51 protein-coding genes and 1 pseudogene (2 of these 52 only partly in view) are annotated in these 57,139 nt (G+C 65.6%); 26 read left to right on the top strand and 26 right to left on the bottom strand.

Translation table 11 applies throughout. The annotated features are described in order from the left end of the window. From metH to NLR35_RS09530, 4 genes are all read left to right on the top strand, one after another. Positions 1-3,786, top strand: the 3' portion of a protein-coding gene (gene metH, locus NLR35_RS09545; RefSeq protein WP_257166313.1) for a methionine synthase. 87 nt of this gene lie to the left of the window's left edge; 3,786 of the gene's 3,873 nt are visible here — the last part of the coding sequence; the start codon falls outside the window, past its left edge; it ends in the stop codon at positions 3,784-3,786. 508 nt (positions 3,787-4,294) lie between these two features. Then, positions 4,295-5,428, top strand: a complete 1,134-nt coding sequence (locus tag NLR35_RS09540) for an ABC transporter permease (RefSeq protein WP_257166312.1) — start codon at positions 4,295-4,297, stop codon at positions 5,426-5,428. Beyond that, on the top strand, positions 5,425-6,144 hold the full coding sequence (locus NLR35_RS09535; protein ID WP_257166311.1) for an ABC transporter ATP-binding protein: 720 nt from the start codon (positions 5,425-5,427) through the stop codon (positions 6,142-6,144). The genes NLR35_RS09540 and NLR35_RS09535 overlap by 4 nt, the downstream gene beginning before the upstream one ends. Beyond that, positions 6,141-7,160 carry an HlyD family secretion protein gene (locus NLR35_RS09530; protein WP_257166310.1) on the top strand — a complete coding sequence of 340 codons (1,020 nt, stop codon included), beginning with the start codon at positions 6,141-6,143 and terminating at the stop codon, positions 7,158-7,160. Before NLR35_RS09535 ends, NLR35_RS09530 begins: the two co-directional genes overlap by 4 nt. 232 nt (positions 7,161-7,392) lie before the next feature. On the opposite strand, the gene NLR35_RS09525 is transcribed toward NLR35_RS09530, so the two are convergent. The 9 genes from NLR35_RS09525 to NLR35_RS09485 form a co-directional block, all read right to left on the bottom strand. Then, positions 7,393-8,025 (bottom strand): glutathione S-transferase family protein, encoded by a 633-nt coding sequence (locus tag NLR35_RS09525; protein WP_257166309.1) that lies wholly within the window; start codon positions 8,023-8,025, stop codon positions 7,393-7,395. Between the two features lie 62 nt (positions 8,026-8,087). After that, complete coding sequence (locus tag NLR35_RS09520; protein ID WP_257166308.1) at positions 8,088-8,681, bottom strand: GNAT family N-acetyltransferase; 594 nt, start codon at positions 8,679-8,681, stop codon at positions 8,088-8,090. 4 nt (positions 8,682-8,685) lie between these two features. Next, a complete protein-coding gene (glpK, locus tag NLR35_RS09515) occupies positions 8,686-10,188 on the bottom strand; it encodes a glycerol kinase GlpK (RefSeq protein WP_257166307.1) in 1,503 nt (500 codons plus the stop codon). A 396-nt stretch (positions 10,189-10,584) separates the two neighbouring features. Continuing rightward, positions 10,585-11,358: an SDR family NAD(P)-dependent oxidoreductase gene (locus NLR35_RS09510; protein WP_257166306.1), complete on the bottom strand. Its 774-nt coding sequence runs from the start codon at positions 11,356-11,358 to the stop codon at positions 10,585-10,587. Positions 11,359-11,562: 204 nt separating this feature from the next. Beyond that, a complete protein-coding gene (gene pimD, locus NLR35_RS09505) occupies positions 11,563-12,705 on the bottom strand; it encodes a pimeloyl-CoA dehydrogenase small subunit (RefSeq protein WP_257166305.1) in 1,143 nt (380 codons plus the stop codon). A gap of 145 nt (positions 12,706-12,850) precedes the next feature. Beyond that, complete coding sequence (gene pimC, locus NLR35_RS09500; RefSeq protein ID WP_257166304.1) at positions 12,851-14,041, bottom strand: pimeloyl-CoA dehydrogenase large subunit; 1,191 nt, start codon at positions 14,039-14,041, stop codon at positions 12,851-12,853. Positions 14,042-14,283: 242 nt separating this feature from the next. Then, positions 14,284-15,471 carry an acetyl-CoA C-acyltransferase gene (locus NLR35_RS09495; RefSeq protein WP_257166303.1) on the bottom strand — a complete coding sequence of 396 codons (1,188 nt, stop codon included), beginning with the start codon at positions 15,469-15,471 and terminating at the stop codon, positions 14,284-14,286. A 20-nt stretch (positions 15,472-15,491) separates the two neighbouring features. Next, a complete protein-coding gene (pimA, locus tag NLR35_RS09490) occupies positions 15,492-17,156 on the bottom strand; it encodes a dicarboxylate--CoA ligase PimA (RefSeq protein ID WP_257166302.1) in 1,665 nt (554 codons plus the stop codon). A gap of 178 nt (positions 17,157-17,334) precedes the next feature. Continuing rightward, positions 17,335-19,428 (bottom strand): 3-hydroxyacyl-CoA dehydrogenase NAD-binding domain-containing protein, encoded by a 2,094-nt coding sequence (locus NLR35_RS09485; protein ID WP_257166301.1) that lies wholly within the window; start codon positions 19,426-19,428, stop codon positions 17,335-17,337. A gap of 212 nt (positions 19,429-19,640) precedes the next feature. Here NLR35_RS09485 and NLR35_RS09480 point away from each other — a divergent pair, with 212 nt between their 5' ends. The 9 genes from NLR35_RS09480 (at position 19,641) to NLR35_RS09440 (ending at position 29,621) form a co-directional block, all read left to right on the top strand. After that, a complete protein-coding gene (locus NLR35_RS09480; RefSeq protein ID WP_257166300.1) occupies positions 19,641-20,537 on the top strand; it encodes an IclR family transcriptional regulator in 897 nt (298 codons plus the stop codon). A gap of 69 nt (positions 20,538-20,606) precedes the next feature. After that, positions 20,607-21,404, top strand: a complete 798-nt coding sequence (locus NLR35_RS09475; RefSeq protein WP_257166299.1) for an ABC transporter ATP-binding protein — start codon at positions 20,607-20,609, stop codon at positions 21,402-21,404. After that, a complete protein-coding gene (locus NLR35_RS09470; RefSeq protein WP_257166298.1) occupies positions 21,401-22,114 on the top strand; it encodes an ABC transporter ATP-binding protein in 714 nt (237 codons plus the stop codon). The genes NLR35_RS09475 and NLR35_RS09470 overlap by 4 nt, the downstream gene beginning before the upstream one ends. A gap of 13 nt (positions 22,115-22,127) precedes the next feature. After that, entirely contained in the window at positions 22,128-23,006 is an 879-nt protein-coding gene (locus tag NLR35_RS09465; protein WP_008965221.1) for a branched-chain amino acid ABC transporter permease, read from the top strand. A gap of 2 nt (positions 23,007-23,008) precedes the next feature. Continuing rightward, positions 23,009-24,025, top strand: a complete 1,017-nt coding sequence (locus tag NLR35_RS09460; RefSeq protein WP_257166297.1) for a branched-chain amino acid ABC transporter permease — start codon at positions 23,009-23,011, stop codon at positions 24,023-24,025. Positions 24,026-24,037: 12 nt separating this feature from the next. Beyond that, on the top strand, positions 24,038-25,261 hold the full coding sequence (locus NLR35_RS09455; protein WP_257166296.1) for an ABC transporter substrate-binding protein: 1,224 nt from the start codon (positions 24,038-24,040) through the stop codon (positions 25,259-25,261). 355 nt (positions 25,262-25,616) lie between these two features. Further along, positions 25,617-26,840: an ABC transporter substrate-binding protein gene (locus tag NLR35_RS09450; protein ID WP_257166295.1), complete on the top strand. Its 1,224-nt coding sequence runs from the start codon at positions 25,617-25,619 to the stop codon at positions 26,838-26,840. Between the two features lie 245 nt (positions 26,841-27,085). Continuing rightward, positions 27,086-28,312 (top strand): ABC transporter substrate-binding protein, encoded by a 1,227-nt coding sequence (locus NLR35_RS09445; protein WP_257166294.1) that lies wholly within the window; start codon positions 27,086-27,088, stop codon positions 28,310-28,312. A gap of 28 nt (positions 28,313-28,340) precedes the next feature. Further along, on the top strand, positions 28,341-29,621 hold the full coding sequence (locus NLR35_RS09440) for a glycerate kinase (protein WP_257166293.1): 1,281 nt from the start codon (positions 28,341-28,343) through the stop codon (positions 29,619-29,621). Between the two features lie 18 nt (positions 29,622-29,639). On the opposite strand, the gene NLR35_RS09435 is transcribed toward NLR35_RS09440, so the two are convergent. Continuing rightward, positions 29,640-30,146 (bottom strand): MarR family winged helix-turn-helix transcriptional regulator, encoded by a 507-nt coding sequence (locus NLR35_RS09435; RefSeq protein ID WP_257166292.1) that lies wholly within the window; start codon positions 30,144-30,146, stop codon positions 29,640-29,642. Between the two features lie 192 nt (positions 30,147-30,338). Between NLR35_RS09435 and NLR35_RS09430 the strand changes: the two genes are divergently transcribed. From NLR35_RS09430 to NLR35_RS09420, 3 genes are read left to right on the top strand one after another with little or no spacing between them, the layout of a single operon-like run. Then, positions 30,339-31,379 (top strand): branched-chain amino acid ABC transporter permease, encoded by a 1,041-nt coding sequence (locus tag NLR35_RS09430; RefSeq protein WP_257166291.1) that lies wholly within the window; start codon positions 30,339-30,341, stop codon positions 31,377-31,379. A 3-nt stretch (positions 31,380-31,382) separates the two neighbouring features. Then, positions 31,383-33,152, top strand: coding sequence for a branched-chain amino acid ABC transporter ATP-binding protein/permease (locus NLR35_RS09425; protein WP_257166290.1), 1,770 nt, complete (start codon positions 31,383-31,385; stop codon positions 33,150-33,152). Then, entirely contained in the window at positions 33,149-33,874 is a 726-nt protein-coding gene (locus NLR35_RS09420) for an ABC transporter ATP-binding protein (RefSeq protein WP_257166289.1), read from the top strand. Before NLR35_RS09425 ends, NLR35_RS09420 begins: the two co-directional genes overlap by 4 nt. 29 nt (positions 33,875-33,903) lie before the next feature. Here the strand turns inward: NLR35_RS09420 and NLR35_RS09415 are convergent, their stop codons facing one another. The 6 genes from NLR35_RS09415 to NLR35_RS09390 all read right to left on the bottom strand — a co-directional run bounded on the left by NLR35_RS09415 (position 33,904) and on the right by NLR35_RS09390 (position 40,297). Then, entirely contained in the window at positions 33,904-34,710 is an 807-nt protein-coding gene (locus NLR35_RS09415) for a shikimate dehydrogenase (RefSeq protein ID WP_257166288.1), read from the bottom strand. A gap of 97 nt (positions 34,711-34,807) precedes the next feature. Then, entirely contained in the window at positions 34,808-35,953 is a 1,146-nt protein-coding gene (locus NLR35_RS09410; RefSeq protein ID WP_257166287.1) for an ABC transporter substrate-binding protein, read from the bottom strand. A gap of 213 nt (positions 35,954-36,166) precedes the next feature. After that, the gene (locus tag NLR35_RS09405) at positions 36,167-36,586 is read right to left on the bottom strand and encodes a thioesterase family protein (protein WP_257166286.1); all 420 of its coding nucleotides are present in this window, start codon (positions 36,584-36,586) and stop codon (positions 36,167-36,169) included. A 216-nt stretch (positions 36,587-36,802) separates the two neighbouring features. Next, positions 36,803-37,567 (bottom strand): SDR family NAD(P)-dependent oxidoreductase, encoded by a 765-nt coding sequence (locus tag NLR35_RS09400; RefSeq protein WP_257166285.1) that lies wholly within the window; start codon positions 37,565-37,567, stop codon positions 36,803-36,805. A gap of 26 nt (positions 37,568-37,593) precedes the next feature. Next, complete coding sequence (locus NLR35_RS09395) at positions 37,594-39,495, bottom strand: feruloyl-CoA synthase (protein WP_257166284.1); 1,902 nt, start codon at positions 39,493-39,495, stop codon at positions 37,594-37,596. A 1-nt stretch (position 39,496) separates the two neighbouring features. Continuing rightward, positions 39,497-40,297 (bottom strand): crotonase/enoyl-CoA hydratase family protein, encoded by an 801-nt coding sequence (locus NLR35_RS09390; protein ID WP_257166283.1) that lies wholly within the window; start codon positions 40,295-40,297, stop codon positions 39,497-39,499. 787 nt (positions 40,298-41,084) lie between these two features. Here NLR35_RS09390 and NLR35_RS09385 point away from each other — a divergent pair. From NLR35_RS09385 to NLR35_RS09375, 3 genes and pseudogenes are all read left to right on the top strand, one after another. Then, positions 41,085-41,351 (top strand): annotated as a pseudogene (locus tag NLR35_RS09385) (transposase); the annotation flags it as partial. 91 nt (positions 41,352-41,442) lie between these two features. Next, positions 41,443-42,048 (top strand): transposase, encoded by a 606-nt coding sequence (locus NLR35_RS09380; protein ID WP_257166282.1) that lies wholly within the window; start codon positions 41,443-41,445, stop codon positions 42,046-42,048. A gap of 531 nt (positions 42,049-42,579) precedes the next feature. Then, positions 42,580-42,906, top strand: a complete 327-nt coding sequence (locus NLR35_RS09375; protein ID WP_257166281.1) for a hypothetical protein — start codon at positions 42,580-42,582, stop codon at positions 42,904-42,906. A 338-nt stretch (positions 42,907-43,244) separates the two neighbouring features. Here NLR35_RS09375 and NLR35_RS09370 read toward each other — a convergent pair whose 3' ends face one another. From NLR35_RS09370 to NLR35_RS09355, 4 genes are all read right to left on the bottom strand, one after another. Then, a complete protein-coding gene (locus tag NLR35_RS09370) occupies positions 43,245-43,724 on the bottom strand; it encodes a DUF3237 domain-containing protein (protein ID WP_257166280.1) in 480 nt (159 codons plus the stop codon). Continuing rightward, on the bottom strand, positions 43,721-45,040 hold the full coding sequence (locus NLR35_RS09365; protein ID WP_011924125.1) for a TRAP transporter large permease: 1,320 nt from the start codon (positions 45,038-45,040) through the stop codon (positions 43,721-43,723). Before NLR35_RS09365 ends, NLR35_RS09370 begins: the two co-directional genes overlap by 4 nt. Positions 45,041-45,046: 6 nt before the next feature. Then, complete coding sequence (locus tag NLR35_RS09360; RefSeq protein WP_257166279.1) at positions 45,047-45,556, bottom strand: TRAP transporter small permease; 510 nt, start codon at positions 45,554-45,556, stop codon at positions 45,047-45,049. A 279-nt stretch (positions 45,557-45,835) separates the two neighbouring features. Next, complete coding sequence (locus NLR35_RS09355) at positions 45,836-46,855, bottom strand: TRAP transporter substrate-binding protein (RefSeq protein WP_257166278.1); 1,020 nt, start codon at positions 46,853-46,855, stop codon at positions 45,836-45,838. A gap of 408 nt (positions 46,856-47,263) precedes the next feature. Between NLR35_RS09355 and NLR35_RS09350 the strand changes: the two genes are divergently transcribed. Beyond that, the gene (locus tag NLR35_RS09350) at positions 47,264-47,677 is read left to right on the top strand and encodes a PaaI family thioesterase (protein WP_257166277.1); all 414 of its coding nucleotides are present in this window, start codon (positions 47,264-47,266) and stop codon (positions 47,675-47,677) included. A 190-nt stretch (positions 47,678-47,867) separates the two neighbouring features. Here NLR35_RS09350 and NLR35_RS09345 read toward each other — a convergent pair whose 3' ends face one another. Next, positions 47,868-48,752 carry a LysR family transcriptional regulator gene (locus NLR35_RS09345; RefSeq protein ID WP_257166276.1) on the bottom strand — a complete coding sequence of 295 codons (885 nt, stop codon included), beginning with the start codon at positions 48,750-48,752 and terminating at the stop codon, positions 47,868-47,870. Between the two features lie 120 nt (positions 48,753-48,872). Between NLR35_RS09345 and NLR35_RS09340 the strand changes: the two genes are divergently transcribed. Beyond that, a complete protein-coding gene (locus NLR35_RS09340; RefSeq protein ID WP_257166275.1) occupies positions 48,873-49,505 on the top strand; it encodes a pyridoxamine 5'-phosphate oxidase family protein in 633 nt (210 codons plus the stop codon). A 170-nt stretch (positions 49,506-49,675) separates the two neighbouring features. On the opposite strand, the gene NLR35_RS09335 is transcribed toward NLR35_RS09340, so the two are convergent. Next, complete coding sequence (locus NLR35_RS09335) at positions 49,676-50,404, bottom strand: glutathione S-transferase family protein (RefSeq protein ID WP_257166274.1); 729 nt, start codon at positions 50,402-50,404, stop codon at positions 49,676-49,678. A gap of 218 nt (positions 50,405-50,622) precedes the next feature. Here NLR35_RS09335 and NLR35_RS09330 point away from each other — a divergent pair, with 218 nt between their 5' ends. Together NLR35_RS09330 and NLR35_RS09325 are read left to right on the top strand one after the other, a co-directional pair. Further along, positions 50,623-51,321: a YafY family protein gene (locus tag NLR35_RS09330; RefSeq protein ID WP_257166273.1), complete on the top strand. Its 699-nt coding sequence runs from the start codon at positions 50,623-50,625 to the stop codon at positions 51,319-51,321. Beyond that, positions 51,314-51,634 (top strand): YkgJ family cysteine cluster protein, encoded by a 321-nt coding sequence (locus tag NLR35_RS09325; protein WP_257166272.1) that lies wholly within the window; start codon positions 51,314-51,316, stop codon positions 51,632-51,634. The genes NLR35_RS09330 and NLR35_RS09325 overlap by 8 nt, the downstream gene beginning before the upstream one ends. 12 nt (positions 51,635-51,646) lie before the next feature. Here the strand turns inward: NLR35_RS09325 and NLR35_RS09320 are convergent, their stop codons facing one another. The 4 genes from NLR35_RS09320 to NLR35_RS09305 form a co-directional block, all read right to left on the bottom strand. Beyond that, a complete protein-coding gene (locus NLR35_RS09320) occupies positions 51,647-52,039 on the bottom strand; it encodes a hypothetical protein (protein ID WP_257166271.1) in 393 nt (130 codons plus the stop codon). 117 nt (positions 52,040-52,156) lie between these two features. After that, on the bottom strand, positions 52,157-52,507 hold the full coding sequence (locus NLR35_RS09315; RefSeq protein ID WP_257166530.1) for a DUF3307 domain-containing protein: 351 nt from the start codon (positions 52,505-52,507) through the stop codon (positions 52,157-52,159). Positions 52,508-52,806: 299 nt separating this feature from the next. After that, positions 52,807-53,688 carry a DUF6537 domain-containing protein gene (locus NLR35_RS09310; RefSeq protein ID WP_257166270.1) on the bottom strand — a complete coding sequence of 294 codons (882 nt, stop codon included), beginning with the start codon at positions 53,686-53,688 and terminating at the stop codon, positions 52,807-52,809. Between the two features lie 19 nt (positions 53,689-53,707). After that, positions 53,708-54,376 (bottom strand): Crp/Fnr family transcriptional regulator, encoded by a 669-nt coding sequence (locus tag NLR35_RS09305; protein WP_257166269.1) that lies wholly within the window; start codon positions 54,374-54,376, stop codon positions 53,708-53,710. A 298-nt stretch (positions 54,377-54,674) separates the two neighbouring features. Here NLR35_RS09305 and NLR35_RS09300 point away from each other — a divergent pair, with 298 nt between their 5' ends. The 3 genes from NLR35_RS09300 to NLR35_RS09290 all read left to right on the top strand — a co-directional run. Further along, complete coding sequence (locus NLR35_RS09300) at positions 54,675-55,796, top strand: cyclic nucleotide-gated ion channel (RefSeq protein ID WP_257166529.1); 1,122 nt, start codon at positions 54,675-54,677, stop codon at positions 55,794-55,796. Then, on the top strand, positions 55,793-56,584 hold the full coding sequence (locus NLR35_RS09295) for an enoyl-CoA hydratase/isomerase family protein (RefSeq protein WP_257166268.1): 792 nt from the start codon (positions 55,793-55,795) through the stop codon (positions 56,582-56,584). The genes NLR35_RS09300 and NLR35_RS09295 overlap by 4 nt, the downstream gene beginning before the upstream one ends. A gap of 157 nt (positions 56,585-56,741) precedes the next feature. Continuing rightward, on the top strand, positions 56,742-57,139 hold the 5' portion of the coding sequence (locus NLR35_RS09290; protein WP_257166528.1) for a LuxR family transcriptional regulator. Its footprint extends 337 nt past the window's final position; 398 of the gene's 735 nt are visible here — the first part of the coding sequence; it begins with the start codon at positions 56,742-56,744; its stop codon lies off the right edge, out of view.

The raw sequence follows: 57,139 nt of genomic DNA, 5'->3' as shown, positions 1-57,139 counted from the left end.
ATGATCCAGGCGCTGCAGTTCGACGAGGCGGCCTTCCGCAGTGCGCGGTTCAAGGACTTCCACCGCGATCTGCGCGGCAACAATGATCTCTTGATCCTGACGCAGCCCGAGGCGATTGAGGACATCCACGCGCAATATCTGCGCGCCGGCGCCGATATCGTCGCCACCAACACCTTCTCGGCGACGTCGATCGCGCAGGCCGACTACGACCTGTCAGACATCATCTACGAGCTCAACCGCGAGGGCGCCCGGCTCGCGCGCAACGCGGCGATCCGCGTCGCGGCCGAGGACGGCAAACAGCGCTTCGTCGCCGGCGCGATGGGTCCGACCAACCGCACCGCCTCGATCTCGCCTGACGTCTCCAACCCCGGTTACCGCGCCGTCACCTTCGACGATCTGCGCCTCGCCTATGGCGAGCAGGCGCGCGGGCTGCTCGACGGCGGCGCCGACATTCTCTTGGTCGAGACCATCTTCGACACGCTCAACGCCAAGGCGGCGCTGTATGCGATTGCCGAGTTGTGCGAGGAACGCGGCATCGACGTGCCCGTGATGATCTCTGGCACCATCACCGACAAGTCCGGCCGCCTGCTGTCGGGCCAGATGCCGGAGGCGTTCTGGAATTCGGTGCGTCACGCCAAGCCGCTGACGATCGGCTTCAACTGCGCGCTCGGCGCCGAGGATCTGCGCGCCCATGTCGCCGATATCGGCCGTGTCGCCGATACGCTGGTCTGCGCCTATCCGAATGCCGGCCTGCCCAATGAGTTCGGCCAGTATGACGAGACCCCGGCCTACATGGCGCGGCTGATCGGCGAATTCGCGAGCGCGGGCCTCGTCAACATCGTCGGCGGCTGCTGCGGCACCACGCCGGACCACATCGCGGCGATCGCCGCCGCGGTCGCCCCGCACAAGCCCCGCGCCGTGCCTGAGATCGCGCCGCGGCTGCGGCTGTCGGGCCTGGAGCCGTTCGAGCTGACGCCGGCCATTCCGTTCGTCAATGTCGGCGAGCGCACCAACGTCACGGGCTCGGCCAAATTCCGTAAGCTGATCACCGCGGGCGACTACACCGCTGCGTTGCAGGTCGCGCGCGACCAGGTCGAGAACGGTGCCCAGGTCATCGACGTCAATATGGACGAGGGTCTCCTGGACTCGGAAGCCGCGATGCGGACCTTCCTCAACCTCGTCGCCGCCGAGCCGGACATCGCACGCGTGCCTGTCATGGTCGATTCCTCGAAATTCCACGTCATCGAGGCCGGCCTGAAATGCGTGCAGGGCAAGCCGGTGGTGAACTCGATCTCGCTGAAGGAAGGCGAGGAGAAGTTCATCCACGAGGCGAAGATCGCGCGCCGCCACGGCGCCGCTGTCGTCGTGATGGCGTTCGACGAGACCGGCCAGGCCGACACCTACCAGCGCAAAACCGAGATCTGCGCCCGGGCCTACAAGATCCTGGTCGAGACGGTGGGCTTCCCGCCCGAGGACATCATCTTCGATCCGAACATCTTTGCGATCGCGACCGGGCTCGAGGAGCATAACAACTACGGCGTCGACTTCATCGAGGCGACACGCTGGATCCGCCAGAACCTGCCGCATGCCCACATTTCCGGCGGCGTGTCCAATCTGTCGTTCTCGTTCCGCGGCAACGAGCCGGTGCGCGAGGCCATGCACTCGGTGTTCCTGTATCACGCCATCAAGGCGGGCATGGACATGGGCATCGTCAATGCCGGGCAGATGATCGTCTATGACGACATCGATCCTGAGCTGCGCCAGGTGTGCGAGGACGTCATCCTCAACCGCGATCCCGGCGCATCCGAGCGGCTGCTGGCGCTGGCGGAGAAATTCCGTGGGAAGGAGCGGCAGACCAAGGAGGCCGATCTCGCCTGGCGCGAATGGCCGGTCGGCAAGCGGCTTTCCCACGCGCTGGTGCACGGCATCACCGAGTTCATCGAGCTGGACACCGAAGAGGCGCGCGCCGCCTCGACGCGGCCGCTCGACGTCATCGAAGGCCCGCTGATGGCCGGCATGAACGTGGTCGGCGATCTGTTCGGCGACGGCAAGATGTTCCTGCCGCAGGTCGTGAAGTCGGCGCGCGTGATGAAGCAGGCGGTCGCCTATCTGATGCCGTTCATGGAGGCCGAGAAGGCCGCCAACAAGGGCCGCGCCAACGAACGCTCCAATGCCGGCAAGATCGTGCTCGCCACCGTCAAGGGCGACGTCCACGACATCGGCAAGAACATCGTCGGCATCGTGCTCCAGTGCAACAATTTCGAGGTCATCGACCTCGGCGTGATGGTGCCCGCGGCCAAGATCATCGAGACGGCGAAGGCGGAGAATGCCGACATCATCGGCCTCTCCGGCCTGATCACGCCGTCGCTCGACGAGATGGCCTATCTCGCCTCGGAGATGGAGCGCCAGGGCCTCAACGTGCCGCTCCTGATCGGCGGGGCCACCACGAGCCGCGTCCACACCGCCGTGAAGATCGATCCGAACTACCAGGGCGGCCCGGTGGTGCATGTCAACGACGCCAGCCGCGCCGTGGGCGTGGCTTCGTCGCTGCTGTCGCCGGAGCGCAAGGATGCCTATGCCGCCGATATCCGCACCGAGTATCAGAAGATCGCCGCGGCGCATCTGCGCGGCCAGGCCGACAAGAAGCGGCTGTCGCTGATTGACTCCCGCGCCAACGCGCCGAAGGTCGATTTCGCCAAGGCGAAGCCGGTGAAGCCGACGTTCCTTGGGACGAAGACCTTCGTCGACTACGATCTCGCCGAGCTCGTGCCCTATATCGACTGGACGCCGTTCTTCCAGACCTGGGAGCTGGCGGGGCGTTTCCCAGCCATCCTCGACGACGCCAAGGTCGGCGAGGCCGCGCGGGCGCTGTATGACGACGCGCTCAAGATGCTGAAGCGGATCGTCTCCGAGAAGTGGTTCACGGCGCGCGCCGCGATCGGCTTCTGGCCGGCCAACGCTGTCGGCGACGACATCGTGCTGTATGCCGACGATAGCCGTACCCAGGAGCTTGCGACGCTGCACACGCTGCGCCAGCAGCTCGAGAAGCGCGAGGGCCGCTTCAACACCGCGCTGTCCGACTTCGTCGCGCCCGTGGGTTCAGGCGTGCCGGACTATGTCGGCGGCTTCGTCGTGACGACGGGGATCGGCGAGGACGCCGTCGCCGACCGCTTCAAGAACGCCAATGACGACTACTCCTCGATCCTGGTCAAGGCGCTGGCCGACCGCCTCGCCGAGGCCTTCGCCGAGCGTCTGCATGCCCGCGTGCGCCGCGAGTTCTGGGCCTATGCGCCGGATGAGACGCTCTCGCCCGACGATCTGATCCTGGAGAAGTACCAGGGCATCCGTCCGGCTCCCGGCTATCCGGCGCAGCCTGACCATACCGAGAAGGCGACCTTGTTCGAACTGCTGGATGCGGAGACAAACGCCGGCGTGCGCCTCACCGAAAGCTTTGCGATGTGGCCGGGCTCGTCGGTCTCGGGCCTCTACTTCGCCTCGCCGGAGAGCTTCTATTTCGGCGTCGGCAAGATCGAGCGCGACCAGGTCGAGGACTACGCCGCACGCAAGGGCATGACGGTGGCTGAGGTCGAGCGCTGGCTGGCGCCGATCCTGAACTACATCCCGGCGAGAGGCGGACAACAGGCGGACGCCGCGGCGCGCCCTGTCGCCTCGCCCGCTCCCGCCCCAGCCAACGACGCCACCCCCGCCGAGCTCGCCAGCCATCCCGCCGGCTGCACCTGCGCGGTGCATCTGGCCTGGCGCAAGAAGGCGGTCGGCGCGAAATAGCCGGCACTGCCTCCCCACCCACAGCTGTCGTCCCTGCGAACGCAGGGACCCATACCGCGTGATGCATCCGTAGTCTGCGGTGGCTGATATCGAGCAAAACAACCACGCCCTGTGGTTATGGGTCCCTGCGTTCGCAGGGACGACACCGGTTGTGACGGACGGCTATCGATTCCCACGTTTGCCCGCGCGGCCTCGACACCCACAGCCGTCGTCCCTGCGAACGCAGGGACCCATACCGCGTGATCCCTCCGTAGTCTGCGGTGGCTGAAACCGAGCAAAAACAACTTCTCCCTGGGGTTATGGGTCCCTGCGTTCGCAGGGACGACACCAGTTGTGAGGCACCCTGGTCGGCTCACACGCAGATCTTAGTCTGGCCGCCCCGGCCGTGTCCCCCGCGCCACGGCGGCTCCGAATGACAAAGCGCCACAGCTGACGTGGCCCGATCCGGCGTGGACATCGCCGCCGTAACCGGCTGAAATGCCCCGGGGGCGACGGGTGGTTTTGGTTCATGTCGTTGCAGTTCAGGCTTGCGTCGCGAAACCTGTTCCATGACAGGCTGCGCTTCGTCGCGACCGTCATCGGCATCATCTTCTCGATCGTGCTGGTGACCGTGCAGATGGGCCTTTATGTCGGCTTCCGCCGCATGGTGACGACCATGATCGACCATTCCCCGGCGCAGCTGTGGATCATGCCCGTCGGCACCAAATGCTTCGAGGACCCCTCGCTGCTCGACGAGCGGCAGCGGTTCCGCGCGCTGGCCGTTCCGGGCGTCGCCGAGGCCACGCCGCTCGTCATCGGCTATGCGCAATGGCGCTTGCCGCAGGGCACCACGACGCCGGTGTTCGTGGTCGGCTCGGAGCTTCGCGGGCTCGGCCTGCATCCGTGGAATGTGGTCGAGGGCCGGCTCGACGATCTCTCGGTGCCCGGCGCGGTCGCGATCGACCAGACCTATTTCGAGCGGCTGGGCATTTCAGGCGTGGAGCAGACCGCCGAGCTGCGTGACCGCAAGGTGCAGGTGATGGCGGTGAGCAAGGGCATCCGCTCGTTCACGACCACGCCCTATGTGTTCACCGATGTCGAGCGCGCGCGCACCTACACCGGGACGACGCCGAGCAAGGCGTCCTATCTGCTGGTGCGGCTCGCACCCGACGCGGATCTTTGGAAAGTGCAGCAGGCCCTGCGCGACAGCCTGGGGAATGTCGAGGTGCTGACCGCAGCCGAGTTTCGCAACCGCAGCCGCTCGTTCTGGCTGTTCGGCACCGGCGCGGGCGCGGCGCTGTTCGCGGGCGCGCTGCTCGGGGTAATCGTCGGCACGGTGATCGTGGCGCAGACGCTCTATTCCAGCACCAAGGATCATCTCAACGAATTCGCGACGCTGCGCGCGATCGGTTCGTCGAGCCGCTACATCTACACCGTCATCATCTGGCAGGCGCTGCTCAGCGCCATCGTCGGTTTCGCCGGTGCGGCGGGCATCGGCAAGGTCGTGGCCGCGGCCACCGCGGAATCGGCACTACCGGTGATCATGACTCCGTTGCTCACGGTCGCGCTGTTCGCCCTGACGGTGACGATGTGCGTCGGCTCGGCGATCACGGCGATCGTCAAGGTGATGCGCATCGATCCGGCCATGGTGTTCTCGCGATGAGCGACATCGTGCTCGAAGCCACCGATCTCGTGCATCACCTCGGCCAGGGCGCCGGCCGGGTGCAGGCGCTGAAGGGCGTCAGCCTGTCGTTGAAGGGCGGCGAGCTGGTGCTGCTGATGGGCCCATCCGGCAGCGGCAAGACCACGCTGCTGTCGATCCTCGGCTGCCTGATGACGCCGGATGCCGGCACGGTGAAGGTCGGCGGCCAGGCCGTCGCCGCGCTCGACGCCGAGGCGCTGGCCAAGCTCCGGCGCGAGCGCATCGGCTTCATCTTCCAGTCCTACCATCTGTTTCCGACGCTCAACGCCGAGGACAATGTCCGGCTCGCGCTCGATGTCCGCGGCGAGTGGGCGCGCGCGGCGAAGCTGGCCTCGCGCGAGGTGCTGGCCACCGTCGGTCTCGGCCACAAGCGCAAATCGCTGCCGCGCGAGCTCTCCGGCGGCGAGCAGCAGCGCGTCGCGATCGCCCGCGCCATCGTCGGCAAGACACAGGTGATCCTCGCCGATGAGCCCACCGGCGCCCTCGATACCTCGAACGGCCAGGCGATCATGACGCTGCTCGCCGACATCGCCAAGGATCCGTCGCGCGCGGTGCTGGTCGTGACGCATGACCCGCGCATTCTGCCGTTCGCCAGCCGCGTCGTTCATATCGAGGACGGCCGGATCGTCCGCGAGGAGGCCGTGGGAGAGTCGATGAAGAAGGTCTCGAACGCATGATCTCGGCAGCTTCACTTCGCGCCGCGCTTGGCCTCGTTGCGGCGGCAGCCTTGGCGCTCGCTATTGCGCCGGCCGGGAGCGCACCAGCGGCGCGCGCGGCCAATGCGCAGGAGGAGCGCTGGCTCGCGGTGGCGCCCGGCCGCGTCGAGCCGGCGTCCGGCCTGATCAAGCTCGGCGCGCCCGTGGTGGCGCCGATCCAGGAGGTGCTGGTCAAGCCGGGCGACACGGTGTTCGCCGGCCAGGCCTTGCTGCGCCTTGCCGACGCCGAGGCGCGCGCGCAACTCGCCAGCGCGGAGGCGCAGGCCGCGATGCGCAAGCGCGTCCGCAACAAGGAATCGACGCCGTCGGGCGCCGGCCCGCGCCGCCGCGCCGAGGATGGCGTGGCCGACGCGCAGGCGGCCGTGTTCGACGCCCGCGCCGCGCTCGACAAGGCGGTGGCCGAGCGGCGCACCGGACGCGGCGCCGACAGCGATGTCGAGGCTGCACGGACGCAGCTGGCGAATGCCCTGACCAAGCTGGATCAGCAGACCGACGAACTGCGCAAGGTCACCGCCGATGCGCCGCTGCCGATCAGCGCCGAGGGGCAGCTCAACGTCGCCCGCAGCGACCTGCAGGCGGCTCGTGCGACGCTGGAGAAGCTCACCCTCCGCGCCCCGCTCGACGGCACGGTGCTGCAGGTCAACGCGCGCGCCGGCGAGATCGCCTCACCGCAAGCCGCGCAGCCGCTGGTGCTGCTCGGCGACATGTCATCCCTGCGCGTGCGCGCAGAGCTCGACCAGCGCGATCTCGACAAGATCAAGCCCGGCCAGCAGGCCGTGGTCCGCTGCGACGCCTTCCGCGGCCGCGACATCGCCGGCAAGGTCGCTGCCGTCGCCCCGCTGGTCGAGAGCAGCCGCACTGCGGCGCTCAGCCAGCGCAACATGACCGACGTGGATGTCGTGGAGGTGCTGGTGGATCTCGCCGAGCCCGGCCCGTTCGCGGTGGGCATGAAGGTGGATGTGTATTTCAAGCCGTGAGGTGAGGGTCATTCGATCCGCGAGCTCAAGACGTGCTATCCCGGCCAAATAGATCGAGCCCACCTGAACGCGGCTGGCTCGATGAGGGGGTGCAGGTCTCTCCACGAGCACTCCAGGCGCGTTTGCCCCGTACTAACACTTCCCGCGCGGCTGCCCCTCACCCCAACCCTCTCCCCGTAAGAACGGGGAGAGGGAGCGCAGCGTCGCCGCGGCAACAGCTTCGTCCGACACATCAATCCCCGCTCGGCGGAGCCAGCGGCTGCACGATCTCCTGGAACGGCGGCAGCGCCTCGCAGCGCGCGGCATGTGCCGCCAGCGCCGGATAGCGCGCCGCATCGAACAGATGCGGATGGGCCTCCGACGTGAAGCGCAGCATGCAGGCGACGGCGATGTCGGCATGGCCGATCTCCTCGCCGTACCAATAGTGCGCCGTCGCGGCGGCGCGCTCGGCCTCCAGCATCGCCAGCACGCCTGAGATCTGCGCTTCGCAACGCGCGACCCACAGCGCGAGGCGATCCTTGCGCAGCACGCGCTCGTAGATCAGGCTGACGGCCTTGTCGCCGAGCCCGGTGGCGAGCGCGATCGTATGCAGCTGCTGACGGCGCACTCCGCCGCGCGCCGCGAGCATCGCGCGCGCAGGCCCCACGGCTTCATCGAGATGATCGAGGATCGCGGCCGAGTCGATCAGCGCCTCGCCGTCGTCGAGCACCAGCACCGGCACGCGCAGCAGCGGATTATACGGCGCGATCTTGTCGGCGTCGCCGAAGGTCGACCACGGTCTGTGCTCGAACGGAATCCCGTAGAGCCGAAGGGCGATCGCGGTGCGGCGGACGAAGGGCGAGTCGTATTGGCCGATCAGGAACATGGCGCATCCTCTTCTGGGCGCGCCATTGAAGCGTCATTCGCACGCGTTGTCAGCTGGCGAGTTCAGGCGAGCAGCGGCACGTGAGGTGCGACATCGCGCGGCAGGGTGCCGTCGAGCCGCGGGTCTGGCGCGATCTCGATCTGGCGGCGATAGGGACGGAAGCCGGAGCGCTGATAGAAGGCCAGCGCGCGCGGATGATCGAAGCTGCAGGTATGGACCCAGAGCCGCGTCAGCGGCTGGGCCCAGGCGCGGCGCAGCGCGTGGTTCATCAGATAACGGCCAGCGCTCGTGCCGATCAGCTTCGACGTCACGCCGAACAGCACCAGCTCGCACTCGTTCTTCTTGCTGAAGTCGAGCTCCAGCAGAGCCTCGTCGCCGCCGGCATGCTCCAGCGTGGTGATTTCGACGCCTTCGGCGCGGATGGTCCTCGAGAGCTCCGCCTCGCTCATCCGCAGCCGCTGGGTCCACAGCCATTCCGAACCGACGCGCGCGTAGAGGTCGCGGTACCAGGCGGGATCGGGCTGCGCGACGCGGCGCAATGCCCAATCGCCGATGGGATCAGGCCGCAGCACCGGCGGCGCCAGCATCTCCAGCGACGTCACGACCGCGGCGACCTTGCCGGGCGGCACATCAAAATAGCCGTCGGGAACAGACACCGCCCTACTCGCCTTCGTCGCTCGCCAGCACGCCCTTGACGGCGCGGGCCCAGCCAGCGAGCTTGCGCTGCCGGGTGGCGGCGCTCATCGCCGGCCGGAAGCGGTGCTCGAGCCGCCAATTGTCGGCGAATTTCTCCGGCTCGGGATAGACGCCGGCCTGGAGGCCGGCCAGATAGGCGGCGCCGAGCGCGGTCGTCTCCTGGATCATCGGGCGATCGACCGGCGCGTCGAGCAGGTCGGCGAGGCGCTGCATGGTCCAGTCCGACGCCGTCATGCCGCCGTCGACGCGCAGCACGATGGTGGCCGCGGACGCATCGGGCCAGTCGGCGCGCATCGCCGCCCACAGATCGTAGGTCTGATAGCAGACACTCTCCAGCGTCGCATGCGCGAGCTCGGCCGGGCCGGTGTTGCGGGTGAGGCCGAACAGCGCGCCGCGGACGCGCGGATTCCAATAGGGCGCACCGAGGCCGACGAAGGCCGGCACCAGATAGACCGACTGCATCGAGTCGGACTTGTCGGCGAGCGGACCGGTTTCGGCGGCGTGCTTGATGATGCCGAGCCCGTCGCGCAGCCATTGCACGGCCGAGCCCGCGACGAAGATCGAGCCCTCCAGCGCGTAGGTCCGGACGCCGTTCAACTGATAGGCGATGGTGGTGAGCAGCTTGTTGTTCGACTTCACCGGCGTGGCGCCGGTGTTGAGCAGCGCGAAGCAGCCGGTGCCATAGGTCGACTTCATCATGCCCGGCGTGAAGCAGGCCTGACCGATGGTTGCCGCCTGCTGATCGCCGGCGATGCCTGCGACCTTGATGGGGCCGCCGAACAGGTCGGGCGTGGTGGTGCCGAAATCGGCGGACGAATCCTTCACCTCGGGCAGCATCGAGCGCGGCACGCGCAACAGGTTCAGCAGCGTGTCATCCCAGGTGCCGTTGTGGATGTTGAACAACAGGGTGCGCGAGGCATTGGTGGCGTCGGTGGCGTGCACCTTTCCGCCGGTCAGCCGCCACAGCAGGTAGCAGTCGACGGTGCCGAACATCAGCTCACCGCGCTCGGCGCGCTCGCGCGCGCCCGGCACGTGGTCGAGGATCCAGGCCACCTTGGTGCCGGAGAAGTAGGGATCGATGATCAGGCCGGTTCTGGCGCTGACGTCAGGCTCATGGCCTTCGGCCTTGAGCTTCGCACAGATATCGGCGGTGCGGCGGTCCTGCCAGACGATGGCGCGATGCACGGCCTGCCCGGTGGCGCGGTCCCACACCACGGTGGTCTCGCGCTGGTTGGTGATGCCGATCGCGGCGATATCCTTGGCCGCGAGACCTGCCTTCTCGAGCGCATCGCGGCAGGTCATCACAGTCGAGGTCCAGATGTCCTCCGGCTCATGCTCGACCCAGCCCGAGGCCGGGAAATGCTGCGGGAATTCCTGCTGCGCCACCGCGGCAATCGAGATGTCGGAGCGGAACACCATCGCGCGCGAGGACGTGGTGCCCTGATCGATGGCCAGCACGAAGGACATAGAGTTTCTTCCCGGGAAGTTGACGACGTTGGGCCGACAAGCAAGCGGATTGGCGGGGGAAGGTCAATATCTCTTGGCGCGGTCATTGCGAACGGGGCTCATAGCCACGGTCACCCGTTTTGACGCGGTATCGTTCAGCCAGTGCGCATCATCACGCCTGCCTGGGCGTCGGTCCCGGATCGGCGCGCGCCTGCCGCGCGCTTGTCCGGGACGACACCGGAGGATGAGGTGGCGATCTTGATTGTCTTGACGCGCCGCGACCGCAAACTCCGCTGTCGTCCCTGCGAACGCAGGGACCCATACCGCGCGATCCGTCGGTGAGGCACAACTGCCAGTCATCGTCTCAGCCCGGCCGGTGGTTATGGGTCCCTGCGTTCGCAGGGACGACAGCGGGGGCTACACCGCCGCCGTCGTCACACCACCGTCGACGACGATGGTCTGCCCCGTCATGAAGGTCGAGGCATCCGACGCCAGATAGGCGACTGCGCCGGCGATCTCGTGCGGCTCGCCGATGCGGCGGAGCGGCGTGGTGGCGCAGCGCTGCTTCAGGCGGGCTTCGTCCTCCCACAGCGCGCGGGCGAAATCGGTCTTGACCAGGCCGGGCGCGACGCAATTGATGCGCACGCCCTGCGGGCCCCATTCGCCGGCGAGGCTGCGGCACAGCGAAAAATCCGCGGCCTTGGAGATGCCGTAGGCGCCGATCACGGTCGAGCCGCGCAGGCCGCCGATCGAGGAGACGATGATGACCGAGCCCTTGCCCCTGACGGCCATCGGCGGGATCGCCTTGGCGCAGAGCCACAGATTGCTCTTCACGTTGGAGGCCATGATCTTGTCGAAGGCCTCGTCCGTGATGTCGAGCAGCGGGCCGTAATACGGATTCACCGCGGCGTTGCAGACGAGGATGTCGACCTGGCCGTAATGCTTCACGGCGCCGTCGATCAGCGCGTCGACCTCGGCGCGGCGGGAGATATTGCAGGCAATGACGTGGGCCTCGCCGCCATGGGCGCGAATGCCGCTCGCGACCTCCTCGCAGGCGTCGGCCTTGCGGCTGGAGATCACGACCTTGGCGCGGAGCTGCGCGAGCAGCTCCGCGGAGGCACGGCCGATGCCGCGGCTGGAGCCGGTGATGACGGCGACCTGTCCAGCGAGGTTGAAGGGATTGGGGGTCATGTTCTGCTTTCTCCGCCGTGTCCTCACATTCGCCGTCATCGCCCGGCTTGACCGGGCGATCCAGTACGCCGCGGCGATCGTGATGAATCGCGACCTCTCTGGATACTGGATGCCCCGCTTTCGCGGGGCATGGCAGACATCGTAACAACTTCGAGATTCAGGGCTCACGCGCTTGCGCGCGTGCCCCGGAATGAGGTCGTGGGATCAGATCAACCCACCCGCCTCGCTGACGCGGCGCATGTGGTAGTCGGTGTCGCCGAAGGTCAGCTCGATCATCGACAGCCGCTTGAAGTAATGGCCGATCTTGGCCTCCATCGTCATGCCGATGCCGCCATGGAGCTGGACCGACTGCTGGCCGACGAACTTGGCCGATTTGCCGATCTGCACCTTGGCCGCGGCGATCGAGGTGGCGCGCTCCTTGGCGTCGTCGAACTCGGCGGCCATGGTGGCGAACATCGACATCGAGCGAGCCTGCTCCAGCGCCACGAACATGTCGGAGGCGCGGTGCTGCAGCGACTGGAACGAGCCGATGGCGACGCCGAACTGCTTGCGCGTCTTGATGTACTCGACCGTGGTCTTCAGCGACTCGTCCATCAGGCCGACCGCTTCCGCGCACAGCGCGATGCGGGCCTCGTCGACGACACGCTCGATCAGCGGCAGGCCGTTGGCGGCATCGCCGATCACGGCGTCAGCACCGACCTCCACTCCCGTGAAGGTGATGTCCGCCGCGTGCAGACCGTCCTGCGTCGGATAGCCTTTGCGGGTGACGCCCTTCGCATCGGCCGGCACGATGAAGACGCCGATGCCGGACTTGTCGCGCTGGCCGCCGGAGGTGCGCGCGGTGACGATCAAGGTGTCGGCATTCTCGCCGTTGAGCACGACGAACTTCTCACCGTCGATGACCCAGCCATCGCCCTTCTTCTTCGCGGACGTGGCGACGTCGAACAGATCGTAGCGCGACTGCTTCTCGAGCTGGGCGAAGGCGAACGTCTTGCTGCCGTCGATGATTGCAGGCAGATGCGCCGCCTTCTGCGCCGCCGAGCCGCCATGGCGCAGGAAGCCGCCCGACAGCACGACGGTCGCGAGATAGGGCTCGAGCACCAGCGCGCGGCCCATCGCCTCCATCACGATCATGGTCTCGACGCCGCCGGCGCCGAAGCCGCCATCTTCCTCGGAGAACGGCAGGCCGAGCAGGCCCTGCTCGGCGAGCTTGGACCACATCGCGCGGCTCCAGCCGCCCTTTTCCTTCATGTACAGCTTGCGCTTGTCGAAATCATAGGCATCCGCCAGCAGGCCGTCGATGCTGTCCTTGAGGAGGCGCTGCTCCTCGGTGAGATCAAAATCCATTGGTTGATTCTCCAGTATCCCCATTCTCCGTCATGCCCGCGCTTGTCGCGGGCATCCACGTCGGGCCACTGCGGGGCTCCGCGTGGATGGCCGGGTCAAGCCCGGCCATGACGGCGTGCGTTGTCGAAGCGCTGCGGCTCACAAATCAGAGCCCCAGCACCGCCTTGGCGATGATGTTGCGCTGGATCTCGTTGGAGCCGCCGTAGATCGAGACCTTGCGGTTGTTGAAGTAGCTCGGCGCGATCTGGGCGGTCCAATCCATGGTCTCGTTGCTGTCGTCGTCGCCGTGAACGTCGTACGGCGCGGCGAACGGGCCGATCACTTCCATCAGGAGCTCGGTGGTGGTCTGCTGAATCTCGGAGCCCTTGATCTTCAGCACCGACGACGCCGGGTTGGGCTTGCCCTTGCCGTGCTTACCCTCGTCGGCGACGACCCGCAGCTGCGTCAATTCCAGCGCCTTCAGCTCGACCTCGCAGGCCGTGAGCTTCTCGCGGAACGACGGATCCTCCAGCACCGGGCGACCGCCGGACTCGACCTTGGCGGCGAGCTCCTTGATGCGGCGGATGCGCTCCTTGGAGACCCCGACGCGGGCAATGCCGGTGCGCTCATTGCCGAGCAGGAATTTTGCGTAGTCCCAGCCCTTGTTCTCCTCGCCGATCAGGTTCTCGATCGGCACTTCGACGTCGTCGAAGAACACCTCGTTGACCTCACGGCCGCCGTCGATGGTCTGGATCGGACGCACCGTGACGCCCTTCGACTTCATGCTGAAGACGATGAAGGAGATGCCCATCTGCTTCTTGGCAGAGGGATCTGTGCGGCACAGGCAGAAGATCATGTCGGCGTGCTGGGCGAGCGTGGTCCAGGTCTTCTGGCCGTTGATGATCCACTTGTCGCCGCGGCGCTCGGCCTTGGTCTTCAGCGACGCGAGGTCGGAGCCCGAGCCCGGCTCGGAGAAGCCCTGGCACCACCAATCGTCGACATTGGCGATGCGTGGCAGGTACTTCTTCTTCTGCTCCTCGTTGCCGAAGGTGTAGATGACCGGGCCGACCATGCTGACGCCGAAGGCGAGCGGCTGCGGCGCCGGATAGGCCTGCAGCTCCTCGTTGAAGATGTAGTGCTGCACCGAGCTCCAGCCGGTGCCGCCATATTCCGTCGGCCAGTGCGAGACGCCCCAGCCCTTCTTGTTGAGGATGCGCCACCAGGTCACCATCTCGTCCTTCGACAGATGCCGGCCCTCGACCATCTTGCGGCGCGTCTCAGGCGGCACGTTGTCCTTGAAGAACTGCCTGACTTCCTCGCGGAACGCCTGCTCTTCCTTGGTAAATGCAAGATCCATTGGATCGCTCCCGTTTGTATCTCGATTTTTTCGTCACATTCCGCTGTCGTCCCTGCGAAAGCAGGGACCCATAACCACCGGCTGACGCTGGGGTCGCAGGCGTCTGCCAAGGTGCCCCAAGCAACATCACGCGGTATGGGTCCCGGATCTGCGCCCGCAAGCGCGTTGCGCTTGCGGGCTTGTCCAGGACGACACCTGTTAGAAATCCCGGGCGAACTCGCCCGGGACGACAGCCTTATTTCTTACTGCAGCACCTCGAACAGGCCGGCGGCGCCCATGCCGCCGCCGACGCACATGGTGACGACGGCGTATTTGGCCTTGCGGCGGCGGCCCTCGATCAGCGCGTGGCCGGTAAGGCGTGCGCCCGACATGCCGTAGGGATGGCCGACCGAGATCGCGCCGCCATTGACGTTGATCTTGTCCGGATCGATGCCGAGCTTGTCGCGGCAATACAGCACCTGCACCGCGAACGCCTCGTTCAGCTCCCACAGGCCGATGTCGTCGACCGACAGGCCATGGCGCTTCAACAGACGCGGCACAGCAAAGACAGGGCCGATGCCCATCTCGTCCGGCTCGCAGCCATGCGAGACGAAGCCGCGGAAGATGCCGAGCGGCTGCAGGCCGCGCTTGGCGGCGTTGGCATCGCTCATGATCACGCAAGCCGAAGCGCCGTCCGACAGCTGGCTGGCATTGCCGGCGGTGATCGAGAAGCCGTCGCCGCGCACAGCCTTCAAGCCGGCGAGACCTTCAGCCGTCGTCTCCGGGCGCGGACCCTCGTCCTGCGACAGGGTGATGTCCTTGAACGAGATGTTGCCGGTGGCCTTGTCGGTGACGGCCATCTTGGTCGAGATCGGCGCCAGCTCCTCGTTGAACTTGCCGCCCTGCTGCGCGGCGGCGGTGCGGCGCTGGCTCTCCAGCGCATATTCGTCCTGGCGCTCGCGCGAGATGCCGTAGCGCTTGGCGACGATCTCGGCGGTGTCGATCATCGGCATGTAGACGTCGCCCTTGATCTCGAGCAGCGCTGGGTCGGTGGCCTGGAAGCTGTTCATCTTGTCGTTCTGGACCAGCGAGATCGACTCGCCGCCGCCGCCGACCGCGATCTCGACGCCGTCGAAGAGCACCGAGCGCGCCGCGAGCGCGATGGCCTGCAGGCCGGAGGCGCACTGGCGGTCGATCGTGGTGCCGCCGACCGACACCGGCAGGCCGGCGCGCAGCAGCGCCTTGCGGGCGATGTTGCCGCCGGTCGAGCCCTGCTGCAGGGCCGCACCCATCACGACGTCTTCGACCTCGGCCGGATCGATCTTGGCGCGCTTGACGGCCTCGCCGATGGCATGGCCGAGCAAGGTGGCGCCGCCGGTGGCGTTGAGCGCGCCGCGATAAGCCTTGCCGATCGGCGTGCGGGCGGTGGAAACGATGACGGCATCGGTCATGGGCGACCTCCTGTTGTTTGTTACGATTGTTTGCTGTGAGATGGTGGTGACTGCTGCTGGCGCAATTCGTGACGCGATAATTTGCCGACCGGCGTGCGCGGCAGCTCGTCGACGAACTCGACCGCCGCCGGCAATTCGTGCTTGCCGAGCTTGCCGGTGAGGAAGGTGCGGAGCTCCTCGACCGGGAACGGCGCGAAGCCGTCGCGCAGCTTGATGAAGGCCTTGGCGGCCTCCCCGCGATAGGTGTCGGGAATGCCGATCACGATGACTTCCTGTACCGAAGGATGCGTGTAGATCGCCTGCTCGATCATCTGCGGATAGACGTTGAAGCCGCCGGAGATGATCATGTCCTTCTTGCGGTCGACCAGGAAGTAGAAGCCGTCGGCGTCGACATAGCCGATGTCGCCGGTGAGGAAATGATCGCCGACGAAGGACTGCGCCGACTCCTCGGGCCTGTTCCAATAGCCCTTGGTGACGTTCGGTCCCTTGACGCGGATCTCGCCGACCTCATTGATGCCGAGCACCTTGCCGGGATCTTCGAGCGACACGACATCCATCTCGATGCCGGGCAGAGCGATACCGATCGAGCCGGGCTTGTCCGGCCCCTCCTTCGGATGGCTGGTGCCGGGCGAGCAGGTCTCGGTCATGCCCCAGCCGCTCTTCAGCTTCATGCCGACGCGGCGCTCGAGGATGCGCGCGACCTCGACCGGCAGCGGCGCGCCGCCGGAGCCGACGCTGGTCAGCGACGACAGATCGCGCTTGTCGAGATCGGGCAGGTTGGCGATCGCGATCCACATCGTCGGCACGCCCGGGAAATAGGTCGCGCGCTTCACCTCGATGTCGCGCATGACAGCCTCGACGTCGAAGCGTTGATGCAGCGAGACCAGGCTGCCGATGCGCAGCGCGGTCAGCAGCACGACGCTCAGCGCGTAGATGTGGAACAACGGCAGCACGCAGATGACGCGGTCGCCACCGTCATGCTGGGTCCGTGTGGCGCGGCCCCAGATCTCGATGATCGAGACCGCTGACGTGAGATTGCCATGCGTCAGCATCGCGCCCTTGGGCAGGCCGGTGGTGCCGCCGGTGTATTGCAGCAACGCGATGTCGTCAGGCGAGATGGCGGGCCATACCGCGGGCGCTGCGGCGCCCTCGACGAAGGCGCGGTGGGTGATCACGGCGGGATTGTCGGGCAGCGCCGTCTGCGGCGTGCCGACCTTGCCCCAATGATCATCCTCGCAGACGATCAGACGATCGAGCAGACCCTTCGCCAGGAACTTGAGCGCCATCGGCAGCAGCGCCGAGAGGTTCGACGTCACCAGGATGCGCGCGCCGGAATCGCTGAGCTTGTGCGACAGCGCGATCTCGCCATCGAGCGGCGACAGATGCACGACGCGGGCGCCGGCTTTGAGCGCGCCGAAGAAGTTGATCGGATGGTCGGGCGTATTGCCGAGGAACAGAGCAATCGAGGCGCCCTTGCCGAAGCCAGCGCGGAGAAAGGCGGCGGCGGCCTGGTCGACGAGCCCGGCAAGCTCATTGAAGCTGATCGGACGGTCGCGGAATTCCAGGGCATGGCGATCGCCGAAATCGTTTGCGGACTTCGCCAGCAGATCCGGCAACGTGCCACTTGCGAGCGGCGCGTCCCAGCGGACGCCTTCGGGATAGAACTGTTCGCCGGGATGGGTCATGCAGGCTCGACTTCCGTTCGCGTAAGACAGCCCCGCTGCTTCCGTACCCTCCCCCCTTGTGGGGGAGGGTCAGGGAAGGGGGTGGCTCCGGGCGAGACTGCCGGTGTGGACCCCCACCCCCGACCCCTCCCCGCAAGGGGGAGGGGGGCGCAGTTGAGCGCGGAGCGGGAGCGAAGCCTCAAGCGGCCTTCCCCTGGGCCAGTGAGGCGAAGGTCTTGCCTTCGTCGGCGAGCTGCTTGAGCAGCGGCGCCGGCTCCAGCGACGGATCGTTGGTCTCCTTCGCATAGTACGCGAGCCGCTCGGCGATGTGCTTCAGGCCGACGCTGTCGGCCCAGTACATCGGGCCGCCGCGATAGATCGGCCAGCCGTAGCCGTAGAGCCAGACGACGTCGATATCCGACGGACGCGCCGCGATGCCTTCGGCGAGGATCTTCGCGCCCTCGTTGATCATCGGATACATCATGCGCTCGAGGATCTCCTCGTCGCTGACGGCGCGGCGCTTGAGGCCGAGCTTGGCGAGAGTCTCGTCGATCAGCTTCTCGACATCCGGATCCGGCAGCGCCGAACGCGAGCCGGCCTCGTATTTGTAGTAACCCTTGCCGGTCTTCTGGCCGAAGCGGCCGGCCTCGCACAGCGCGTCCGCGATCTCGCTCTTGATGCCGCGGTCCTTGCGCGAGCGCCAGCCGATGTCGAGGCCGGCGAGGTCGCCCATCGCAAACGGGCCCATCGGCATGCCGAACTTGGTGACGACGGCATCGACCTGCTGCGGCAGCGCGCCTTCGAACAACAGCTTCTCGGCCTGCTTGCCGCGCTGCGCCAGCATGCGGTTGCCGACGAAACCGTCGCAGACGCCGACCACCGCCGGCACCTTGGCGATCTTGCGCGCGATCGACACCGCGGTCACCAGCGCATCCGGCGCGGTCTTCTCGGCGCGTACGATCTCGCACAGCTTCATGACGTTGGCCGGCGAGAAGAAGTGCATGCCGAGCACGTCCTGCGGACGGCTGGTCTCTGCAGCGATGGCATCGATGTTCAGGTACGAGGTGTTGGAAGCGAGCACCGCGCCCGGCTTGGCGTATTGATCGAGCTTGCCGAACACTTCCTTCTTCACGGCCATGGTTTCGAACACCGCCTCGATGATGAGGTCGGCGTCCTTGACGTTCTCCAGCCCGACCTTGCCGTCGATCAGCGCCATGCGCTTGGCCGGCGCATCAGCAGGGATACCGCCGCGCGCGGCCGTCGCCTCCCAGTTCTTCTGCATGATTCCCATGCCGCGCTTGAGCTGCTCCTCGGCAGTCTCGATCAGCGTGACGGGGACACCGGCATTGGCGAACGACATCGCGATGCCGCCACCCATTGTGCCGGCGCCGATGATGGCCACGCGCTCGACCTTGCGGCCCTTGGTGCCCTCGGGCACGCCCGCAATCTTGGCGGCCTCACGCTCGGCGAAGAAGGCGTAGCGCTGCGCCTTCGACTGGTCGCTGGCGACCAGCTTGAGGAAGCCCTCGCGCTCACGCTTCAAGCCCTCGTCGAACGGCAGGTCGATCGCATAGCCGACGGCGTCGGCCGCAGCGAACGGCGCTTCCAGGCCGCGCGACTTCTTGGTGATCGCGGCCACCGCATTGGTGAAGATCGAACGATCGGCCTTGGCCGCCGCAATCTTCGACTCGTCATCGCGCAGCTTTCGCAGCGGACGGTTCTCCGCCACCACCTTGCGCGCGAACTCCACGCCGCCCGACGCCGGGCCTTCGACGATCTCCTCGACCAGGCCGGCCTTGAGCGCCTCGGCCGCACCGATCGGATCACCGCCGACGATCATCTTGACCGCGAGCTCAGGCCCGACCGCGCGCGGCAGACGCTGCGTTCCGCCCGCGCCCGGCAGCAGGCCGAGCTTCACCTCGGGCAGACCAAGCTTCGAGTCCTTGGTCGCGACACGGTAATGACAGGCCAGCGCCACTTCGAGGCCACCACCAAGCGCCGTGCCGTGGATCGCGGCGATCACCGGCTTCGGGCTGTTCTCGATCGTGCTCAGGACATCGTTGAGCGCCGGCGGCTTCGGCGGCTTGCCGAACTCGGTGATGTCAGCGCCGGCGATGAAGGTGCGGCCGCCACAGGTGAGCACGATGGCCTTGATCGCGGGGTCGTCGATCGCCGCCTTGACGTTGTCGAGGATGCCGCCGCGAACTGCGGCACTCAGCGCATTGACCGGCGGGCTGTCGATGGTGACGATGCCGATGATGTCATGACGATCAAGCTTTGCCACTTCGCTCACGCGTAAGCTCCTTGGATGTCGTTTCTTTGCGGCCAGTTAACGCACCAGCCAATTCTTGGACCTTCATTTGCGCAGAGTATCAGCCTTGCTTGCGTCTACTCGCTGCCGAACTTCAATTCCGCAGTGCGAAACGTAATTCCACATCTTGACAGCCAGGGTTATTTTGAAGCACGAGCGTTGTCAACGAGGCTCATCAATCAACAGCCGATGACATGAAACGCCCAGGGAAGAAAGCTGCGACCGATCGCAACTTCGTGGTTGCGCTGTCACGCGGCCTCGAAGTGCTCAGGGCTTTCCGGCCCAATGACGGCCTCTTGGGAAACCAGGAGATCGCGGCGCGTACCAATCTGCCCAAGGCCACGGTGTCGCGCCTGACCTATACGCTGACCAAGCTCGGCTATCTCACCCCGGTTCCTCGCTTCGAGAAGTACCAGCTGGCGCCTTCCGCGCTGCTGCTCGGCTATGCCGCGCTCGCCAATCTCGGCGTGCGCCAGCTCTCCGAGCCGTTCCGCGAGCAATTGATGCGCGAGACCGGCGGCGCGGTGGCGATCGGCGGCCGCGACCGCCTCAGCATGATCTATATCGGCCAGAGCCGGCACGGCGTCGTGAATGTCGAGCTCGACGTCGGCTCGCGGATTCCGATCGCGACCACGGCGATGGGCCGCGCCTATCTCTGGGCCCTGCCCGAGGAGGAGCGCACCGCGCTCATGCGCGAGATGCGCGAGCATTACGGCAACCGCTGGCCGAAGATCCGCGACGGCATCGAGCGCGCCGGCGAGACCGTCGCCAGGCACGGCTTCACGATCTCGGCGGGCGAGTGGCAGGACGACGTTCACGCCGTCGGCGCGGCGCTGAGGCTCAACGATGGAACGGGTCCCTACGCGATCAATTGCGGCGCGCCCGCATTCCGCTTCACGGAAGAGCGTCTGCTCACCGACATTGGACCTCGCCTCGTGGCGATGGTAAGAAAAATCGAAGCGGCGCTTGGCGGACTCGCGCCGCAAACTAATCAGACGAATGTTCATACGAACAATTCGTCTCACAAAGACCTCAATAAAAAGCCGAAGCCAGGAGGAAAAGTTGCCCGTGTTGCCGAGGGTATCAGATAGCCTGCATCATCGTCACGTCCGGCTGGCGCCGCGCCCGTTCCTGAGCAATGTTGGGAGGGGCGAGACGAGATGACGCAGGCACAACTCGCCCCCACCAACGACCCGCTGCTCGCGGTCCGCGACGTCAGCGTGGTGTTCGGCGGCATCGTGGCGCTGAACGGCGTGTCGTTCGACATGCAGCAGGGCCAGATCCTCGGCCTCATCGGTCCGAACGGCGCCGGCAAGACGACGCTGTTCAACTGCCTCAGCCGACTATACCAACCGAGCGCCGGCGACATCCTGATGGAAGGCTGCAGCATCCTGACGCGGCCGCCGCATCGCATCGCCGAGATCGGCATCGGCCGTACGTTTCAGAACGTCGCGCTGTTCCCGAACCTCTCCGTGCTCGACAACGTCCGCGTCGGCACGCATGCGCGGACTTCGAGCGACATCATCTCGGACTCGCTGCGGCTCGCGTGGATCAGGCGCAGCGAGAAATCCGTGAACACCAAGGTTCACGAGATCCTCGCCTATCTCAATCTCGAGGAGGTCGCGCACAAGGCCGTGTCCGGCCTGCCCTTCGGCACGCAGAAGCGCGTCGAGTTGGCGCGCGCGCTGGCCGCCGATCCGAAGATCCTGCTGCTCGACGAGCCCGCCGGCGGCCTCAACCACGAAGAGGTCTATGTGCTCGGCGACCTGATCCGCCGCATCCGCGACGATCGCCACGTCACCGTGCTGCTGGTCGAGCATCACATGGGCCTTGTCATGTCGATCGCCGATCACGTCGTGGCGCTGAATTTCGGTCGCAAGCTCGCCGAGGGCACGCCGGCCCAGGTGCAGGCCGATCCCGACGTCATCAAGGCCTATCTCGGGAGCAAGGATCAATGACGGCGCTTCTCAACGTCAAGGATCTCAGGGCGTATTACGGCCAGGTCCAGGCCCTGCACGGCCTCTCCTTCTCGCTCAACGAGGGCTCGCTGACGACCCTGCTCGGCGCCAACGGCGCCGGCAAGACCACCACTCTGCGCGCGATCTGCAACATGGTGCGCTCGACAGGTGCGATCGAGTTCGAGGGCAAGCCGCTCAACAACAAGTCGACCGAGAGCATCGTCCGTTATGGCATTGCCCACGTTCCGCAGGGCCGCGGCACCTTCACCAACATGACGGTGGAGGAGAACCTGCAGCTCGGCGCCATCACCCGCAACGACAAGGCGGCCATCGTCACCGACATCGAGCGGATGTACTCCTACTTCCCGAAGCTCAAGGAGCGCCACACCCAGCAGGCCGGCACACTCTCGGGCGGCGAGCAGCAGATGCTGGCGGTCGCCCGCGCGCTGATGCTGCGCCCCCGGCTGATGCTGCTCGACGAGCCGTCATTCGGTCTGGCGCCGCTCGTGGTGCGCGACCTCTTCGGAATCCTCGGCAAGATCAATCGCGAGGAAAAGGTGTCGATCCTCGTCGTCGAGCAGAATGCGCAGCTGGCGCTGGAGCTCGCCGACCAGGCCTACGTCATCGAGACCGGCCGTATCGTCATGTCGGGTGTCGCAAAGGACATCGCGAACGACGAGAACGTCCGCAAATCCTATCTGGGCTACTGACGGAGTCGGGACAATGGAACTCTTCACCAACCAGGTCCTGGCCGGAATCGCGACGGGCGCGATCTACGCCTGCATGGCGCTCGCCGTCGTGATGATCTACCAGGCCATCGACCATCTCAACTTCGCGCAAGGCGAGATGGCGATGTTCTCGACCTTCATCTCCTGGCAACTGATGCAATGGGGCCTGCCCTATTGGGCCGCCTTCATCGCCACGCTGATCTTCTCCTTCATCGGCGGCATCGCCATCGAGCGCGTGCTGTTCAAGCCGCTGACCAAGGCGCCGATCCTCACCCAGGTCGCCGGCTTCATCGCGCTGTTCTCGATCATCAACTCCTGCGCCGGACTGATCTGGGACTTCACCATCAAGCAGTATCCGACGCCGTTCGGCTCCTCGCCGTTCCTCGGCAGCCAGCTGATCTCCACCCATCAGGCGGGCATGATCGGCATCACCCTGCTGCTCCTGGTCGGCCTGTACTTCTTCTTCCAGTACACCCGGGTCGGCCTGGCGATGCGCGCAGCCGCAGCCTTGCCGGAGTCGGCACGGCTGGTCGGCATCAACACGTCCTGGATGATCGCACTCGGCTGGGGCATGGCGGCGGCGATCGGCTCGATCGCCGGCATGCTGATCGCGCCGGTCGTCTTCCTCGAGCCCAACATGATGGGCGGCGTGCTGATCTACGGCTTTGCCGCCGCGGTGCTCGGCGGTCTCACCAGCCCGTTCGGCGCGGTGCTCGGCGGCTTCCTGGTCGGCATCTTCGAGAATCTCGCCGGCACCTACATCCCGCATGTGGGCAATGAGATGAAGCTGCCGATTGCGCTGGCCCTCATCATCTCCGTCCTGGTCATCAAACCCGCCGGCCTGTTCGGCCGCAACATCGTGAAGCGAGTCTGATCATGAGCGCAGTCGAGGAAATCGCATCCCAGGCGCCCGCGGTCGAGGCCGTTCCGAAGCGGGCGATGACCCTGAGCTCCGGCACCACTTTCGTCGTCGTGCTTCTGCTTCTGGTGGTCCCGCTGTTCGTCAAGAACTTCATCATCTTCCAGATGACGATGCTGCTGATCTACGGCCTCGCCGTTCTGGCGCTGAACATCCTGACCGGCGGTTCCGGGCAGTTCTCGCTCGGGCAGAGCGCGTTCTACGCCGTCGGCGCCTATACGTCCGCGATCCTGATGGAGCAGTACAACATCAACTACGCGCTGACGCTGCCCGTCGCCGGCGTCATCTGCTTCGGCTTCGGCTTCCTGTTCGGGCAGCCGGCGCTGCGGCTGTCCGGCGTCTATCTGGCGCTGGCGACCTTCGCGCTCGCCACCGCCATGCCGCAGATCCTCAAGCTCGGCTTCTTCGAGCAATGGACCGGCGGCGTGCAGGGCCTGGTCGTCACCAAGCCGGACGCGCCGTTCGGCCTGCCGATGTCGCAGGACATGTGGCTCTACTACTTCACCCTGGCGATCACGATCGCGATCTACATTTTCTCGGTGAACCTGTTGCGCTCTCGCTCCGGCCGGGCGTTCATGGCGATCCGCGACAACGAGATCGCCGCCTCCGCCATGGGCATCGACGTCGCAACTTATAAGACGCTGGCGTTCGGCGTCAGCGCGGGGATCACGGGCGTCGCCGGCGGGCTCGGCGCAATCGCTGTGCAGTTCGTGGCGCCGGACAGCTACACGATCGTGCTCGCGATCTCGCTGTTCCTCGGCATGGTGGTCGGCGGCGTCGGCTGGCTGCCCGGCTCGTTCGTCGGCGCCGCCTTCATCATCTTCGTTCCCAACATCGCCGAAGGCATCTCCAAGGGCCTGTCCGGCGCGGTGTTCGGCGTGCTGCTGTTCCTCGTCATCTTCCTCGTGCCGCACGGCTCGCGGCAGGTGGCGATGGTGGCGCAGCAGCTGCTCGGCAAACTCAGAAAGAACTAAGGAGGAACTCTCTTGCAGGTCGCTCAACAACTCCGGATCGCCGCCCTCGCGACGGCGATCGTCGCCCTCACCTCGGGCGCAGCATTCGCCCAGAAGAAATACGACACCGGCGCATCCGATACCGAGATCAAGATCGGCAACATCATGCCCTATAGCGGACCCGCGTCCGCCTACGGGGTGATCGGCAAGACCGAGGAGGCGTATTTCAAGAAGATCAACGCCGAGGGCGGCATCAACGGCCGCAAGATCAACTTCGTCACCTATGACGACGCCTATTCGCCGCCGAAGGCGGTCGAGCAGGTGCGCAAGCTGGTCGAGAGCGACGAGGTGCTGTTCGTCTTCAACCCGCTCGGCACGCCGTCGAACTCGGCGATCCAGAAATACCTCAACGGCAAGAAGATCCCGCAGCTGTTCGTCGCGACCGGCGCCACCAAGTGGAACGATCCGAAGAACTTCCCGTGGACCATGGGCTGGCAGCCGAGCTACCAGAGCGAGGGCCGGATCTATGCGAAGTACCTGTTGAAGGAGAAGCCGGGCGCCAAGGTCGGCGTGCTGTTCCAGAACGACGATTTCGGCAAGGATTATCTGAAGGGCCTCAAGGACGGCCTCGGCGACAAGGCCGCCTCGATGATCGTGATGGAGGAAAGCTACGAGACCTCCGAGCCCTCGATCGACGGCCACATCGTCAAGCTGAAGGCCTCCGGCGCCGACGTGTTCTTCAGCGTCACGACGCCGAAATTCGCGGCCCAGGCGATCAAGAAGCTCGCCGAGATCGACTGGCATCCGACCCATCTGGTCGTCAACGTCTCGGCGTCGGTCGGCAGCGTGATCAAGCCGGCCGGCTTCGAGAACTCGCAAGGAATTCTCTCGGCCGCTTACGCCAAGGACGCGGCGGACGCGCAGTGGGACAATGATCCCGGCATGAAGAAGTTCTTCGACTTCCTCGCGCAGTATGCTCCTGACGCCAACAAGCTCGACAGCTCGACCGTCTATGGCTACGGCGCGGCGCAGACGCTGGTGAAGGTGCTGCAGATGTGTGGTGACGATCTCACCCGCGCCAACGTCATGAAGCAGGCCGCGAGCCTGAAGGATTTTGCGCCGGACACGCTGCTGCCGGGCGTCAAGATCAACACCTCCGCCACCGACTTCGCTCCGATCGAGCAGCTGCAGATGATGCGGTTCAAGGGCGAGAAGTGGGAGCTGTTCGGCGAGGCGATCAGCGGCGCCGTCGAGTAACCGACGACACGAGACATCGCGCACCGCCGCAGAAAGCGGTGCCGATCTTCACTGGCCCTCCGTGCTATCAGCGCGGAGGGCTTTTTCATTTCGAGGCTGCATCTGCCGGACGCGGTGAACGGACACCACAGCATTGATCTCTAGCTGTTATCGCACAGCACGCACCCGTCGAGATTGCGCTGACATCTCGCAGCCGCACAGGAAGGCGGCCGCACTTGCGAACCGCGAAAACACGGCCCGTGCCGTGATGTCGCAACTAAGCCGCGCGGGCTCTGCTATAGTTCTGGTTCTAACAAGAGCCTCCGAGAAGGAAGCCGCGACACGTCATCCAGAACCAACACGGGAGATACGCACAATGATGATCACGCGCAGAACAGCGCTCGCCTCGGTCGCCGCCATCGCCCTCGCCTCGTCAGGCGCATTCGCCGCCGACAAGAAATACGACACCGGAGCCTCCGACACCGAAATCAAAATCGGCAACATCATGCCGTATAGCGGGCCTGCCTCGGCCTATGGCATCATCGGCAAGACGGAAGCCGCCTATTTCAAGAAGATCAATGCGGAAGGCGGCATCAACGGCCGCAAGATCAACTACATTTCCTATGACGATGCCTACTCGCCGCCCAAGGCCGTCGAGCAGGCGCGCAAGCTGGTCGAGAGCGACGAGGTGCTGCTGATCTTCAACTCGCTCGGCACGCCGTCGAATACCGCGATTCAGAAATACATGAACGCCAAGAAGGTGCCGCAGCTGTTCGTGGCCACCGGCGCCACCAAATGGAACGATCCGTCCAACTTCCCGTGGACCATGGGCTGGCAGCCGAGCTACCAGGCGGAGTCGCGGATCTACGCCAAATATCTCCTGAGGGAGAAGCCCGACGCCAAGATCGCCGTGCTGTATCAGAACGACGACTACGGCAAGGATTACCTGAAAGGCCTCAAGGACGGGCTCGGCGCCAAGGCCGCCAACATGATCATCATGGAGGAAAGCTACGAGACGACCGAGCCGACGATCGACAGCCACATCGTCAAGCTGAAGTCTACCGGCGCCGATGTCTTCATGAACATCACGACGCCGAAATTCGCGGCCCAGGCAATCAAGAAGGTCAAGGAGATCGACTGGAAGGCGCTGCACCTCCTCAACAACGTCTCTGCGTCCGTCGGCAGCGTGCTGAAGCCCGCAGGTTATGAGAACTCGCAGGACATCATCTCGGCGGCCTATCTGAAGGACGTTTCCGATCCACAATGGAAGGACGACGCAGGGATGAAGCAGTTCCTGGACTTCATGGCCAAGGACTTCCCCGAAGGGGACAAGCTCGACGGCGGGACCGTGGTCGGCTACGGCGTGGCCCAGACCCTGGTGCAGGTGCTGAAGCAGTGCGGCGACGACCTCACGCGGGCAAACGTCATGAAGCAGGCGGCGTCCTTGCGCGACTTCCGCACCGAGATGCTGCTGCCCGGCATCAGCATCAACACATCGGCGACCGATTTCGCTCCGGTCAGCCAGCTGCAGCTGATGCGGTTCAAGGGCGACAGATGGGAACTGTTCGGCGACGTCATCTCCGCAGATGTCGGCGGCTGAAACGACGAACTCACAACTCTCCTGCGGCGTCACGCCGCAGGAGAGGGTCTTTGCGACAACATCTGCTTTCTTTGCCCACCATTTCTTAAGCTAGGAGTTGGCGGAACGGCGGTCATGCAGCGGCGGCGGTTACACCGCGCGCACGGCTGGGCTATGGGACGTCCTTCGGAGTGAAACGAGTCGCCCGCGCTGCGGGCGGATCCAACAACAAGGCCAAGCTCCAAGGCCGCGAAGGAGTCTCTCACGTGACCACTGCCCTCACCCGCCGCACGCTCTCCGGCCTCCTCGGCCTCGCGCTCGTCGGCGCCGCCGCCGGCAGCGCCTGCGCCGATAAGAAATACGACACCGGCGCCAGCGACACCGAGATCAGGATCGGCAACATCGTGCCCTATAGCGGCCCGGCCTCGGCCTATGGCTCGGTCGGCAAGGCGATGTCGGCGGTGTTCAAGAAGGTCAATGACGAGGGCGGCATCAACGGCCGCAAGATCAACTTCATCTCCTATGACGACGCCTATTCGCCGCCGAAGACGGTCGAGCAGGCCCGCAAACTGGTCGAGAGCGACGAGGTGCTGTTCCTGTTCGGCGTGCTCGGCACGGCGCCGAACACCGCGATCCAGAAATACATGAACGCCAAGAAGGTGCCGCAGCTGTTCGTCGCGACCGGCGCCACCAAATGGAACGAGCCGAAGACCAATCCATGGACGATGGGCTGGCTGCCGAGCTATCAGTCGGAAGCCCGCATCTATGCGAAGTATCTCACGGCGCAGCAGCCGACCGGCAAGATCGCGGTGCTCTACCAGAACGATGACATGGGCAAGGACTATCTGAAGGGCCTCAAGGACGGTCTCGGCAGCGAGGCCTCACGCGTGGTGCTGGAGGAAAGCTATGAGATCGCCGAGCCGACGGTGGAGTCGCACATCGTCAAGATGAAGTCGGCCAATCCCGACGTCGTCATCCTGTTCACGACGCCGAAATCGGGCGCGCAGGCGATCAAGAAGCTCGGCGAGATGAGCTGGAAGCCGCTCACCATCATCTCGAATGTCAGCGCCTCGACCGCGGCGGTGATGCGGCCGGCGGGCGTCGAGAACTCGCAGGGCGTGATCTCGGCCGCCTATGCCAAGGATGCCTCGGATCCGCAGTGGGCCAATGACCCCGGCCTCGGCGCGTTCCGCGAGCTGCTCGCCAAATACCTGCCGGAAATCAACCCCGTGGATTCCTCGGCGCTCACCGGCTACAACATCGCCACCACGATGGTCGAGGTGCTCAAGCGATGCGGCGACGAATTGACTCGCGCGAATGTCATGAAGCAGGCGGCAAGCCTGAAGCAGTTTGCGCAAGGCGGGCTGCTGCCCGGCGTCACGCTGACCACGGGCCCCGACGATTTCCAGCCGATCGAGCAGCTGCAGCTGATGCAGTTCAAGGGCGAGCGCTGGCAGCTGTTCGGCGAGGTCATGAGCGGCGAGCTGAAGTAAGCCGCCGCACCATCGCGGGCGGCGCCGCATGAGCAGCCGCCGTCCGCTGTTGCGCGCCATCTTCGACGCCGCGGTCGCCGCGGCGCATCCCGACGTGGTGCTGCCGGCCTTTCTGCCGGCCGCTCCGAAGGGCCGGATCATCTGCCTCGCCGCCGGCAAGGGCGCCGCGGCAATGGCGGTCGCCGCCGAGCGCCACTATCTCGACACGCTCGCGTTCGATTCCGCGAAATTCGTCGGCATCGCAACCACCCGCCACGGCCACGGCGTGCCGACCCGCCGGGTCAAGGTCATCGAAGCCGGCCATCCGATGCCCGACGAAGCCGGGCTGAAGGCCGCGGACGACACGCTGCAGCTTGCCGCGGCGGCCGAGGCCGACGACCTCATGCTGGTGCTGATCTCCGGCGGCGGCTCGGCCAACTGGGTGGCGCCGGCGAACGGCGTCAGCTTCGCGCAGAAGCAGCAGCTGACCCGGGCGCTGCTCCGCTCGGGCGCGCCGATCGGCGAGATGAACATCGTCCGCAAGCATCTGTCGCGGATCAAGGGCGGCCGGCTGGCCCGTGCCGGGCATAAGGCCGAGATCGTGACGCTCGCGATCTCCGACGTGCCGCACGACGATCCCTCGGCCATCGCCTCCGGACCGACGGTGCCGGATCCGACCACGCTGGCGGACGCCCGCGCGATCGTCGCGAAATACAGGCTGGAGGTCGACCCGGCGATTGCTCGTGCGCTCGAAGATCCCGCCAATGAGAGCTGCAAGCCTGGCGACCCGGCCTTCGCCCGCGCCTCGTTCGAGTTGATCGCGCGCCCCGCGAGCTCGCTCGAAGCGGCTGTGGCCGCCGTCAAGGCGGCCGGCTACGATGTGCTCGACCTCGGTGCCGATCTCGAGGGCGAGGCCCGCGAGGTCGCCGCCGATCATGCCAAGCTGGCGCGGGAGGCCCGTTCGCTCGGCCGCCGCATGGCGATCATCTCGGGCGGCGAGCTCACGGTGACCGTGCGCGGCCACGGCCGCGGCGGGCCGAACCAGGAATATGCGCTGGCGCTCGCCGACCTGCTGAAGGACATGGACAGCGTCGCGGCGCTCGCCGGCGACACCGACGGTGCCGATGGCGGCGGCGGCAGCGCTTCCGATCCCGCCGGCGCGCTGGTCGATGCCGAAGTCATCGCGGCGATGCGGGCGCAGAAGCTGGACCCGCAGGCCTATCTCGCCAACAACGACGCCACCGCCTTCTTCGCCGCCACCGGCGGCCTGCTGCAGACCGGGCCCACGCTGACAAACGTCAACGACGTCAGGGTCATCCTCGTCGATTGAGGGCGCGCCCGCGCGCCTTCAAAACTCCTCCGCGATCTTGGTCAGCATCGCGAGCAGCGTGTCACGGCCGTCGGGGCCCAGCAGCTCGTTCAGCCGCGCCTCGTGCTTGGAGACCACCAGCTTCTTGGCGCGGGCGAGCACGCTCTTGCCCTTCTCCGTCAGCAGCAGGATGTGCGAACGTCGGTCATTGGCCGAGCGGACCCGGGTGCAGAGATCGCGGCTCTCCAGGCTGTCCAGCAGGGACACGAAATTGGGCCGGAGGATGCCGAGCGTATTGGCGATCTCGGTCTGGTTGCGGCCGGGATTGGCATCGAGCAGCAGCAGCACGGAAAACTGCGCCGGCGTCAGCTGCAAGGGTGCGACGCAGCGCAGGAAGTCCTCGAACACCTTCAACTGCGCCCGTTTCAGCACATAGCCGAGCAGATCGGAGAGCTCGCCGAGCTGGACCGCTTGCGTCTCCTCGGCGGCTACGGCAGCTTCCTTGCGGCTGTCCCGCTTGCTGACGGGCCTGGCGCTATCGGACATCACGATCCGCCAAATTCATCTTTGCTTCCATCCCTGGTCTCGAATGCCGCAGCCGGAACAGCGGCCTTGAGATTATAATCGATAATTGTTATCCACTATATCAAACACGGGCAGCCATTCAACTGCTCCGACCAGCCGCGGGCGCAAGGCACCCCACGGCATGCGGTCACCACAGAGGGGGAGCGTCCTGTCTTGAACACAACGATCTTGCTGTTCCTGTTGCAGGACGGCATTACCAACGGCGCGATCTACGCCCTGCTCGGGCTGGCGCTGGTGCTGGTATTTGCCGTCACCCGGGTGATCCTGATCCCGCAGGGCGAATTCGTCACCTATGGCGCCCTCACCTACGCCTCGCTCGCCGCCGGCCGCATGCCGGGCACCGCGAAGCTTGCGGTCGTCATCGGACTCGTGGCCTTTGCCTTCGACCTCTATGCGATGCGCAAGACGCTGCACGTGCCGAAGGTCGCGCGTGCCTTCGCTCTTCACGTCGCCTTCCCGGTCGTCGTCCTGCTGGTGAGCATGTGGGCGGCCGACCAGCGCATGCCGGCCGGCGTGAGCCTGGCGCTGTCGCTGCTGATCGTCGCGAGCATCGGCCTGTCGCTGTACCGCATCGTGTTCCAGCCGCTCGCCCACACCTCGGTGCTGGTGCTGCTGATCGCCTCGGTCGGCGTTCACCTGGCGATGCAAGGCCTCGGCCTGTTGTTCTTCGGCGCCGAGGGCCAGCGCGGCCCGACCCTGCTGACTGCCACTGCAACGCTCGGCTCGCTGCGCTTCACCGGCCAGGGCATGGCGGTCTATGGCATCACCATCGCCTTCATCGTCGGCCTCTGGCTGTTCTTCGGCCTGACCTTGTACGGCAAGGCGCTGCGCGCCACCGCCGTCAACCGGCTCGGCGCCCGTCTCGTCGGTATCCGCACCACGCTGTCCGGCCAGATCGCGTTCCTGCTCGCCTCGACCATCGGTGCGCTCTCCGGCATCCTGATCGTGCCGATCACGACGCTCTATTACGACACCGGCTTCCTGATCGGCCTGAAAGGCTTCATCGCCGCGATCATCGGCGGCCTGATCAGCTACCCGCTGACTGCCGTCGCCGCGCTGGTCGTCGGCATCGTCGAGGCGTTCTCCTCGTTCTATGCCTCGAACTTCAAGGAAGTCATCGTCTTCACGCTGCTGATCCCGGTCCTGCTGCTGCGTTCGCTCGCCGCGCCCGCGGTCGAAGAAGAGAAGGATTGAGCCGTGCGCGAGCGTTGGCCTCTCATCGTCTTTGCCGTCCTCGTCGCGGCTGTTCCGTTCATCCCGGGCGTGCCGCCGTTCTGGATCGTGCTGCTCGACAATATCGGCCTCTCCGCGCTGGTCGCGATGGGCCTGGTGCTGCTGACCGGCGTCGGCGGCCTCACCTCGTTCGGCCAGGCCGCCTTCGTCGGCTTCGGCGCCTACACCACGGCGGTGCTGTCGGCCAATTACGGCGTGTCGCCGTGGCTGACCCTGCCGCTGTCGCTCTTGGTCTCCGGGCTCGCGGCCGTGCTGCTCGGCCTCGTCACGGTCAGGCTGTCCGGCCACTATCTGCCGCTCGGCACGCTCGCGTGGGGCCTCGGCCTCTATTATCTCTTCAGCAAGCTCGCCTTCCTCGGGCGCAATGACGGCGTCTCCGGCATCCCGCCGCTGTCGATCGGCAGCCTCAAGATGCTCGATCCCGGCACGATCTACTATGCGATCTGGGCCGCCGTGCTGATTGCCGCGCTGCTGACGATGAACCTGCTGGACTCCCGCACCGGCCGCGCCATCCGCGCGCTGCGCCGCGGCCATATCGCAGCCGAAGCCTTCGGCGTGTATTCGCCGCGCGCCAAGCTGCTGGTGTTCATCTACGCGGCCGTGCTCGCCGGCCTCTCCGGCTGGCTCTACGCGCACTTCGCCCGCGCCGTGAACCCGACACCGTTCGGCGCCCAGGCCGGCATCGAATATCTGTTCGTCGCGGTGGTCGGCGGCGCCGGTTATGTCTGGGGCGGCGTGCTCGGTGCTGCGATCGTCGTGGTCCTGAAGGAGATCCTGCAAAGCTACCTCCCTCTGCTGCTGCATGGCGAGGGCCAGCTCGAGACCATCGTGTTCGGCATCCTCCTCGTCACCTTGCTGCAGCTCGCGCCGACCGGTTTGTGGCCGTGGCTGACATCGCGGCTGCCATTCAAGCCCGTCGCGAAGAAGCCGGACACCTCGATCGAACTGCCAGCGCGCGTGCGCTCGTCCTCCGCCCCGAACGTGCTGCTGCAGGTCGACAACGCGCGCAAGCAGTTCGGCGGCGTGGTGGCGGTCAACAACGTCTCCTTCGACGTCCAGGCCCGCGAGATCGTCGCGCTGATCGGCCCTAACGGCGCCGGCAAGAGCACGACCTTCAACCTGATCACCGGCGTGCTGCCGCCGACTTCCGGCAACATCTCGGTGCTCGGCAAGGCCGTCGGCAACGCGCCGCCGCAGGATGTCGTCAAGCTCGGCATTTCCCGCACCTTCCAGCACGTCAAGCTGGTGCCCGACATGACCGTGCTGGAGAACGTCGCGATCGGCGCGCATCTGCGCGGCCATTCGGGCGCGCTCTCCAGCATGTTCCGGCTCGACCGCGCCGACGAGGCCAAGCTGCTCGCGGAAGCCGCGCGCCAGATCGAGCGCGTCGGCCTCGGCGACCAGATGCACCAGCTCGCTGGCTCCTTGTCCCTGGGGCAGCAGCGCATCGTCGAGATCGCCCGCGCGCTGTGCGTCGATCCTATGCTGCTCTTGCTCGACGAGCCCGCCGCGGGCCTGCGCCACATGGAGAAGCAGCGCCTCGCCGCGCTGCTGCGCGACCTCAGGGCCGGCGGCATGTCGGTGCTGCTGGTCGAGCACGACATGGGCTTCGTCATGGATCTCGCCGACCGCATCGTGGTGCTCGATTTCGGCACCAAAATCGCCGAGGGCACACCTGCCGCGATCAAGACCAATCCCGAGGTGATCAAGGCGTATCTCGGAGCCGCCGCATGAGCACCCTGCTGGAAGTCACTGACGCCCACGTCTCCTACGGCAAGGTCGAGGCCGTCCGCTCGGTCTCGCTCACCGTGGCCGAGAACGAGATCGTCACCATCATCGGCGCCAACGGTGCCGGCAAGACCACGCTGCTCAGCGCCATCATGGGCGTGTTTCCGCTCAAGGGCCGCGTCTCCTTCCTGGGCGAAGACCTCGCCCGCTACGAGATCGAGGACCGCGTCGCCCGCGGCCTCTGCCTGGTGCCGGAGCATCGCGAGCTGTTCGCGACCATGAACGTCGAGGACAATCTGCAGCTCGGCGCTTTCAGAATGAGCAAGGCGCACGCGGCACGCGGCTTCGAGCACGTCTACACGCTGTTCCCGAAGCTGAAGGAGCGGCGCAAGCAGCTCGCCGGCACGCTCTCCGGCGGCGAGCAGCAGATGCTGGCGATGGGCCGGGCGCTGATGGGCTCGCCGAAGATGCTGATGCTGGACGAGCCGAGCCTCGGTCTGGCGCCGATCATCGTCGCCGGCATCTTCGAAATCGTCGCCAAGCTGCGCGAGGAAGGCGTCTCGGTGCTGCTGGTCGAGCAGAACGCCAAGGCCGCACTGAAGGTCGCCGACCGCGCCTATGTCATGGAGCTTGGTGAGTTCGTGCTCAACGGCAAGGCCGCGGAGATCGCGACCGACCAGCGCGTGGCGGCGAGCTATCTCGGCTTTGCCGAGACGGCTGCGAGCTGAGCCCGACGGAAATGAGGTGAGGCGCTGTCTCAGGATGGCGCCTCCTTCGATAGCAGGAAATCGACCATCACGCGCTCCAGCGCGTGGTACATGTCGGTCCCGGTCGCCGTCAGGCAGCCGCGTTCACGCGCCGCAGCGATGAACGGTGACACCTCCGGCTTGGTGATCACGCAGCCGCAATAGGCTGACGGGCTCACCGTCGCCATGTCGACCGGCAGGGGATCGCCCGGCTGCATCCCCGCAGGCGTCGCGTTCACGACCATATCGAAGCCCCCGGCATCGATGCTGCCGACGATCGCGCGGCCTTTGCCTCGCTCATTGAGCCGCGCGATCAACGCATCGCGCCGACCCGGATCGCTGTCGTGAATGGCGAGCTCGCGGACACCTGCATCGATCAGCGCCAGCGCAATCGCCGAGCCGGCGCCGCCCGCTCCGATCTGCAAGGCGCGAACGCCGGCGGGATCATATCCCGCCGCCTTCGCCGCGCCGACGAAGCCGAGACCATCGACCATATCGCCGTGCCACTGGCCGTTCGCATCCCGTCGCATCAGGTTCACGGCGCCGATAAAATGCGCGCGCTCGGTCGCCGTCGCGCAGGCACGATAGCAGGCGAATTTATGCGGGATCGTCGCGACGATGCCGTCGAGGTTCTTCACCCGCGTCATCGTCGCCAGGAAGTCGGCGAGATCGGCCGGCGCGACCTGGACCGCGACCAGGATCGCGTCGCTCTCGCGATCGGCGAAGGCTTCGCTGACGCCGGCGGGCGCGCGCACCTGCGCGACGGGATCGCCGATGATGATGTGGAGCCGGGTGGCTCCGGTGGGGGCGAAGATCATCGCGGGCCTCTGGGAAAACGACAAAGATTGACGTCCAAATAGCCGAAAGGCCGGCTCACCGAGCCGGCCTTTCCTGATTTGCTATGGGTTGGCGATCTCACTTCGCCGGGACGTATTTGCCGTCCTTCACGGTCAGGATGATGCGGGCGCGGTCGTCGAGGCCCGAACGGTCCTTTTCGGTGAAGTTGTAGACGCCCTGCGAGGCCGCCAGATCCTTCTCGCTCAGGAGCGCCTGGCGGATCGCCTCACGGAACTCCGGGGTGCCGGGCTTGGCGGTCTTCAGCGCCACCGGGATCACGCGCTTGAGGATCTCGAACGCGTCGAACGAGTGACCGGCGAACTGGCTGCGGCTGTTCGGGCCGTACTTGCCCTCATAGGCCTTGTTCAGCTCGAGGCCGGGCTTCTTGGTCAGCGCGCTGTCGTCCTGGGTCTCCGGCGACATCACCGGGCCGGAGGCCATGATCACGCCTTCCGCCGCCTTGCCGGCGATACGGATGAAGTCCATGCTCGCCGCGCCATGGGTCTGATAGATCAGGCCGGTGTAGCCGCGCTCGCGCAGCTCGGTCTGCGGCAGCGCCGCCGCGGTGCCGGAGGCGCCGACCAGGATCGCATCCGGATTGGCGGCGACCAGCTTCAGGACCTGGCCGGTGACCGACGTGTCGGGACGCGCGAAGCGCTCCTCGTCGACGATGGTGACGCCCATCGGCACGCCCTGGTTCTTCAGATCGTTGAACCAGAGATCGCCGTAGCTGTCCGAGTAGCCGATATAGCCGACGGTCTTCACGTTGTGAGCCTTCATGTGCTCGTAGAGCACCTTGCCCATGATCGGCACCGGCTGCGGCATCACCACCGACCACTTAGTCCGCTCCGGCGTGACCGGGAACGGCGCCAGGCCGAAATGCGGGATGCCGGCCTCGTTGGCGACGTTCGACACCGCGATGGTCGGCGGGGTCAGCGCCGAGCCCATGATGATGTCGGCCTTGGATTCCGTCACGAAGCGACGGGCGTTGGTGGTCGCCGTGGTCGGATCGCCACCGTCGTCGAGCACGATCACCTTCAGCGGCACGCCGCCGATCTCCTTCGGCACGAATTCCAGCGCGTTGCGCTCGGGAATGCCGAGCGCGGCGCCCGGTCCCGTCGTGGTGGTGGTGATGCCGATGGTGATCTCGCTGGTCTGCGCCAGCGCCGGGGCCGACGCGAGCATCGCGATGACGCCAGCCGCAGCCAGATAGGCCTTCCTCATAAAATCCTCCCTCAATCTTTTCGGTTCAGCTCGTGATCCGCCGATCCTGTTTGCAGTCCCGCCCCTGTTCCGGGACGTCTTCCAGTTGGCCGGCTGATAGGTGTCCACCGTGATCATAGCATTGAACACGAGAAGATCACGCCTCACCATCCGACCAAAGCACGACAGCTGAACATCCTTAAGACGGCCGCATGTCGCACCCATTCTCACCGCTCATTCGCCGAGAAACTTGGCTCGCATCTCCTCCGGGAACGGTGCCGATTTCAACTTGTCCGGGTCGGCCGGATCGCGCCCGACCAGCACCCTGGTCTCGAAGCCCTCGATGGCCAGCGCCTCGCCCTTGAACACCTTGTGGGTGACGTCGAAGGACGAGCGCTTGATGCTCTCGATCCGGCTCTCGATCGTGATCCAGTCGCCATAGGTCGAGGGGATGTAGAACTTCGCGCGGGTGTCGACCATGGGAATGCCGACCAGGCCGTAGCGGCGGACGATGTCCTGCTTGGAGAACCCGGCCGCCTCGAACATGACGGAGGTTGCATCGTCGAACATCGCGAAGTAGCGCGGATAGTAGACGATGTTGGCGGGATCGCAGTCGCCCCACTGGATCTGCACGTCGCGGCGGTGGATGAACATGTTGTTTGCCTTACTTTACGCCGCGGCGTTGGTGCGCTCCCTCTCCCCGTTCTTCAGGGGGAGAGGGTCGGGGTGAGGGGCAGCAGCACGGGCAGTGCTTGTGGAGAGACCTGTACCCCCTCACCCGGATTGCATCTTGCGATGCAATCCGACCTCTCCCCGCAGGCGGGGAGAGGTGAGCAGCGCGGTTCGCGGGGACCGTTGGGCTCATCAATCCTACTTCGGCGCCATGCGCAGCGAGCCGTCGAGGCGGACGACTTCGCCGTTGAGGTAGGGGTTCTCGACCATGTGCAGCGCCAGGGCTGCGAATTCGTCGGCGTGGCCGAGGCGGCGCGGGAACGGGATCGCGGCGGCGAGCGAGTCCTGGGCCTCCTGCGGCAGGTTGGCGAGCAGCGGGGTCAGGAACAGGCCGGGCGCGATGGTCAGCACGCGGATGCCGAATTGTGCGAGCTCGCGGGCGATCGGCAAGGTCATGCCGACGATGCCGCCCTTCGACGCCGAATAGGCGGACTGCCCGATCTGACCATCATAGGCGGCGACGGAGGCGGTGTTGATGACGACGCCGCGCTCGCCGGTCGCCTGCGGCTCCAGCTTGGTCATGCCGTTGGTGACCAGCCTGAGCATGTTGAACGAGCCGATCAGGTTGACCTTGATGACCTTCTCGAAATCCGACAATGCCATCGGGCCGTCGCGGCCGACGACACGCTTGGCGACGCCGATGCCGGCGCAGTTCACCAGCACGCGCGGCTGCTGGCCGAGTGCCTCGACCGCCTTGGCCACGGCGGCTTCCGCGCCGGCGGCGTCGGAGACGTCGCAGACCACCGGCACGCCCTTGATCTCGGCCGCGACCTCCTCTGCCAGCTTGGCGTTGAGATCGAACACGGCGACCTTCGCGCCCTGGGCTGCAAGCTTGCGCGCGGTGGCGGCACCGAGGCCCGACGCACCGCCGGTGACGATGGCGGCCTGATCCTTCAACAACATGTCGTCTCTCCCTTGGATAGCGTTGATCAGCCGGCGACGATGATGTCGTCGTCCGGCGTCGACGCGTAGATGCGCTCGATCAGGTCCTTGCGGTTCTCCAGCACGGCGCGCTGGTTGATCGAGCCCTTGTCGGTGACCTCGCCCTTGTCGATCGACAGCGGCACGCCGAGCAGCACCGCGCGCGTGATCCGCGTCGAGGAGCCGGTCGCCGTCTTCAGGAATTTGGCGAAGCGCTCGCGGAAGGCGGCGACGATCAGCGGATCCGCCGCGGTGGCGGCGAGATCGTCGAACGGCAAGGTGGCGTTGATCAGGCGGCAGCCATCGACATCGAGCACGACGATGGCGGCGATCTCGTCGCGGTTGATGCCGGCGATGATGACGTCGCGGGCCAGCGGCGCGCAGGCGGCGATGAAGCGCGCCCTGAGGGGACCGACCGAGACCCAGGTTCCGGAGGCGAGCTTGAAGTCCTCGGCGACGCGGCCGTCGAAATCGAAGCCGGCGTTGAAGTCGTTGGGATCGACCGGCTTCAGCGCGTCGCCCATCTGATAGTAGCCCTCGGAATCGAAGGCCGCAGCCGAGACTTCAGGCAGGCGCCAGTAACCCGGCGTGACGTTCGGGCCCTTGGCGCGCACCTCCATCTTGCCGTTGTTGGGCACGAGCTTGGCCTCGTTGCCGGGCACGGGCAAACCAACGTGGCCGGAGCGGCTGGTGCGCGGATTGACCGACATGAAGAACGGCGCCGTCTCGGTCGAGCCGAGGCCCGTCAGCATCGGCACGCGATAGCCGGTCTCGGACACGGAGAGCTCATCGAGCTCGTTCCAGACGTGTGGCGCGAGCGCGGCACCGGAGAAGAACATCGCATGCAGCCGGCGGAAGAACGTCTTCCGCAGACCCGGATCCTCGCGGAAATACGGCAGCAGTGACTCGTAGCCCTTGGGGACGTTGAAATACACCGTGGGCGAGATCTCGCGCAGGTTACGCACGGTCTCCTCGATGCCGCCCGGCACCGGCTTGCCCTGGTCGAGATACATCGAGCCGCCGTTGAACAAGGTCAGGCCGATATTGTGATTGCCGCCGAACGTGTGATTCCACGGCAGCCAGTCGATGATCACAGGCGGCTCGTCCTTCAGGAAGGCGAGCGTCTCGCGGATCATCACCTGGTTGGCGCAGATCATGCGCTGGGTGTTGATGACGGCCTTGGGATTGCCCGTCGAGCCCGAGGTCAGCAGGAATTTTGCGATCGTGTCGGGACCGATCTTGTCATTGATAGCATCGAGGCCGGCGAACAGCGGCGAGGCGATCAGCTCCGACAGCATCGTGACCTTGCGGCCCGGCACCGAGCCGAACGAGGCCACGATCTCCGTGCCCTCCGGCACGTTGGCAATGAGCGCGTCGGCAAACTTGTCGGCGTCGTCGACGAAGACCAGGCCCGGCGTCAGCAGCTTCATCAGGTAGGCAAGCTTGCCGTAGTCGCGCGACACCAGCGAATAGGCTGGCGACACCGGACAGAACGGCACGCCGGCATACAGCGAGCCGAACGCAACCAGGGCATGGTCGATCGAATTGCCGGAGAGGATCATCACCGGACGGTCCGGCGAGAGGCCGCGGGCGAGCAGGCCGGAGGCGATGTGCCGGCTCGCCGCCAGCAAGGTGCCATAGCTCAGCTCGCGCCAGCCCTCGGGGCCGACGCGCTCGGCCATGAACACGCGCTCCGGCGCTTCCTTGGCGAAGTGATGCAGCCGGTCGGTGATTCGCTGCGGGAAGTCGCCGAGCGGCTGCGTCGGCCGAAGATAGATGGTGCCGTCGTCGCGGCGTTCGACGTTGACGACGGGATCATTGAAAGAGATGGCGCGCAACGGATGAACACTGGCGCTTCGCGCCGTGGTATCCGTTCCTCCCTGTGTGCTTTTTGTTGTTTGCGCAGTCATGTCACGTCGGCTTCACTTTGGCTGTCTTGTGATCCAGGAAGGCGCGGATGCGGCCCTTGGCCTCCTTGTCGCTCTGCGCGACGGTGGCCATCAGCGATTCCATCAACAGGCCGGTCTGCGGATTGGCTTCCGCGATCATCGGCAGCGCCTGCAGCACGGCGAAGTTCGTCAGCGGCGCGTTGTTCGCGATCTTGGCCGCGAGCTCCAGCGCCTTGGGCATCGCCGCGCCGGCCTCGACCAGATATTGCGCGAAGCCGTAGGAGGAGCCTTCGGTCGCCGAGTAGACGCGGCCGGTCAGCATCATGTCCATCATGCGGGCGACGCCGATCAGGCGCGGCAGCCTGACGGAGCCGCCGCCGCCGACGAAGATGCCGCGCTGGCCCTCGGGCAGCGCGAAATAGGCTGAGGGTTCGGCGACGCGGATATGCGCGGCGCAGGCGAGCTCGAGGCCGCCGCCGATGACGGCGCCCTTCAACGCGGCGATGACCGGGACACGGCAATATTGAATGCGGTCGAACACGCGGTGCCACATCTGCGAATGCACCAGGCCTTCGGTGGCGTCGCGCTCACGCAGCTCGGAGAGATCGAGGCCGGAGGAGAAATTGTCGCCGAGGCCATGGATCACCACGCAGCGGACGTCGTCGGGCAGGCTGGTGAAGCAGTCGCCGATCGCGAGGATGATGCCGTCATTCAGCGCATTGCGCTTGGCCGGGCGGTTCAGCCCGATGGTCAGGACGGCGCCCTGCTGTTCGATCTGCAGCAGAGACGGATCGCCTGTCGGCGTCGTGTCGGCGTTTCCCATGGGCTCTATTGTGTCCTGTTCAGAATAGTTATGTTTTATAACGATCTGGGCGGGAGTCAATAAGCGGCGCCTGAGATCGTGTTGTGCAATGCGAAAAGAACCGCGCCGAACTGACTCCTTGCGCGCGCGAACCGACGACATGCCCGGGTCGCGGCGGCATCGTAGGACGTGTCCGCGCAAAGGCAAATGACATGATCGGGCATTCCCGCGGCGAAATCTCGCCCGGGGCTTGCTCAGCGTTCACCCTCTTGTGCAGAGGGCGCAGGGAAGGCCAGGCGCCGGCTGGCGCCTGCGGCCCGCCTGCTAACAAGAATGCAGGCGGCAGGTACCACAGGTGCAACCGGGAAACGCCCGGCCTTCCCTGCGCGATGGTCTTCACGCTTATACGCAGTCTCCCTGGTGCGCCGGGCTTGTTGGCCACCATCCCCGCGCGAAGCGAAGCTTCGTCGCGAGTTAATACCAGCATCGGGGTATCAGGACGCTGCGACTTCACGTCCGCAAGATATCCGTTCGTCCGCAGGCCCGGTCGAGCCCGCTGCGAAATCTCGCGGCCACCGCTCCCCGCCCCGCGTGTCGTGACGATCGCGCGCAACGCCCCTTGTGTACTCTAGATCTGCCAGAATGTGCGAACGGGCGGTTCTCGCAAAACCGCCCGTCGCTGGATCTGAGCCCGTAACGCCCCAAACGCGGCAGAGCCTGTATCAGAGCGAGGGACAGCTCCGGTGATCTTCCTCAACCCGAACAGTTGCAAGGGCCTCGAGCCCATACAAGGCAAGGAAGGGAGTGAATGATGACACAAATTATAGACGGTGTCGCTGGCATCGATGTCGCCAAGGACAAGGTCGATGGCTGCATTCGCAAGCTCGGCTTACGGCAGACGTTCCCGAGCAGTTCGCACGGGCACCGCCAATTGGTGGCCTTGCTTCGCAAGCACAAGGTGACAAAGGCCGTCATGGAAGCCAGCGGCGGCTATGAGCGCGAATGGGCCAAGACGCTGCGCGAGGCCGAGGTGCGGATCGTTGATCCCAAACGGGTTCGTAGCTTCGCCTTGTCGGCGGGGCGACTGGCGAAGAACGACACGATCGATGCCGAGATGATTGCCTGGTTCGCCGAGACGTTCGATGAGGCACCAAGCCAGGCCTACGATGCTGCTCGCGAGCGAACTGGCGGGGCTGGTGAAAGCGCGCAAGAACCTGGTGGATCTGAAAACCCGGTTGCAGAACCAGAACGAGCATGTTCTGCCGGGATTGGCGCAGAAGGCCCATTCGCAGGTGTTGAAGACGCTCGCTGCCCAGATTGCGAAGCTGGAAGCTGCTATCACCGCCAAGGTCAAGGAGACACCGGAATTTGCCGAGCGTGCCGAGATCATTGAAAGTGTGCCGGGGCTTGCTGGCACGACTTCCGCGATCCTCATCGCAGGAGCGCCGGAACTCGGCAAGGTGAGCGACGAGATCGCCGCCGCCCTGATCGGGGTTGCTCCTTACGACGATGATAGCGGCAAGCGTCGAGGCGAGCGGCACATCAAGGGAGGTCGCCGCTGGGTAAGAAACGGCCTGTTCCTTCCCTGTCTCGGCGCAGCGACGCAGCACAATCCGATACTCAAGGCCTACTATGAACGCCTCACTGCCAAGGGCAAGGAGCCGAAAGTTGCGCTCATTGCGTGCATGCGAAAGCTGATCATCATCCTCAACACGATGATCGCGCGCGGAGAAAAATGGAATCCTAAGCCGTCACGGGTTGCGTTGAGCTGATCGAGCGACATGCCGCGCTCGGTCGACGACCGAGCGCACGCCAAGCCCACAGGACGGCGAGCGGACGGGGTCAAGGCCTTCAGCCGCCGAAGGCGGGGGCGCGTCTCGCGCCAGCCTTGAGGCCGGCCGTTCGCCGGCCTACCTCAAAGGACAGTTGCTCAGCTTGGGAAGGGATGGCGGGAGAGAACCATAATTTTCGAAAAAAAATCGCAAGGTATTTCTTTTTTTCGAAAATCACTCCACCCTGTGGCCACTGACATCTCGCAGCCCTCCGCTGTCTGTCGTCCCTGCGAACGCAGGGACCCATAACCACTGGCCTTTGTGTGACGATGACTGGCAGTTATGCCTTACCGAGAGATTCCGCGGTATGGGTCCCTGCGTTCGCAGGGACGACACCGTTGTTGGCGCAGGCTGCCGGGCCGACATCAGCCGACTTCGCACATGAACGGCCGACAACTTCGCATTCAGCATGGCTTCAAAGCCGACCACGTAGAACATCCACCGTCACCACACTTCCCAATGGAGGGGACCATGGTTTCGCTGAAGACTTCTCTCGCTGGCGGCGTTGCCGCACTCGCCGTGACCGCCACCCTGCTCGCCGGCGCGGCGCCGGCCCAGGCGCATGACGGCCGCAACGCGGCGCTGATCGGCGGTCTCCTGGTCGGTGCCCTCGTCGGCGGCGCCATCGCGTCGGAAGCGCAAGCCTATGAGCCCGCGCCGGTCTATCGCTCGCACTATCGCGACGCGGCGTATGACGGCTACGGCTATGAACGTCACCGCTACGTGCCGGTCTACCGCGACCGCAATTGCGACCATGGCGGCTATGGCCGGGCGGCGGATTGGGACGACGAGGATTAGTCGTCGGTCTCGGCGAATTCGAGCGCCGTTCCGCGCTCAACCAGTCTGCCAATTTGTGACTCCGTCATGCCCGGGACAAGCCCGGCCGTGGCGGAGTAACTCAATAGCAGTATCGCCGGCCGTCGGAGCCACGCATTATCTTATGGGTTTGGTCTGAGGCAGAGAGTGGACCACCGGAGCATCCGCATACTCCGCTGTCGTCCCTGCGAACGCAGGGACCCATAACCACCGGCCGTCATGGGACGATATCTGGGAGTTATGCCTCACCGAGAGATTCCGCGGTATGGGTCCCTGCGTTCGCAGGGACGACAGCGGTGAGTGTCGCGGACCGAGGGGGCCTACAGCACCACATGCACGTCGATGATGACGCGATCCGCATGCCGGGCGGCGGAGCCTATGAAGACGTGCTCCATCAGCCAGCGATATTTGTCGTGGCCGGTCTCGAAGCGCGGGTGGGTGCGGAAGTAGATCAGCTTGGGGTCGACGGGCTCGCCGCGCTTGAGCTTCTGCAGCAGGTCGACCGGCCCGAAGCGGATGCCGCGGTTCTCGACATAAATGGTGGCGCCGTCGTCGGTCTCGAAGCCGTATTTGGCTTCGAGGTCGATCAGTTCGTTCGGACGGATCACCTGGAAGTCGGCGCCGAAATTGCAGATCCTGCCGCTGACGCCCTCGCCGTTCAGGCCCGGCCCCTTCACCTCGCCGCCATGGATCGGGATGATCCGGCGCACGCCGATCCCGGTCTCGCCGGCGCTCGTGACATCGCCGATCATGACGGTGAGGGTGAAGACGTAGCGGGTCTCGAGAACGGGCGTGGTCATCGGTTCATCATCTGTTGCGGCAGCCAGGTGGCGAGCAGCGGGAAGGCGATCAGGATCACCAGGCGGATCAGGTCGGTGGCGACGAAGGGCAGCACGCCCTTGAAGATGGTGGAGAACGACACGTCCTTCACCACGCTCTTGATGACAAAGACGTTCATGCCGACCGGCGGATGGATCAGGCCGAGCTCGACGGTCATCACGATGATGACGCCGAACCAGATCGGATCGAAGCCGAGATGCGAGATGACGGGGAAGATGATCGGCACGGTCAGGATGATCATCGCCATGGCGTCCATCAGGCAGCCGAGCACGAGATACATCACCATGATCAGCGCCAGCACGCCGTAGGGGCCGAGGCCAAGGCCGGTGAGGAATTCCGTCACCTTCTGCGGCGTCTGCGTCACCGTCAGGAAGTAGCCGAAGATCAGCGCGCCGATCAGCACGGTGAACACGGCCGCCGCGGTGCGTGTCGCCTGCAGCAGCGAGGCGAGGATCTTTTCCTTGTTCAGCCGTCCCGTGAACACGCCGATCAGGAACGCGCCGGTGGCGCCGACGCCGCCGGCCTCCGTCGGCGTGAAGCGCGGCAGGAAGGGCAGGCCGTAGAGGCCGCCGATCACGAACAGGAACAGCAGCACCGGCGCCCAGATGCCTTTCAGGCCGGCGATGCGCTCGCGCCACGGCGGCGCCTCGCCCTTCGGCAGGAAGTCCGGCCTGACCTTGCCGATCACCGTGATGGTGATCATGTACATGGTCATCGCAAGCAGGCCCGGGATGATGCCGGCGATGAACAGCTTGCCGATGTCCTGCTCGGTGATGATGCCGTAGACCGCGAGCACGGTCGAGGGCGGCAGCATCGCGCCCAAGGTGCCGCCGGCGGCGATGACGCCGGTGGCGAAGGACTGCGGATAGCCGAAGCGGCGCATCTCGGGATAGGCCACCGCGGAAAAGGTCGCGGCGGTCGCGACCGAGGAGCCGCAGATCGCGGCGAAGCCGCCGCAGGCTGCCACCGTCGCGATGCCGAGGCCGCCCCGGAGATGGCCGACGAAACCGTTGGCGGCGCGGAACAGCTCGCGGCTCATGCCGGAGTTGGAGACAAACGTTCCCATCAGCAGAAACATCGGGATCACGCCGAACGTGTAGTCCGTGACCGTGCGCATCGAGGTCTGGCCGACCAGCTTCAGCGCCGCCGTGCCGTTGACGAGATAGGCGAAGCCGGAGACGCCGACGAGCCCCATCGCCATGCCGACGGGCACGCGCAAGAGCATCAGGGCGAACAGCGCAACGAAGCCGATGACGGCGACCGCATCCGTGCTCATGCGGCACTACTCCGTGGGCTTGACGTGAGGGTCATGAATCTCCTCGGGATGGAAGATCAGGCGATAGGTTCGGATGGCGATCAGCAGCACCGCCGACACGTCGCCGATCCAGGCGATGGCGAAGAACGGCCAGGTCGGCATGTGCAGGTCGAAGGTGAGGACGTTGTCCTCATAGGTGCCGCGCACCTTGTCGAACAGGGTCCAGGTCTGCACCGTGACGACGAACAGCAGCACCAGGGTGGCGAAGATGTCGATCCAGCGCTGGTAGCGCGGGCCGACATTGCCCCAGACGAGATCGACCGTGATGTGGGTGCCGCGATACGATGTCGCAGCGATGCCCCAGAAGATCAGGATGCCGAGCAGCATGCGGCCGATGTCGAACGAATCCGGGATCGCGTAGTTCAGCGTGTTGCGCAGCAGCACCGACAGGAAGATGTCGAGCGCGACGATGCCGACGAAGAACGCAGCGATCCACTCGATGCCGTCGATGATCCGGTCCATGAAGGCGCGCTGCATGGCGTCCCCGTTCTAGAGTCAAACGTCTGAGAGATTAAGCGAGCCGCCGCTCAGCGGGCGGTGGGCTCCCTCTCCCCGCCAGGGCGAAGCGAAGCTTCGCTCGGGCGGGGAGAGGGTTGGGGTGAGGGGCAGCCGCCCGGCACTATGCTGATGGAGAGGGACAGGTCTGGCCGCGAGCACTTCCCGTGCCGCTGCCCCTCACCCGACCCTCTCCCCGTGAAGGACGGGGAGAGGGGGCGCACCGTCGGCCGCGCGATAGCTTGGATGACGATTGAGAACCTACTGCGCCAGGGCGTTGTACTTGGCGAGCGAGGCCTTCAGCTCGGTCATGGCGGCGTCGGCGTCGACACCGGTTTTCTTGACGCCGTCGGCCCAGGTCTTGAAGAGCGGCTCGGACGCCTTCTTCCAGGCGGCGGTCTGCTCCGGCGTCAGCTTGTAGACCTCCTGGCCGGCTTCGGCCTTGATCTTGTCGACGCCGGCGTCCTCGAACTTGCCCCAGGGCTCGCCGACCTTGCCGGCGGTCTCGGTGTTGCAGTTGTCGTCGATCGCCTTCTTCTGCATCGGCGACATCTGGTTGTACTTGTCCTTGTTCATGACGAACACGAAGGTCGTCACGTAGAACGGCGCGTCCATGTGAAACTTGGTGACCTTGTCGACGCCGAACAGCACCAGCGAGCCGGCGGGGAAGGTCACGCCGTCGGCGACGCCGCGCTCGATGATATCGCGCACTTCAGGCGCTGATGACTGCACATTGGTGCCGCCGAGCAGGGTGACGAAATTGGCGATGGTCGCGTCCGCCGGTCGGATCTTCATGCCCTTGACGTCCTCGGGCAGCACGACCTTCTTGGTGCGGGTGTGGAAGGCCGAGGGCGTGTGGACGAAGGCGAGGCAGTACTTGACGTCCTTCATCTCCTTCTCGGCATATTTGCGGTACCACGCGTCCAGGCCTTCCGAGCCGCCCTTGGCGTCGGAGACCAGGAACGGCAGCTCGCCGGCGCCGATGATCGGGAAACGGCCGGGCTGATAGCCGGGGTTCACATAAGTGACGTCGGCGATGCCGTCGCGCGCCATGTCGTAATGGTCGAACGCCTTGCCGAGCTGCTGCGCGGGAAACACCTTGCCCTTGATGGTGCCGCCCGAGGCCTTCTCGACCGACGCGGCCCAATCCTCCAGCGCCTTCTGCAGCGGATGGCTGGCCGGGACCCAGTGCGAAATCTTCAGATCGAACGTCTTGTCCTGCGCGAGCGCGGGGGTGGTCACACCGGCAGCCAGCGCCAACGCCAGAAGCGTCTTCCTCATCGGGATCCTCTCCTTCCATCGTGGGCCTTCGAGGGCCCTTTGCTTCATTGTTATAGCATATAACCATCATTGCAAGCGTGACGGCAGAGCTGCCGTCGCTGCACGCGCGAGCCTGCGCCTATCGCGCCGGCCAGCGCAAGTCTGGCAGACGAAAGTTGCAGTCGCGCGACCAATTCATTAACACGTTAAGCATCTCGAGTGCACCCGAAATTGCACGGCTGCATCGGCACACCGCGAAATTGCCGGGAGGGCGCGCGGCCCTGCGACATCGTGCGCCATCGCTCCCTCGGGCGTCGGGGCGCACCGTTTCAAACACCGGCGCAAAACACGTTTGAAACTTTGTAGGCGGTGCAAAATGCGCGGAGACGTCGTTGACTGTGGGCATCGCCAGCAACGATCAAGAGGCGCATGAGCAGCATCCCCTCAGGCTTCGAGCCGCATGTCCGCAAGAGCCCGTTCACCGATCCCTGGGAGCCGCTCTATGCGAGGACGACCGACAAGGCCGTCATCCTCGGCCTGCGGCTGGCCACGCCGCACACCAATTCGCGCGGCCTGATCCATGGCGGGCTGATCGCCTCGCTCGCCGACAATGCGATGGGCTACAGCTGCGCCCAGGCACTGGGCTGGGAGATGTCGCTGGTGACGATCAATCTCGCCGTCGACTACATCGGCAGCGCCGGCATCGGACAGTGGCTCAGCGTCGAGAGCGACGTCATCAAGAGCGGCCGCACGGTGTGCTTCGTGCAGAGCCTGGTGCTCGCCGACGATGCCGTGATCGCGCGGGCGAATGCGACGTTTCGCGTGGTGCCGAAGAAGGAATGATGCCCCCTACTGATGGGCGAAGTCGCGTCCTTCCGTCATTCCGGGGCAATCGGCAACGCGCCTCTGCGCGTTGTCGATTGAACCCGGAATCTCGACATGATGAAGAACGGGCGCAAGACAATATCGGGATTCCGGGTTCAAGGCCTATCGGCCCTGCCCCGGAATGACGGGGTGTGGTGACGACGCGGCCTCAGCCGAAGCGCCAGTCGCAGGTCGTGGTGACCAGGTCGATGAAGGCGCGGACCTTGGCCGAGAGCAGCCGGGAGCTGGGAAAGACGATGTGGATCGGGACCGGCGGCGGCTCGTACTTCGTCAGCACCCGCTTGAGCCGGCCCGCCCGCAGCATCTCCGCGGCCTGATAGGCCATCACCCGCGTCACGCCGCCGCCGGCCTCGGCATATTGGATCGCAGCATCGGCGTTGTTGGTGACGAGCCGCGGGCTCACCGCTATCCGCAGCTCCTTGCCGTCCTTGACGAAGCGCCATTCGTCGGTCGGGCCGAACTGGATGGTCTGGTGCTTCGCCAGCGCCTCCGGCGCCCGCGGCTCGCCATGCACCTTGAAGTGGGCGGGCGCGCCGACCACGATCCGGCGCATGCTGCCGACCTGGCGAGCCACCAGCGTGGAATCGTCGAGATGGCCGATCCGCACGGCGCAGTCGACGCCGTCCTCGACCAGGTTGATCTGGCGGTCCTCGAGGCGCAGCTCGGCCGCGACCTCGGCATAGCGGCTCAGATAGGCGGCCATGACCGGACCGACATGGAGCCGGCCGAAGCCGACCGGCGCCGAGACCACCAGCCGGCCCGCCGGCTGCAGGCGCTCGCTCTCGGCGGCAAGCTCGGCTTCCTCCAGATCGGCCAGGATGCGCCTGGTCCGTTCAAGATAGCGCCGGCCGGCATCGGTCAGCGTCACCGAGCGGGTCGTGCGCTGCAGCAGACGGACGCCGAGATGCTCTTCGAGCGCGGCGATCAGGCGCGTCACCGCCGACGGCGACAGCTTCATGCGCCGCGCCGCCGGCGCAAAGCCGTTCAGATCGGCCACGGTGACGAAGGCCTGCATGGCGTCGATGCGGTCCATGGATCATTGCAGCATCTGCAATGATCCAGTGTCAAGGCGTCGGATTATTTCCGGTGGGGTTTGGCACCATATTGGCGGCATGGCGGCAGTGACAGCCGCAGAAGACAAGGAGTCATTGCGATGACCCAGACGGATTTCCGCGCACCCGGCGACGTCATGTTCTCACCCGCCGCCAAGGCGATCCAGGCCCGCAAGGGATCGCGCGAGAGCTATGCGCATGTCGAGCAGACCCGCGGCTTTCGTCACGAGGTCGATGCCGATCTCGCCGGCCGACTTGCCGAAGCCACGAGCTTCTATCTCGCCACCGCATCAGTCGACGGCCAGCCCTATATCCAGCATCGCGGCGGGCCGAAGGGCTTTCTCAAGGTGCTCGACAGCCGGACGCTCGCATTTGCCGATTACAGCGGCAACAAGCAGTACATCACGCAAGGCAATCTGTCGGAGAACAAGCGGGCCTACATCTTCGTGATGGACTACGCGCATCGCCGCCGGGTCAAGATCTGGGGTACGGCGCAGGTGGTCGAGGATGACGCGGCGCTGACGGCGGCGCTGATGCCGAGGGGCTACAAGGCGCGGCCCGAACAGGTGATCCTGTTCACGATCGAGGCCTGGGACACCAACTGCCCGCAGCACATCCCGCAGAAGTTCGACGCGGGTGACGTTGCTGAAGCACTGGCCGTCCGCGATGCCAGGATTGCGGAGCTGGAGACGGAGCTGGCGAGACTGAAGGGCGAAGGGGCGCCCTCTGACTAAGTCTTGCGTCATCGGCGCTGTGGACTGTGCTTGGTCGTCATTCCGGGGCGATCATCCGCGCCCGGATGATCGAACCCGGAATCTCGAGTCGTTGGAACGCAAGACAACCTCGGGATTCCGGGTTCAAGGCCTGCGGCCTTGCCCCGGAATGACGGTGGGTGGGGCTCAAATCACGCAGCCTCGGCCGCCCGGCTCCAGTCGAACTCCGGATAGAATTGCGCCATCATGCGATCGACATAGGCCACTAGGTTGCCGAAGCCCTCGGTGCGGCGGCGCAGCTCGGAGTCGAAGAACGGCGTGAGGATGCCGGCGATGATTGCGAACGCCGTCGCGTCGGTGCCGCAGGCACGGTCGCCCATCAGATAGCGGCGGTCGCCAAGTTGCACCGAGAGCGCGCGCAGCGAGCGTGCGGCGAGATCGATGTCCTCGTCGGGCGCGTGGCGGCCGAGGCCGGAGATCAGGTAGTTCTCGGCGACGCGGAACTGCGCGTCCTCGCGCAGCTTCTCCCGACGGTCGGCCGGCACCCCGTCGAAGAAATGCGCGGGGCCCTTGGCGAAGTTGGCGGGATCGACCCAGCGGGCGCCGACCAGCGCAAAGTACAGATGGTGCTCGATCATGCGCTCGAACGCCCAGGCCTGGGCGCGCGCATGCACGTCCAGTCCGGCATCGAAATCGAAGCCGTATTTGCGCTCGATGTGAGCACGGATGAAGGTGGAGTCGGCGATCAGCGCGCCGCCATCATCAATGAAGGGCAGCTGGCCCTTGGGCGAGGCCGGCGGCATCGCCCGCTGCTTCCGATAGGCGAGGCCCGCCATCTTCAGCTGCACCTCCGTCTTGGTGACGAAGGGGCTGATCTCCGGCAGGCCGAAGCCCGCGCCCAAACCGAACAACGTGATCATGACGGCACTCCCGACTTCCTGAGCAGGCGCCGGAAGCTACGCACATGCTGCTGCCACCATGGTGTCAGCAGCGGCAGTAGCGTGGTGGCAAGGCCAAGGCCATAAAACATCATCATCGACATCACCCCTTCAATCCTGTTGTTGGCCCGGTATAAGGACGGGCTGCTGCCAACATCGTGTCAGCAGCAGCGGGGCGATCGCTTCCGCGGGGACACATCATGAGACGCGCCGACCGGCTGTTCCAGATCATCCAGGTGCTGAGACGCACACGCCGTCCGCTGACGGCGGATGCGATCGCGGCCGAGCTGGAGACGTCGAAGCGCACGATCTACCGCGACATCGCCACCTTGATCGGCCAGCGCGTGCCGATCCGTGGCGAGGCCGGCATGGGCTACATCCTCGAAAAGGGTTTTGACCTGCCGCCCTTGATGCTGACGCCGGACGAGATCGAGGCGGCCGTGCTCGGCGCGCAATGGGTGTCGGTCAATGCCGATCCGGTGCTGGCGCGGGCGGCCGAGGACCTGATGGCCAAGATCGCCGACACCGTGCCCGAGCGCTTGAGGCCGTTCGTGCTGGAGCCGGCCAGCCGCGCGCCGCGGCCATGGAGCCGCGAGCCCGACCACATCGACATGTCGCGCACGCGCTCGCAGATCCACGAGGGCCGCAAGATCCGCTTGCGCTATCGCGACGAGCAGGGCCGCGACAGCGAACGCGTGATCTGGCCGATCGCGATCGGCTATCACGACGCGGTGCGCATCCTCGCCGCCTGGTGCGAGCTGCGCCGCGACTTCCGCAGCTTCAGGACGGACCGGGTGGTGGAAGCAACCTACCTGGACGACAAATATCCCGAGCGGCGCGAGGCACTGCGCGCGAAATGGCGACGCAGCCTGGTTTGGGAGGTTCCCAAAGATGTCTGAGCCGATGTCGGATGCAACTGACAGCAGCCCCTGTCAAAGCTGCGGCGCATGTTGCGCCTATTCGTCGAACTGGCCGCGCTTCACGATCGAGGAGGATGAGACGCTGGATCTCATTCCCGCCGAGCTTGTCAATGAGCGGCTGTCCGGCATGCGCTGCGAGAACGACCGCTGCTGCGCCTTAAACGGCGAGATCGGGCGCGCCGTCGCCTGCCGGATCTACGCTGTTCGCCCCGAAGTGTGCCGGATCTGCATGCCGGGGGATGATGAGTGCGCGATGGCCCGGCGCAAGTTCGGCTTGCCGGCGCTGCCGTGAGCAGGACCAGGCTCAGGCGGTGACGGGCGCGAGATCGTCGTCGAGGTCATCGTCGAGCGGCGCCACGGCCGACAGCGGCTTGGTCGACAGCGAGATCGGCTTCTTGGTGGACAGCGGGCTGACCCGCCCGCTCTTGCTGCCGCGGGACTGCGCGTAGAGCGCGGTGCCGACGCGTCCGCCGAACTGCGTCAGATCGTACTCGGTGCAGGTCGAGGCGATCGCCAGCGCAAGTGAATGCAGATGGGTCCGCCGATAGCAGAACAGTGCGAGCATCGCCCGGACATCAGCCGACACGCTCTCGACCAGCGCAGGCAATCCGTTTTCGTCGGCGCGATACAGCGCGCCGAGAAGTTCCTCGCCGACCGGGCAGGCATCGCTGTCGAAGGCACTACGGCTTGGAAGCATCGGTTGATCCTCTTGTATGAAGGATGCAACGCGAATCGCTAACGCGGGGTTAACCATGTTCGACAGCGGGCATAACACCGGCCAGCAGCCGCACCTTGGCGGTTCCGCGCAGGCCTCTCAGCCGTTCGCCGCCATGAAGATCGAGAGTCCGAAGCCGGTGAGGTGATGCAGCGCTTGGTCGACGCCGATCAGGGTCCAGAACCAGGGATGCTCGATGGTCATGCCGAAGCGGGACGAGCAGATGCCCTTGATGCGGTCGATGGTGATGTGGATCGCGAAGTCGATCACCGCCACGAACCAGAATTTCGGCGCGACGATCAGGATCAGCACCATCGCCACCGCGAGATGGATCAGGCAATGCACCAGCAGCGGCAGCGCCCAGCCTTTCCGCTGGTCCTTGCCATAGGCCATCCAGGCGTTCTGCAGCACGAAGTCGCCGATGATGTGCTTGAAGGTGAGCAGCAGCATCCAGCCGACCAGCGCACCAACCGGGACCTGCGACGACAAAGCGGGAAAAGACAAAGCTGACGCTCTCGCTACGACTAACCCTTGGACGCACCGGGAACTGGAGGCGTTCAGCGCAATCTGATGAGAATACCCGGCCAATTCGACGCGTATGCGACGCTTATGACATCTCTGCCGCCGAATTGCACGCGAAAGGGAACCTCAAAGCGCACCCTGCTACCCTTCCCACACTTTCCGCGAGAGGTAAGGTTACCTGCCTGGCGGTCCATCTGCGGGCGTCGAGGCGCGACCGCAGCACCGACTCATTCTGCCGCGTTGCTGCTCGGCGCCGGCAGCGCCCGCGCGCGGATCTGCGCAATGGTCCGCTTCAAGGCCCCCTGCCCGGGTTCCGCCAGCGCGACGGCGCGAGCCTCGGCGATGGCGGCGGCGAGATCTGATATCGGCAGCACGCCGTCGAAGGTCGGCTTGGCCAGGCCATCGATGATGGCATGCCAATCCGCGAGCCCCTGACGGTAGGCGTCGCCCTGCCCCTGGATCATCGTCGCCGTGTCGATCACGGCGGGCGCCGCTGCGGGCTGTTTGTCCAGGGCGCGCGCGATCATGTGCAGCCACCGCTCGGCCCAGGCCCGCTCCTCGGCATAGCGGACCGATTGCAGCCGCCAGCGCCGCAGCCCAGCCATCAGCCTGAGGCGCCGCACCGCAAAGCGCGACCGGACCGAGAAACGGACCTTGATCCGGCGGCGCCCGAGCCAGCCGATCTGCTCGAAGCCCGTCGACATCGAATCAGCAACCGCCTGCGGCAAGGCACCGAGCATTTCGTCGAGCCGAAACCGCCTGATGTCGTCAGTGTCCCGTCCGCCCGGACGGCGCCCCGTATCGAGGCTCATCAATCGCAACTGCGCGATCCGGATCAGGTCCTCATAGGCCATGCGCGCGGCCAGGTGATGCGCGATCTCGCCCAGCATGGCGGCATCGACGTCCGATCTGCGCACGAACCGCTTGATGCGATCGACATAGAGCTGCGCGTAGCTCGCGCCCTGATAGTCCATCAGGAGATGGATACCCTCGCTCACGGCCGGCGCTGCCGCGTCCGGCAGGCCCTCGGGTAGAAAAGGCGGCTCGCCCTCGGCCTCGCCGATGAAGTCGGAGAGCAGATATTGCAGCGAGGACCGGACGCTTTCCACTGGGCTCAAGGCTCCCGGATCAGGCCGATTTGGCGACGGGCGCGGCGGCCGCCGCCTGCTGCGCCAGCCGCCGCTCCAGCGTCTCGATGTTCTGGAACAGCCGGGCGCTGGCTAGGCGCAGGAAGTAGAAGGCGAAGGCGGGATTCTGGACGTAGAGCTGCTCGACCTGGTCGTAGGACACCGACAGGATCAGCCCGCCCTCGACGCATTCCAGCGTTTGTGTGCGCGTATTGGACGGCGAGATCATGCCGAACTCGCCGACGATGGCGCCGACCGGCAATTCGATGCCCGATTCGACCAGGCGGAAACGGCCGCTGACGATGTAGTACATGCTGTCGGCCTTCTCGTCCTTGTAGAACAGCACCTCGCCGGGTCCGCATTTGCGCTCGGTCATGAACGGCTTCAGCCATTCCATGGAGAGGTCGCTGTTGACCGACTGCTTCACGTCCCGGACCAGTTGCAGCATCTGGTGCAGCCGGTAGCTGTTCAGCGGCAGCAGCACGCCGTGGAGGATGAGAACCGGGTAATTGTGCATCGGGACCGCGGTCGCGATCAGGACGATGTTGGTGAGAATGGCGAACACCCGCAGCGGAATCATCGTCCGCATCGACAGCGTGGCGACCACGAAGATCGATGCGAAGAGGCTGCCGGCGGCGCCTGCATGTTCGACCAGGTGTGAGGTATCCATCGGGATCAACCAGACTCTGAGGGGATGCGAGGTGAGCGGACGCTGAGGCCCGGCCTTGCATCGGCTAGTTTAGCGTGTCTACGCCGCCTTCTGCTATACGGCCAACAGACGACGTTTGAACCGGTATTCGAGCCGAGACCTGAAAATTCCCGGCTCGAAACCGCCCGCAATGCGCGCCTGTTCGCGAGCTTTCGCCGCCACGCCCCCGGCATCGTTGACGCGTGTTCCCCGCTCGGGGCAGTTTGGCGCCGCCGCTACTCCCCTGCGGCTTGGAAACAGTGACGGGCTCCCGCCTCCGATGACCAAACCGCAGCCCATGCCCGCCCTGGCGGCATTCATCGAGGCGTCGGCCGGACGAAACATGACCGGGGCCGCCAACATGGCCGTGCTGCTCGGCGTGAGCGGCGTCGTGTTGTCGACGGTCGACCCGGTCTTTGCTGCCGCAGGCGTATGGATCCTCGCCCTGTTATGGGCATGCCTTGGCTTCTTCGTCGTCGAATGGACCATTCGGGTTCAGCGGGCGGCGCGAACGCGCCGGCTTGCCAGCTACCTCATCTTGGGCGGCGGCCTGCTCGACACGGTCTCCGCGGTGGCCGTCCCGGTCGCGCTCGTCTCCGGAGTCCCGGCGCGGACGGCGTGGCTGTGGGGAGCTGCGTGGGTCCTCAAAGTCATTCCGGGCGTTCCCGGCCTTCGCCGGCTTCGCCGGGTGATGGTGGTCGAAGCGCGGCCATTGCTGTCGGTGCTGGTGCTGTTCCTCCTGGTGTTGTTTCTCGGCTCGGTCGCCGAATATGCGCTCGAGCACGATGCGCAGCCGGCCACCTTCGGCACCATTCCCTCGGCGATGTGGTGGGCCGTGGTCACCCTCACCACCACCGGCTACGGCGACGTCGTGCCGATCACGCCGCTGGGGCGGCTCGTGGCCGCCATGGTGATGATCTCGGGCCTCGGCGTGTTCGGCCTGTGGACCGGTATCCTGGCCACCAGCTTCGCCACGGAGACCCGCCGTGAGAACTTCCTGAAAACGTGGGAATTGGTCGGACGGGTGCCATTCTTCGCCACCCTCGGACCATCGACGATCGCCGACGTCACCGAGATGCTTCGCACGATCGACCTGCCGCCCCGCATCACCATCATCCGCAAGGGAACGCCGGGCGACTGCATGTATTTCATCGCCGCCGGCGAGGTCGAGGTCGAGCTGCCCGGCAAGAAGGTCCGGCTGGGAGAAGGCGCCTTCTTCGGCGAGATGGCCCTGCTCGGCAACAGCCTGCGCTCGGCCAACATCACGACGACGACGTTGTCCAAGCTGCTGGTCCTCGACCTCGTCGACTTTCGCGTGCTGATGGCACGACACCCCGACCTAGTGCAGAGCATCGATGCCGAAGCCCAGCGCCGAGCCTTGGAGAACGAGAACAGGACATGACAAACCGGATCACCCCCGTCGACGACGCGCCGAGCCCGCCGCTTCTCAGCATCGAGGGCCCGCGCGCCACCATCCGGCTCAACCGTCCGCGCCATCTCAACCGGCTGCAGTCGGAAGATCTGGGCACACTGATCGGCCTGTTCGATCGCGTCGAGGCCGACGCCAGTCTGCGTGTGCTGATCCTGACCGGAACAGGCCGGGCCTTCAGCGCCGGCTATGATCTCGGCTCGATCGGCAGCGCCGAGACGAGCCCGGCCGGCGGCGCGGGGCCGTCCTTCGAAGCGGTTGCGGACCGGCTCGAAGACCTGGCGCTGCCGACGATCTGCCGGATCAATGGCGGGGTCTATGGCGGCTCGACCGACCTCGCGCTGGCGTGCGATTTCCGGATCGGCATCGACACGGCAGAGATGTTCATGCCCGCCGCGCGCCTCGGGCTCCACTACTATCCGAACGGCATCAAGCGCTACGTCTCCCGGCTCGGGGCCGACAATGCCAAACGCCTGTTCCTCACGGCCGAGAAGATCGGCGCGGCCGAGATGCTGCGCATCGGCTATCTGACCAGCATGGTTGCGGCCGACGCGCTCGATGCCGAGGTGGACCGATTAGCAACGCAGCTTGCCGGCAACGCCCCCGCCGCCATGCGCGGCATGAAGCGCGCGATCAACGAGTTTGCCCGCGGCGCGCTCGATGATGCGGCGGCTCGCCGCAGACATCAGGACAGCCTGAGCGGCGACGAAATTCGCGAAGGCATGAGATCGTTTGCAGAAAAGCGAACGCCGCGTTTTTGAGCGCAATGAGTGGTTTTTCCTGAGTGATTTTGCATACATCCGGCTGTATCCAGCCGGTGTGCCGACACACGTTGGACGAACTATCGACTTAAACGTCCAATTTGCGGTTGACAGCCTTTTGTCCGTAGCTAGCTTGGCTTTGGGCGGAGACTTTCACATGCAAGTGATAGACGCGTATTGGGGACGCCGGGCTCTGGACTACGTCGACGCGATCGAAGCGTCGGAGACCAGCGCCAGCGTGCTCTCCCAATTCGAGAAGATGATCGGCGACCTGGGCTTCCATGCCTTCATCATGGCCGGCGTGCCGGCGGCCGGCCAATCGCTGCAGCAGACCATCCTGGCCAATGGCTGGCCCCGGGAATGGTTCGATATGTATGCGCGGGAGCAGTTTCACCGCTACGATCCAATCCCGCGGCATTGCCTCTCGACTTTGAATCCATTCGCCTGGTCGGAGGTCCCCTACGATCGGAACGAGGAGCCGGGCGCCCATCGGGTGATGACGCGAGCCCGCGATTTCCGATTGCGCGAAGGCTTCTGCGTGCCGATCCATTACGA

This window comes from Bradyrhizobium sp. SRS-191, assembly GCF_024586915.1.
Taxonomy (GTDB): domain Bacteria; phylum Pseudomonadota; class Alphaproteobacteria; order Rhizobiales; family Xanthobacteraceae; genus Bradyrhizobium.
The sequence above is the reverse complement of the archived record's forward strand: the minus strand, read 5'-3'. Positions and strand labels throughout refer to the sequence as shown.

Coding starts and splice junctions, on each gene's coding strand:
- NLR35_RS09540 (WP_257166312.1), top strand. CDS start 4,295: ATGTCGTTGCAGTTCAGGCTTGCGTCGCGAAACCTGTTCCATGACAGG.
- NLR35_RS09535 (WP_257166311.1), top strand. CDS start 5,425: ATGAGCGACATCGTGCTCGAAGCCACCGATCTCGTGCATCACCTCGGC.
- NLR35_RS09530 (WP_257166310.1), top strand. CDS start 6,141: ATGATCTCGGCAGCTTCACTTCGCGCCGCGCTTGGCCTCGTTGCGGCG.
- NLR35_RS09525 (WP_257166309.1), bottom strand. CDS start 8,025: ATGTTCCTGATCGGCCAATACGACTCGCCCTTCGTCCGCCGCACCGCG.
- glpK (WP_257166307.1), bottom strand. CDS start 10,188: ATGTCCTTCGTGCTGGCCATCGATCAGGGCACCACGTCCTCGCGCGCG.
- NLR35_RS09510 (WP_257166306.1), bottom strand. CDS start 11,358: ATGACCCCCAATCCCTTCAACCTCGCTGGACAGGTCGCCGTCATCACC.
- pimD (WP_257166305.1), bottom strand. CDS start 12,705: ATGGATTTTGATCTCACCGAGGAGCAGCGCCTCCTCAAGGACAGCATC.
- pimC (WP_257166304.1), bottom strand. CDS start 14,041: ATGGATCTTGCATTTACCAAGGAAGAGCAGGCGTTCCGCGAGGAAGTC.
- NLR35_RS09495 (WP_257166303.1), bottom strand. CDS start 15,471: ATGACCGATGCCGTCATCGTTTCCACCGCCCGCACGCCGATCGGCAAG.
- pimA (WP_257166302.1), bottom strand. CDS start 17,156: ATGACCCATCCCGGCGAACAGTTCTATCCCGAAGGCGTCCGCTGGGAC.
- NLR35_RS09480 (WP_257166300.1), top strand. CDS start 19,641: ATGAAACGCCCAGGGAAGAAAGCTGCGACCGATCGCAACTTCGTGGTT.
- NLR35_RS09475 (WP_257166299.1), top strand. CDS start 20,607: ATGACGCAGGCACAACTCGCCCCCACCAACGACCCGCTGCTCGCGGTC.
- NLR35_RS09470 (WP_257166298.1), top strand. CDS start 21,401: ATGACGGCGCTTCTCAACGTCAAGGATCTCAGGGCGTATTACGGCCAG.
- NLR35_RS09465 (WP_008965221.1), top strand. CDS start 22,128: ATGGAACTCTTCACCAACCAGGTCCTGGCCGGAATCGCGACGGGCGCG.
- NLR35_RS09460 (WP_257166297.1), top strand. CDS start 23,009: ATGAGCGCAGTCGAGGAAATCGCATCCCAGGCGCCCGCGGTCGAGGCC.
- NLR35_RS09450 (WP_257166295.1), top strand. CDS start 25,617: ATGATGATCACGCGCAGAACAGCGCTCGCCTCGGTCGCCGCCATCGCC.
- NLR35_RS09440 (WP_257166293.1), top strand. CDS start 28,341: ATGAGCAGCCGCCGTCCGCTGTTGCGCGCCATCTTCGACGCCGCGGTC.
- NLR35_RS09435 (WP_257166292.1), bottom strand. CDS start 30,146: ATGTCCGATAGCGCCAGGCCCGTCAGCAAGCGGGACAGCCGCAAGGAA.
- NLR35_RS09420 (WP_257166289.1), top strand. CDS start 33,149: ATGAGCACCCTGCTGGAAGTCACTGACGCCCACGTCTCCTACGGCAAG.
- NLR35_RS09415 (WP_257166288.1), bottom strand. CDS start 34,710: ATGATCTTCGCCCCCACCGGAGCCACCCGGCTCCACATCATCATCGGC.
- NLR35_RS09410 (WP_257166287.1), bottom strand. CDS start 35,953: ATGAGGAAGGCCTATCTGGCTGCGGCTGGCGTCATCGCGATGCTCGCG.
- NLR35_RS09405 (WP_257166286.1), bottom strand. CDS start 36,586: ATGTTCATCCACCGCCGCGACGTGCAGATCCAGTGGGGCGACTGCGAT.
- NLR35_RS09400 (WP_257166285.1), bottom strand. CDS start 37,567: ATGTTGTTGAAGGATCAGGCCGCCATCGTCACCGGCGGTGCGTCGGGC.
- NLR35_RS09395 (WP_257166284.1), bottom strand. CDS start 39,495: ATGACTGCGCAAACAACAAAAAGCACACAGGGAGGAACGGATACCACG.
- NLR35_RS09390 (WP_257166283.1), bottom strand. CDS start 40,297: ATGGGAAACGCCGACACGACGCCGACAGGCGATCCGTCTCTGCTGCAG.
- NLR35_RS09380 (WP_257166282.1), top strand. CDS start 41,443: ATGCTGCTCGCGAGCGAACTGGCGGGGCTGGTGAAAGCGCGCAAGAAC.
- NLR35_RS09375 (WP_257166281.1), top strand. CDS start 42,580: ATGGTTTCGCTGAAGACTTCTCTCGCTGGCGGCGTTGCCGCACTCGCC.
- NLR35_RS09370 (WP_257166280.1), bottom strand. CDS start 43,724: ATGACCACGCCCGTTCTCGAGACCCGCTACGTCTTCACCCTCACCGTC.
- NLR35_RS09365 (WP_011924125.1), bottom strand. CDS start 45,040: ATGAGCACGGATGCGGTCGCCGTCATCGGCTTCGTTGCGCTGTTCGCC.
- NLR35_RS09360 (WP_257166279.1), bottom strand. CDS start 45,556: ATGCAGCGCGCCTTCATGGACCGGATCATCGACGGCATCGAGTGGATC.
- NLR35_RS09355 (WP_257166278.1), bottom strand. CDS start 46,855: ATGAGGAAGACGCTTCTGGCGTTGGCGCTGGCTGCCGGTGTGACCACC.
- NLR35_RS09350 (WP_257166277.1), top strand. CDS start 47,264: ATGAGCAGCATCCCCTCAGGCTTCGAGCCGCATGTCCGCAAGAGCCCG.
- NLR35_RS09345 (WP_257166276.1), bottom strand. CDS start 48,752: ATGGACCGCATCGACGCCATGCAGGCCTTCGTCACCGTGGCCGATCTG.
- NLR35_RS09340 (WP_257166275.1), top strand. CDS start 48,873: ATGACCCAGACGGATTTCCGCGCACCCGGCGACGTCATGTTCTCACCC.
- NLR35_RS09335 (WP_257166274.1), bottom strand. CDS start 50,404: ATGATCACGTTGTTCGGTTTGGGCGCGGGCTTCGGCCTGCCGGAGATC.
- NLR35_RS09330 (WP_257166273.1), top strand. CDS start 50,623: ATGAGACGCGCCGACCGGCTGTTCCAGATCATCCAGGTGCTGAGACGC.
- NLR35_RS09325 (WP_257166272.1), top strand. CDS start 51,314: ATGTCTGAGCCGATGTCGGATGCAACTGACAGCAGCCCCTGTCAAAGC.
- NLR35_RS09320 (WP_257166271.1), bottom strand. CDS start 52,039: ATGCTTCCAAGCCGTAGTGCCTTCGACAGCGATGCCTGCCCGGTCGGC.
- NLR35_RS09315 (WP_257166530.1), bottom strand. CDS start 52,507: ATGCTGCTGCTCACCTTCAAGCACATCATCGGCGACTTCGTGCTGCAG.
- NLR35_RS09305 (WP_257166269.1), bottom strand. CDS start 54,376: ATGGATACCTCACACCTGGTCGAACATGCAGGCGCCGCCGGCAGCCTC.
- NLR35_RS09300 (WP_257166529.1), top strand. CDS start 54,675: ATGACCAAACCGCAGCCCATGCCCGCCCTGGCGGCATTCATCGAGGCG.
- NLR35_RS09295 (WP_257166268.1), top strand. CDS start 55,793: ATGACAAACCGGATCACCCCCGTCGACGACGCGCCGAGCCCGCCGCTT.